This window comes from Polaromonas sp. P1_F6 (assembly GCF_056405695.1).
Window position 1 is genome coordinate 1 of sequence record NZ_JBFUBQ010000008.1, and the last position, 57,329, is coordinate 57,329.

A 57,329-nucleotide genomic window follows, 5' to 3' on the forward strand; every position below is an offset into this window, starting at 1 on the left:
TGGGGCGCTGGTTGGCCGGGGGCTGACGGGTCTGCAACGACCTGTGCCTGCACGGCCGGTTGCAGCCACAGCACAGCACCCAGCACGGCAAGGCGCAGGGGGTGCAGGCAGGCCAGAAGATCCACGGAAGCGGCCACGCCCGACGTTTCACCACCTGCCGCCTTGCCCTGGCTGCTGGCGGTGTCGGCCACCACCATGCGTTGGCCGCGCTTTGAATTGAAGATGATGCGGTGCAGGTTCTTGTTCATGGCGAAAGGTCAGCTGATATGACAGAAAGGGGAAGCGTTAGAACGAAGCGTTGAGGCTCACGCCCACTGTGCTGTTGGCGGTACGAAAGAATTCGGGTTTTTTGACGGGCGCGCCGATAAAGAAGTCGTATTGCAACTTCTTGAAGCTGCCGCGCAAACCGATCACGGCGCCGGTCAGCCGCTTGCCCGCCAGGAATTCACTGCTGGGCCCGGCCACCTCGCCGTGGTCCAGGCCGACGTAAACCTCCTGGCCGCTCTCGCCCAGCGCGGTGCTGAGTTCATTACGCAGCAGCCAGCCACGTTCGGCGCTCAGCGAAGATTCGCCGTCGAAACCGCGCACGGTGTAGCGCCCGCCGATGGCAAAGCGGTCTTGCGGGGTCAGGGGCGTGCGGTCGTGTTGCAGGCGCCATGTGGCGCTGTAACGCATGCCCTGGTCGGCAATCTTGAAGGGAACGGTCAGGTTGGCATCCGCATTGATCACGGCAAAGCGGGATGTCCCTTCACCAAACGCTTCTTCCGGTGCAGGTAGCGAGCCGAAGGCGCCGGTACCGCGCTTGTACGCCACATTGCCTTCGAGCGTAGCCTGGCCTATGAACTCCTTGTGGCCGGCGCCGAGCTCCCAGCCGCCGACGATGCGGCGCTGCACCTCGACTTCGGTGTCGTCAATGAAGTTGTTGGAGCGGCGCTGGAAAGCCTTCAGGCTGATGGAAGTCTTGCGGCTGGCGTCGCGGTAGACGAGGCGCGAGAGCTTGAGTTCGGCGTTGCTGCTGGTGCCGCGGTAAACGTAATCCTGGTTGAGGCCAGCGACGCTCTGAAAGTAGCGGTTATCGCTGACGGTGGCGCCCAGCGTCCAGTAGCCCAGAGGCAGCGAGTAATGCACGGTGCTGCCGCGCGTGCCGCGGCCACCCGGTTCACCGCCGCCCAGGTCGGTATTGAGCGATACATAGAACAGGTCGTTGAGCGTCAGCGCATTGTCGTAAGACAGGGTGATGCCACCCTGGTATTTACCGGTGGCTTTGGATCCGCTGTCATCGGCAAACACCGAGAGGCGAAACGGAAAGGCCTGCTTGTAGCTGATGACCAGGTCGCTCTGGCCCGGCTGGACCTCCGCGCCCTTGGCTTCCTCGATCTGGATGTCGGCTTCGGCCGTGGGCACACGCTTGAAGTTTTCCAAAGCCTGCTCGATGTCGCGCAGGTTCAGGATGTCACCCGGCCTGGCAGGCAGGGCCGTCCAGGCATTGCCACGTGCGTCACTGCCTTCGGAGAACCGGACGGCACGGATACGGCCGGGGATCAGCGTGAGCGCGAGGATGCCKGTTTTGAGGTCTTGCGGCTCGGCGAGCACACGCGTGGTGACGTAGCCGCGGGCAATCACGGCGTTTTGCACGCGCTTGATCACGATGCCGATGCTGCTTGTGCCCAGGCAGCGGCCTGTTGGCGAATCGCTCGCGTCCGGCCCGGCTGCGGCATCAAGCGCCCAGGCGAATTGGGTCGCCAGCGCGGCTGATTCGCCGGCAGCGGTGCGCAGCTTCAGGGTGTGGACCGGAAAGCACGGCGATTCGGCCGTAGGCAGCCTGGCAGCCTCTGCCTCAGGARCCTTGGGCRGCCGCACATCSGGCGTACGTTCCTGCTGCTCTCGCATCAGCCGGTCGCGCTCCTSKGCACGGCGCTGCTCCTGCTCGGCGCTGCTTTGCGGCGCGGGCTGGGCAAAAACGTTACAAACTATGACAGCCGTGGCAAGGCCGACGCACAGTTTGCGCAGGCTGGCTGTTGGTTTTGCARATTTTGGGGTGCAYGCTGGCACCGCCCCGAGTGATACACCCAAGTCATCGTGTGGCTTGGCCAATCACGCTCTCCCTGWTTCCGKTTTGTTGTTCTCGCCAGGTCATACACCTGGGTTAACCCGAAGTTTAAATTTTGCGGAGTGGAAATGTAAGGAATGTTACTTACAAGACCTTGGAAGTGTTGGTTTTTGGGGCGCGATGAGAGGAATCATTGGGGTCCATCTACGCGGACTGCGGTCTTGGCACCCGTTCAGCAAAAAGGCAGTTTTCGGCCCTTCACCTTGAAAACCGTCCGGAATGCCTCTATGATTAGCACTCGATGGTATTGAGTGCTAACAAAGCCCAGTCAATCCACCAAGTTAACAGGCACTCACTTTTACGTGGGTGCTTTTTGATTCCCAAAACCATTGTTCTCAAACAAGGAGCTCTCATGAAACTTCGTCCTTTGCACGACCGCGTGATCGTCAAACGCGTGGAAAACGAAACCAAAACCGCTTCCGGCATCGTCATTCCTGACAGCGCCGCTGAAAAGCCTGATCAGGGCGAAGTGCTGGCCGTTGGCCCAGGCAAGAAGAACGACAAGGGCGAACTGAGCCCCGTGGGCGTGAAAGTTGGCGACCGCGTGCTGTTCGGCAAATACAGCGGCCAGACCGTCAAGGTCGACGGCGACGAACTGCTCGTCATGAAAGAAGAAGACCTGTTTGCAGTGGTCGAGAAGTAATCTCTCTTCTGCTATTTATTTGATAGCTGCTGGCGCACGTCCTACTTGGGCTAGCAGGCGATTTCATCCATAAACTTTAAGGAATCTGCATCATGGCAGCAAAAGACGTAATTTTCGGCGGCGAAGCCCGCGCACGCATGGTCGAGGGTGTGAACATCCTGGCCAACGCCGTCAAGGTAACCCTGGGCCCTAAAGGCCGTAACGTGGTTCTGGAGCGCTCGTTCGGCGCCCCCACGGTGACCAAGGACGGTGTGTCCGTCGCCAAGGAAATCGAACTCAAGGACAAGCTGCAGAACATGGGCGCGCAGATGGTCAAGGAAGTCGCTTCCAAGACTTCTGACAACGCTGGCGACGGCACCACCACCGCCACCGTTCTGGCTCAAGCCATCGTCCGCGAAGGCATGAAATACGTGGCCGCGGGCATGAACCCGATGGACCTGAAGCGCGGTATCGACAAGGCCGTGCTGGCCCTGACCGAAGAGCTGAAGAAGGCTTCCAAGCCCACCACCACCTCCAAGGAAATTGCCCAGGTCGGTTCGATCTCTGCCAACTCCGACGAATCCATCGGCAAGATCATTGCCGACGCGATGGACAAGGTTGGTAAAGAAGGCGTGATCACCGTGGAAGACGGCAAGTCCCTGCAAAACGAGCTCGACGTCGTCGAAGGCATGCAGTTCGACCGCGGCTACCTCTCCCCTTACTTCATCAACAACCCTGAAAAGCAGTCCGCATTGCTGGACAACCCCTTTGTTCTGCTCTACGACAAGAAGATCAGCAACATCCGTGACCTGCTGCCTACCCTGGAGCAAGTCGCCAAGGCCGGCCGTCCACTGCTGATCATTGCTGAAGAAGTCGAGGGCGAAGCCCTGGCAACTCTGGTCGTGAACACCCTGCGCGGCATCCTGAAGGTTGTGGCTGTGAAAGCCCCTGGCTTCGGCGACCGCCGCAAAGCCATGCTGGAAGACATCGCCTGCCTGACCGGCGGCAAGGTCATCGCTGAAGAAGTCGGCATGTCGCTCGAAAAAGTGACGCTGGCTGACCTCGGCCAGGCCAAGCGCATCGAAGTGGGCAAGGAAAACACCATCATCATCGACGGCTCCGGCGCCGCTGCCGACATCGAAGCACGCGTCAAGCAAGTGCGCGTCCAGATCGAAGAAGCGACCAGCGACTACGACCGTGAAAAACTGCAAGAGCGCGTGGCCAAGCTGGCCGGCGGTGTTGCCGTGATCAAGGTTGGCGCTGCCACCGAAGTCGAAATGAAGGAAAAGAAGGCCCGCGTGGAAGACGCACTGCACGCTACCCGCGCTGCCGTGGAAGAAGGCATTGTGGCCGGCGGCGGCGTGGCCCTGCTGCGCGCCAAGCAAGCTGCTGGCAAGATCGCCGGCGACAACCCTGACCAGGACGCCGGTATCAAGCTGGTGCTGCGCGCCATTGAAGCCCCCCTGCGCGAAATCGTTTACAACGCAGGCGGCGAAGCCTCTGTGGTGGTGAACGCGGTTCTGGCCGGCAAGGGCAACTACGGCTTCAATGCAGCCAACGACACCTACGGCGACATGATCGAAATGGGTATCCTGGATCCCACGAAGGTCACCCGCACCGCACTGCAGAACGCAGCCTCCGTCGCATCCCTGATGCTGACGACCGAAGCCATGATCGCCGAAGCTCCGAAGGAAGAATCCGGCGCCGGCGGCGGCATGCCAGGCGGCATGGGTGGAATGGGCGGCATGGGCGACATGGGCATGTAATGCCTGCCTGAGCTTCTCGCTCCAGCAAAAAAAGGGCCGCTTTCGCGGCCCTTTTTTATTGCCCGCTCACTTTGTACGAAAAACGTTTTCACACAGCAAGGCCTTTCGTCTGCGGCGCCACAGTCTCTTCACAAAAACGGCGAGGAAGATGCTGCACGTTGGCGCCTGCCGCTACCATGATTTCTCATGAGCCACCGGATGACTTCCCTCGCCCGTGCGATGGCGCGAAAACCGCCGGCACAAACAATGACGCCATAGCAACCCGAACACATCCTCGCACTGCACTCGCCCATGAATCCCTCCCAGAAACTATTCATAGCGGCCGCCCTGGCGGTTTCTTCCGTATACGGCTTTGCACAACAGGCGGGCACATGGTCCGTGTCGGCCGGCGTCACGCGGATTGCGCCTTCCGTGAACAGCGGCAGCCTTTCGGCGCCGTCCGGAACTGGCGTAATTCAGGACGCGAAAGTCGACGTCAGCAGCAGTTCCAGGTTAACGGCCGCCGTGAACTACATGGTCACCGATCACATCAGCTTGCACCTGCCGCTCGGTTTGGGCTTCAGGCATGACGTCAGCGGCGCAGGTGTGCTCGCTGGCGTTGGCACGGTGGCCGACACCCGGGCCTTGCCCATCACGCTGATCGCGCAATACCGGTTTCTTGATGCCGACGCCCGGTTTCGTCCTTACCTGGGTGCAGGCCTCTCCTACGTGAAGTTCTACAAGGAACGCGGCACAGCCCTGCTGACCGCGTTGACCAACCCAGGCGGCCCCGCCACAAGCGTATCTTTCAAGTCGAAATTTGCCCCCGCGTTGCAACTGGGTGGTATTTTCAACCTCGACAAAAAATGGTTTGTGGAAGCCAGCTATACCAAGACTTTCCTGAAAACCCGCGGCACGCTCAGTACCAACCAGACCATCGATGTGGGCCTTGACCCGGATTGCTTCACCTTGCAACTGGGGTACAAGTTTTAATTTCACGCCCCAGGACCATCAGGATAACCGGCCAAAACGGTCGTCTGTCTGCCGCCTGAACTCGGTAGGCGTCATGCCCTTGATCTCCAGGAAACGCCGGTTGAAGTTTGCGACATTGTTGAAACCGACCTGATAGCAGATGTCGGTGACGTTGTGGTCGGTCTGCATCAGCAGGTGGCAGGCGCTGTTGATGCGCACACGGTTGACGAAGTCGGTAAAGCTGTTGCCGGTGGAGCGCTGGAAGAAGCGGCTGAAGCGGCTCTCGCTCATGCCGAGCTCGGCTGCCACGACTGACATCGAGATCGGCTCCGCCATGTTGGCGGTAATGCGGTTGACGATGCCGTTGATCTGGTCAACCTGTGCGTCGCCATCGGCGCCCTGCGTGCCTTGCATCTGTACGCTCGACAGCAGCCGGTAGTCCGTCCATTGCGCCAGGTCGGCCATGAACTCAAAAAAGTGGCCGAGGCGGCGCACGCCGCGCGCGGCCTTGATGTTGTCCCAGTGCGTCTGCGCCTGCTGCGACATGCCGAAGAACTCGATACCATGGCGTGCCCGTTCGAGCAGCTGCATCACTTCGCGCAATTCAGGAATCCCGGTTGCCGCGCGCTCGATGGGCTCGTGATGGAACTGGATCACCCGGTCGCGTCCCGCGGCGCCGCCTTCGGGCACGTCAAGCGAAATCCAGTTGTGCGGCAGGCGCGGGCCGCACAACACCAGATGACCGGGCTGAAACGGTCCGATCCAGTCGCCGACAAACGCCTTGCCCGAGGTCTCGGTGATCAGGTGCAGTTCATACTCTTCATGAAAATGCCAGCGTACCAGCGGGCTCGGAAAGCCATGTGCAAGACAGCGCACCAGACCGGTTTCAGGTGACTCGTAACCCAGTGATGGGGAGCGCGCAATATCGCGCTCCAGTTCGGGTTGGCGCTGACGGGGGATCGGGCGTTTGGATGTAGACGTTGTCATGGCAGTCTGGGTCAGGACCGTGAAGCAACGGCCTCATTGTCCTCTCGCACGAGCGCGGCGTGAACGGCCTCCAGCGTGGGCGGATCGGCACCTTCGCGGGTGCAGTTCAGTGCGGCGGCCGTGGCGGCGAAGCGCATCACTGCGCGCCAGGCGTCGCCGCTCAGCTCGCCAAGCTGGGCCGGGTGTTCGACGCCATGCGCAAGCAGCGAGACTGAAAGCCCGGCCGTAAAAGTATCGCCCGCGCCGATGGTGTCGACCACCTCAACACGCGGTGCCGCCACAGTCAACGGCTCGTGCCCCGTGCGCCAAAGCGTGGCACCGCCAGCGCCATGCGTGACGATGACCGCTCGCGCACCGGCGTGCAGGCAATCCGCTGCCAGCGCATCGACAGGCCTGCCGGGCGCCAGCAGTCCGGCATCTTCGTCGCTGAGCTTGACCAGATCGGCCATCGCAAACCAGCTCATGACGCGCGCGCGGTAGGCTGCCATGTCGGAAATCAGGCTGGGCCGCACGTTGGGATCGAACACGATCACACGGCGCCCGGCATTGGCGGCCATCAGCCCGGTGATGCACGTGGCAGCAGGTTCCTGCAGGAGCGCGATTGAGCCGAAATGCAGAAAACGGCATTCCGCCGGCAACTGCGGCAGCGGCTCTGGCGCCCAGGTCGCATCGGCGCTGCCGTGCGTGTAGAAGGCATAGCGGTTGGTCTGTGGTGTGCGCTCAACGAAGGCCAGGGTCGACGGCGCGTGGCTACGCAGGATGAAACGGGTGTCCACGCCGTTGCGTTCGAGAAAACGCATCAAGCGTTCGCCGAACAGGTCGGTCGACAGTTGCGTGAGGAACCCGGTGGGCTGTCCGAGGCGCGCGCAGGCGACAGCCGTGTTGAGCGGCGAGCCGCCCTCGTGGCCCAGGAACGCCAGCGTGCCTGCCTCGCTGGCAGTGAAATCGATCAGGGCTTCGCCCGTGAGTGCAATGCGCATGGTTTCCGGATTGTCCTCTGTCAGGGCAAGGCGCGGGCGTCGGCCAGGAATCCGCGCTCGGCATCCAGCGTGGCGGGATGATCGAGCAATTCTGCAAAGAGACGCGGCGCAATCGTGATGGCGCCCACACCTAATCGAAGCAAGGAAAGATAGGCCTCGCGGGAGCGTATGCTGGCCACCAGAAGTCGGGTGCCGGACGAAGGCCGCTGCGCTACCAGCGCCTGCATCTGCGCGATCAGCGCCAGCCCGTCGACACCAGCATCCTCCAGCCGTCCCAGGTAGGGTGCCGCATAAGCCGCACCCAGTAGGGCGGCAAAGTGCGCCTGCTCGGGTGCGTAGACAGCCGTCCACGTGACCGGCACACCTTGCGCGACAAGCCGGGCGCCGGCATCGAAGCCCTGGCGCGTGGCGGGAATCTTCACGACCAGCTGGCCCTGGTCGAAGTGCCGCAACAGGTCCCGCGCATCTTCGAGCATGCCATCGACTTCGCTCGAATACACCTGCGCCTGCACCTGCCGCGCACCCAGTTCGATACAGCGCGCCAGGAGGCCGGGCACCGCGGCGCGCCAGACGCCCGCTCGCTGCAGCAGCGTGGGGTTGGTGGTTACGCCGTGCACCACCGGATGCGGCAGGCAGGCCTTCAGTTCGGCCAGATCGGCGCTGTCGAGGTACAGGTGGAAATCGTCGTTCATGCTCGCAAACGGAAAATCAGCTCATCACGTTGCCGCCATCGACATTCAGGGTCTGCGCCGTGATGTAACGCGCTTCGTCGCTTGCCAGAAATACCGCCGCTCCCGCGATGTCTGCCGGTACACCCATGCGGCCGAGCGGCACTTCGAGGCCCACGCGCCGCTTCTTTTCTCCCGGTGGCAACCCTTCTGCCCTGGCAAACAGGCTGTCGACATGGTCCCACATCGGCGTATCGACCACACCGGGTGCGATGCCGTTGATGCGAATGCCATGCGGCGCCATGGCCAATGCGGCACTCTGGGTGTAGCTGATGACCGCGGCCTTGGTGGCGCAGTAGTGCGACACCAGCGCTTCGCCGCGCCGCCCGGCCTGCGAGGCCATGTTGATGACCGACGCACCCTGCGTGCCAGCTTCGACCATGTGGCGAAGCACGGCCTGCATGACAAAGAACATGCCTTTCACATTGACGGCAAAGAGCTTGTCGAAAGATGCCTCGTCGCTGTCAAGCAAAGGCGCGAGGTCGAACACGGCCGCGTTGTTGAACAGGGTATGAATGGGGCCAAAAGCGGCCTGTGCCTGCGCCAGCAGGCGCGCAATCGCCTGCGCGTCCGTCACGTCCGCCGCGATGTAGGCCAGGCAGCCGGGATGACGTTTCTGCAGTGCCTGCACGGCTTCAGGCGTCGCCACTGCCCGGTCGACCACGCTGCAGTGCGCGCCCTCGGCGATGCAGGCTTCAGCCACCGCCAGACCGATGCCGCCACCGGCACCCGTCAGAAGCACATGATGGTTCTTCAGACGTTCGTTCATGTTTTTTTTACCCCTGAATTGACAAAACCGGCTACCCGCCCGATCGCTCCGCGCACGGCATCCGTCAGCCGCGTATCGCCTGCGGCACTCCCCCATAGCCCCGCGTCGGAGCACAGCGCGCGCACAGGATCGACAGCGTCGCAGATCGCGCGGGCCACGGCCTCGTCCATACCCTGGTCCTGATAGGCATAGGGCAGCGCTCCCCGGTGCCAGCGCCGCAGAAAAACAAGGAACAGCGCAGGCAGCATTGCGACGCTGTCGATGGGCTGTCCCGCGGCGAGCCGCTCCCGTACCGTGGGCGCGATAAACCCTGGAATCTTCGAGAAACCGTCCGCCGCCACGCGTTGGTTGGTGTCGCGGATCGCAGGGTTGCCAAAGCGCTCGAGCACCACATCGCGGTACGCCGCGAGGTCGATCGGCCCGGGAGTGTCGGGAGAACTCAGGCAGGGAATCACGTCGTCCGTCACATAGTCGTAGGCCATCTTCCGGATTGCCGCGTGGTGTGTTCCTTCGTGGATGAAATCCAGCCCGACCAATGTGCCGGCCCAGGCAATGCAGCTGTGCGTGGCGTTGAGGATGCGGATCTTGGCCTCCTCGTAAGGCTGCACCGATTCGACCAGTTCCACGCCCACACGGCCCCAGTCGGGTCGCCCGGCCGCGAAATTGTCTTCGATCACCCACTGGATGAAACTCTCGCCAGTGATCGCGGCCGCATCATCCCTCCCCGTGGCGGCCTTGACGCGAGCGCGCAGCTCGGGTGGCGGACGCGGCGTGATGCGGTCGACCATCGTGTTGGGACAGCGGGTGTTCCCCGCGACCCACGAAAGCAGCCCGGTATCGCCTGTGAGTTCAATGAATTCGCGCAACCCGGCATAGAAGCGGTCGCCGTTGTGGCGCAGGTTGTCGCAGTTGAGCAGGGTCACCGGGCCGGCCAGCGCCGCCTTGCGCGCGCGCAGGATCGCGCAGACGGCGCCGTAGATGGTCACGCCCTCCCCGCCCGCCTCGCCGCGGCGTGCACGCTCAAGGTCTGCTTCGAGATCATTGAAAGACAAGTCCAGCTTGCCTTTCGTGTCGAGGTAGTAGCCTGCCTCGGTCACGGTGAATGAAACGATGCGGGTGGACGGCGCCGCGCCGCGAGAGATCACCGCAGCCAGCGAGGCTTCCCAGGGAAGCACTTCGCGGATGGCCTCAACCTGTTCATAGCGGTACTCGCCGGCCGGCGATACGGTTTCCAGCGTGTAACGCCCGCCCTGTGCCTGCAAGGCCGCGACGACCTCGGCCATGTCGGGCCGGATGTTGGCGCCCACGATGGACCAACGGGTGTCGCCCGCATCGATAAGCCGCTGAAGATAAACGGCCTGGTGGGCTCGATGAAATGAACCCAGTCCAAGGTGAAGCACCGTGAATTCCGAAGGCGCCGGTGGCGTTTGCACAAGAAGCGCTGTTGCGAGAGTCAAGGGAATGTCCGAAAGGAAGAAGGAAGAAATCAGGCCGGAACCGCACGGCCTTCACGGTTGAACAGATGAAGCACCGAGGAGTCGAGCTCGACCGCCACATCGTCACCCGCATGAAGCGGTGTCCGCTCGTTCTGGCGCGCTATCAACGGTACGCCGCCGACGTCGACGTGAATCAGGGTATCGGCACCGAGTGCCTCGATCAGCTCCACGCGGCCTTGCACACCCAAAGCAGCGGCCTGCTTCGGATGCACGCGCAAGCCTTCCGGCCGGACGCCCAGGAAACCATCGCTCGGCAGGCGCCCGCCGGTGGCCGCCGAGAAGCTCGGAATGGCGCTCGCCGCCACCATGTTCATCGACGGCATACCGATGAACTGCGCGACAAACCGGTTAGCCGGGTGGTCGTAGAGTTCCAGCGGCGTGCCGACCTGCTCGATCAGTCCGTCCCTGAGCACCACCACGCGGTCGGCCAGCGTCATCGCCTCGACCTGGTCGTGCGTGACGTAAATGGTCGTCGCGCCGAGCGCGCGGTGCAGCTTGTGGATTTCGACGCGCGTGTTGCCGCGCAACGCGGCATCCAGATTGGACAAGGGCTCGTCGAACAGGAACACCTTGGGTGCACGCACGATGGCGCGGCCAATCGCCACCCGCTGCCGCTGTCCGCCCGACAGGTCTTTCGGTGTGCGGTCCAGGTACTGGGTGAGGTTGAGCGTTTTGGCCGCGTACTCGACCTTGGCCTGGATCTCGTCCTTCGGCACGCCCGCAAGCTTGAGCGCAAAGGACATGTTGTCGTACACACTCATGTGCGGGTAGAGCGCGTAGCTCTGGAACACCATCGCCAGGTCACGCTTGCCCGAAGGCGTCCAGGTGATGTCTTTGCCGTCCAGCAGCAAGTTGCCTTTGGTGATGGGCTCAAGCCCCGCGATGAGGCGCAGCAGTGTCGATTTTCCGCAACCCGAAGGGCCGACAAAGACGATGAACTCGCCCTTGTTGATTTCAAGATCAACACCGCGGATGATTTGGGTTTCCCCGAAGCTTTTCTCGATGTTCTTGAGTTCCAGATAAGCCATAAGTCAATTCCTTTCACTTCACCGCACCGAATGTGAGGCCTTGCACCAGCTGTTTCTGGCTGAACCAGCCGAACACGACGATGGGTGCGATCGCCATCAGCGAGGCGGCTGACAATTTGGCCCAGAACAGACCTTCAGGGCTGGAGTACGATGCGATCAATGTCGCCAGCGTGCCGGCCTTGGCCGAACTGAGGTTGAGCGCCCAGAAGGCCTCGTTCCAGCTCAGCACCAGGCACAGCAGGCCGGTCGAAGCGAGACCGCCCACCGACAGCGGCAGCACCACATGGCGGAATTCGGTCCAGAGGCTCGCACCGTCCATGCGTGCGGCTTCCAGGATCTCGTTAGGAATGTCCTTGTAGGCGCTGTAGAGCATCCACACCATGATCGGCAGGTTCGCCAGCGTGAACACGATGGTCAGCGCGGTGAGCGAATCCAGCAGGCCCGCGGTCTGCGCGAGAACATAGATCGGCACCAGCGCACCCACCGCCGGCATCATCTTGGTGGAAAGCATCCACATCAGGATGTCGCGTGTCCTCTTCGTACGGAAGAAGGCCATCGAGTACGCGGCGGGTGCCGCGATCAACAGGCCGATGAGGGTTGAGCCCAGGCTGGTGATGAGCGAGTTGCGCGCATACAGCAAATAGTCACTGCGGCGCTGCACTTCGCTGAAGTTGTCGAGCGTGGGCTCGAAAATAAAGAGCGGCGGCACATGAATCGCCTGCAGCTCGGTCTTGAAGGCCGTGAGAAACAGCCAGCCGAGCGGGAAAAACAGCAGCAGCGCCACGGCCCAGGCACCCACAGTGCGCAGCAGTAGCGGAAGAAAATTACTGGGTTGCACAATCGTTCCTTCAGTCGAGGTTCTTGCCGACGATGCGGATGAGGAACACCGCCACGATGTTGGCCACCACCACCGCAAACAAAGCACCTGCCGATGCCACGCCCACGTCAAAGTTCATCAGCGACTGCTTGAAGATCATGTAGGTGAGATTGGTGCTCTCGTTGCCCGGACCGCCATTGGTGGTGATGGCGATCTCGGCGAACACGCTGAGCAGAAAGATCATTTCGATCATGATCACCACCGCCATCGGCCGGCCGAGATGCGGAATGATGAGATAGAAGAACCGCTGGAACGAACTTGCACCGTCCATGCGCGCCGCTTCCATCTGCTCGCGGTCGAGCGACTGCAACGAGGTAATGAAGATCAGGCAGGCGAAGGGCAGCCACTGCCAGGCCACCATGATGATCACCGACAACAGCGGCACATCGGTGAGCCAGTCGACCGGTTGCGCACCGAAAAAACGCCAGAGGTCGGCAAGCACGCCGTAAATCGGGTTCATCATCATGTGCTTCCACAGCAGCGCGTTCACTGCGGGCATGACGAAGAACGGCGAGATAAGCAGCACGCGCACAATGCCTCGCCCCGGAAAGGGCTCGTTCACCAGCAGCGCGAGCAGTACACCGAACACCACCGTGATGACGATCACGCTGCCGATGAGCAGCAGCGTGTTCCAGGTCGCAGGCCAGAAGTCCGGATCGGTGATGAAGTACTGGAAATTCTCGATGCCGATGAACGGATGCTCGCCGGGTTGCATGAGGTTGTAGCTCACGAACGAGAAGTACAGGGTCATCACGAGCGGCACGATCATCCAGAGGAAGAGCGTGAGCACTGCGGGCGCCATGAGCGCGCGTGGCAGGAGGCGGTTCATGTTGTGGGTCCCGGGGCATCAGGGCAGAACTGCCGCGGATCCGGCTTTACCGGTCCGCGGGCAGGGCATGCTGCCTGTGGGTTTACTTGTAATACCCGGCCTTTTTCATCTCACGCTCGGCGGCCGTCTGTGATGTCTTCAGGGCCTGGTCCACCGTGACCTTGCCCGACAGTGCGGCACTCATCTGCTGGCCCACCGCCACGCCGATGGCCTGGAACTCGGGAATGGCCGCGTACTGCACGCCGACGTAGGGCGACTTGGGCAGCGTGCTGTCGCTGAGGTTGGCGCTGTCGATGGCTTTCTTCTCGGCGGCAGCAAACTTCGCAACCTTCTGGAACTCGGGGTTTGCGTAGGTCGACTTGCGCGTGCCGGTGGGTACCGTCCCCCAGCCATGTTCTTTGGCGACCAGATTGATGTACTCCCTGGAGGTAGCCCACTTCACGAAGGTCTGGGCAGCGGCGCCCTTGGTCGAGCTGGCCGGAATGGCCAGGTTCCAGGTCCACAGCCAGTTGGCGCCTTTGGGCGTGACGGCAACAGGGGCCTGGGCAAAGGCCACCTTGTCGGCCACCTTCGACTGCTTCGGATCGCTGATGAACGAGGCGGCGATGGTTGCATCCACCCACATGCCGCACTTGCCTTCGTTGAAGAGTGCGAGGTTTTCGTTGAAGCTGTTGGCCRAGGCGCCGGGCGGGCCGTAGGCTTTCATCAGGTCCACGTAGAAGCCGATCGCGTCCTTCCAGGGCTTGGTGTCGATCTGCGGCTTCCACTGCATGTCGAACCACTGGCCGCCGTTGGTGTTGACCAGCGTGGTCAGGAAGGCCATGTTGTCGCCCCAGCCCGGCTTGCCGCGCAGGCACATGCCGTACACCCCGGCTTTCGGATCGTGGATCTTGCCAGCCAGTTCCTTCACCTGTGTCCAGGTGGGCTGCTCGGGCATCTTGAAGCCGACCTTGTCGGCGAGGTCCTTGCGGTACATGAGCATCGAGCTCTCGCCATAGAACGGCGCGGCATAGAGCTTGCCTTCATGCGACAGGCCGGCGCGGATGGCGGGCAACAGGTCGTCGACGTCATAGGCGGCATCGGTGGCAATGGGCTGCAACCAGCCCTTCTTCGACCAGATCGGCGCTTCGTACAGGCCGATGGTCATCACGTCGAACTGCCCGCCCTTGGTGGCGATGTCGGTGGTGACGCGCTGGCGCAGCGTGCCTTCTTCGAGCGTGACCCATTTGAGCTTGATGTCGGGATGGGCCTTCTCGAAAACCGGCGTGAGCTTCTGCATTTCGATCATGTGGCCGTTGTTCACCGTCGCCACCACGAGTTCGGTCACGGCATGGGCCATGCCGGCGCCTGAGAGTGCAAGCACCAGGCCTGCCTGGATAAAACGCTTCATAGGGTGTCTCCTTCGTTATGTCAGTCGAAACGGCCGCTTTGCCGTTCACTGCATTTTGAAGAAAGGTCCTTGCGGGTTTGATACCAGATCAGGGAACTTCAATACTTTGTTGCATTGAAGGAGTGGTAATTTCCCTAAATCCCGCATCATTAGATGCAACAAATTGTCAAGACCGACGTGACGCGCTCCGCCAATCCAAGCCGTCAGCCTGGGTCGTTTGCACCAACGGACAGAGAAATCAGATCGGGCGGCATCAACACGCCGACCGGTCGCGGCGCTATTTGCGCGCGACAGCCGATGCCGGCACCAGCTTGAGTGGCCCGTAGAAGGCCTGCAGCTGACCCTCGTTCTTTTCGCCTTCGGTGAAGACGGCGAAGCTCAGCAAGGCGCCCGGATCTTCGCCAAAGGCCTTGCGGTAGTCGGCGCGGATGTCACGCTCGTAGCTGCGCCATTCGTTGTAGCCGTGGTCGCCCGAATCGACAATGATCTTGCGGATACGGTCGGTGCGGTCGTTGACGACGACTTCGCCCGGCCGGTTGACGCGCGACCACGAATAAACCAGCGTCGCGAACGGCATTTCTTCGCCGGTCAGCAGCCGGCTCAACTCGGACAGCAGGGAATTTTTCATCGACAGCCGCGAGCGGTCACCTTCGAACGCGAGCACCACCCGCACCGGCACATCCTCGAGTTGCGGCAGCGCGAGGTTGGCACCCGCACCGGCGTACGGCACGTTCCAGGAAAAGCGCACGAGCCCTAGCTGGTCGGGCTCGATGCGGTGGCGATGGCGCAGGATGCTGCCGGACGCCTCGACCTTTGCGAGCACCGCGTCGCGACCTTCATGACGCACATAGCTGTAGCTGGCCGGCTGCTTGCCGGGCACGCGGAAGATTTCCCACTTGAGGTCGTCCGGTTTGAGCTCGCCAGCCTTGGGCGGGGCCGACATCTCGGCCCAGGCGGTACCCGTGACCCCCTCCGCCGGGCCCAGCGTGCCGCCGCGGCTGACCGGCTCATCGACATCAGTGTCCTCGTCAGGAGCTGAGCGTGTCGCGCAGCCGGAGACCAGAGCCAGCGTGAGAAACGCTGCGGCGAACATCGAAAAACGGGGGGAAAGGCGGCGAAGCGGAAGGGAAAAAGACATGATGCGAAGCCATCGAAAAATCGGCGATGTGGCAAGTTGACCACGGAAGCGCGCGCTCCCGCAATGGAAAAACGCACACTTTTGCGGTATTCAGCCGGCAATTTTGCGCAGCAGGCCGGCGGTCGAGCCATCAAGGCCGGATATGTCCCCGCTGCGCAGGCGTGGCTCGATGTCTTTGGCCAGCACCTTGCCGAGCTCGACGCCCCACTGGTCAAAACTGTTGATGCCCCAGATCGCACCGCTGACAAACACACGGTGCTCCTGCAGGGCAATCAGCGCGCCCAGGCTGGCTGGTGTAAGCCGCTCAAGCAACAGGAAAGTACTGGGACGGTTGCCAGGAAAGTGCCTGTGGCCTCCGACCTCTTCTTTGCCGGTCATTAAGGCTTGCGCCTGGGCCAGAACGTTGGCCAGCAATTTGGCGTGATGCCCCGGCAGGTCATGCGGTGCGTGCGCGGCTGTTTTCACCGCCACAAACTCGACCGGCACCACCGACGTCCCCTGATGCAGCATTTGAAAGTAGGCGTGCTGCCCGTTGGTGCCCGGTTCGCCCCACAGCACCGGCGACGTTTCAAACGGCAAGGCCTTGCCATCCGAATCCACGCGTTTGCCGTTGCTTTCCATCTCGAGCTGCTGCAGGTAGGCCGGCAGGCGGCGCAGCGCGCTGCTGTAGGGCGCGATGCTCCGGCTGGTAAAGCCGTGAAAGTTGCGGTACCAGACATCGAGCAGCCCCAGGCGCACCGGCAGGTTGCGCTCCAGCGGTGCGGTGCGAAAGTGCTCATCCATGGCGTGCGCGCCGGCCAGCAGCTCGCGAAAGCCGGCTGCGCCAATGGCGATGGCCACCGGCAAGCCGATGGCCGACCACAGCGAATAACGCCCGCCCACCCAGTCCCAGAAACCAAAGGTGGTGCTGATGCCGAATTCGTTGGCTGCCGCGACATTGGTCGTCAGTGCGGCGAAATGCCGGCTGATGTCGCGTCCGCCCTGTGCCTCAAACCAGCGCCGGGCCGAATGCGCATTGGTCATGGTCTCGGTGGTGGTGAAGGTTTTGGACGCGATCAGGAACAGCGTGCTTTGCGGCTTGAGCCCCTTGAGCACGGTAGCCAGCTCGTCCCCATCCACATTGGAGACAAAGTGAACGCGCTTGCCCGTGGCGGCGAATTCGCCGAGCGCCAGCACCGCCATTTGGGGCCCCAGGTCGGAGCCGCCTATGCCGATATTGACAACATCGGTGATGGCGGCATCCGCGCGCACCTGTTCGGCATAAGCGAGCATGGCGTCCAGCGTGGTGTGAACCTGGGTCAACTCGGTTGCTATATTTTTAATAGCTGCCGGCGCAACACCATCCTGGGCTACAGCCGGATTTCGCAGTAAAAAATGCATCACGGCGCGCTTTTCGGTGCCGTTGATCAGTTCCCCGGCGAACATGGCGTTGCGGTGCTGCTCCAGCCCGCACGCGCGCGCAAGGTCAAACAACAAAGCCTGGCTGCCGGTGTCGATCAGGTTTTTGGAAAGGTCCGCAAAAACGTGTGGTGCATCCTGGCTGAAGCTGGTGAAGCGATCCGGATCGGCAGCAAATGCAGCCTTCAGGTCGAAATCTTTGCCGGAAGCGGCATACAGCGCCCGCAGCGCAGGCCATGCGGAAGTCTGGTCGCAACGCAGTCGGTTCATGACGTGTCCTGTGCGGGAGGTTATGCGGCCAGCATCAGCTGCTCAAGTTTCACGGCATCGGCCGCGAAAGCGCGAATGCCTTCGGCCAGCTTCTCGGTGGCCATGGCGTCTTCGTTGAGCGCGTAACGGAATCCGGCTTCGTCAAAGTTCACTGGGGGCAAATCCAGCGCCGCTGCGGCTTTGGCATCGAGTGCGCGCGGCAGCGCGGCATCGCTGGCGGCAAGCTGGGCCAGCAGTTCCGGGCTGATGGTCAGGAGGTCGCAGCCGGCGAGTGCAGTGATCTGGCCCACGTTGCGAAAGCTCGCGCCCATCACCTCGGTGGCAATGCCGAAGTGCTTGTAATGGTTGTAGATCTCGCGCACCGACTTCACGCCGGGATCATTGGCGCCGGCCATGGCGGCTTCGTCCCAGGCGGCGCCGGCAGATTTTTTGTACCAGTCGTAGATACGGCCGACAAACGGCGAGATCAACTGAACCTTGGCCTGGCCGCAGGCGATGGCCTGGCAGAACGAAAACAGCAGCGTGAGGTTGGTGTGGATGCCGCGCTGTTCCAGCTTTTCGGCCGCCTGTATGCCTTCCCAGGTGGCAGCAACCTTGATCAGCACGCGGTCAATGTGAATGCCTTCAGCCTGGTAGAGCTCGATGATGCGCTCGCCGCGCGTATACGTTGCGTTGGCGTCAAAGCTCAGGCGGGCATCAACCTCCGTCGAGACTCGGCCCGGAATGATGGAAAGGATTTCGCAGCCAAAACGCACCAGCAGACGGTCCATGACTTCGTCAAGCGCCCGGCCCTTGAAGCGGCTCACGGTGTCCTTCAACAGTGGCTGGTAATCAGCCTTCTGCACCGCCTTGAGGATTAGCGACGGATTGGTGGTGGCGTCCTGCGGCTTGAACTGCCCCAGTTGCTTGAAGTCACCGGTGTCAGCGACTACGGTGGTGAACTGTTTCAGGGCGTCAAGTTGGGTCATGGCTGGGTGGCTGGTCAAAACGCGGAGTGGTCCGGATGAAACACCGCGCGGTGCCTGGGTGCAGGCATTTCACGGGTTCGATGTCGAGTTACCATTATGCCCATAGAATATGAAACTTTATTACCAAGACAATTTTTTACCATGAGTTTTGACCTCATCCTGTTTGGCGGCACCGGCGACCTGGTGTGGCGCAAGATCATGCCGGCCCTGTTCCAGGCCTTCCGCCACGGCTCGTTGCCGGAGGGCGGGCGCATTGTGGGCGTGGCGCGCGACGATTTGTCGGACGACCAGTACCGCGCGCTGATCAAGTCCCGGTTTGACAATGTCGAGCTGGCCAAGCGGCCGAGCGAAGAGGAGTTCTCGCGCTTCGCGGCGATGTTGGGCTACCTGCGCATGGACTTGTCCAACCCGGCCGACTATGCCGCACTGGCTGCGAAACTGCAGCAGCGGCCCGCCGACGTGGTGGTGATGTACGTGGCCACCGCGCCCAGCCTCTTCACCACGGTCTGCGAGCAGATCGCCGCCGCGGGCCTGAACGGCCCGCAGACGCGCGTGGTGCTCGAAAAGCCGCTGGGCCACGACCTGGCCTCCAACCGCGCCATCAACAAGACGGTACGCAGTGTTTTAAGCGAACAGCAGATCTTTCGCATCGACCACTACCTGGGCAAGCCCTCGGTGCAAAACCTGTTTGCGCTGCGCTTTGGCAATTCGCTGTTTGAACCGCTGTGGCGCCGCGAAACCATTGCCAACATCCAGATCACCATCGCCGAAGACCTGGGCGTGGAAAAGCGTGGTGCGTTTTACGACAGCACCGGCGCGCTGCGCGACATGGTGCAAAACCATGCGCTGCAGCTGCTGTGTGCCATCGGCATGGAGCCACCCATCAACTCGCACGCCGATGCCATCCGCGACGAGAAACTCAAGGTATTGCGATCGCTGAAAGCCTGGACGCCTGAAACGCTGAGCCAGCATGTGGTGCGCGGCCAGTACGCGGCCGGCAACATCGACGGCGAGGCCGTGCCCGGCTACCGCGACGAAAAAGGCGTGCCCCCTGACAGCAGGACCGAAACCTTTGTGGCCCTGCGCACCGAGATCGCCAACTGGCGCTGGGCCGGTGTACCGTTTTACATCCGCACCGGCAAGCGTCTGGCTGGCCGGGACGCGCACATCGAGGTGAACTTTCGCCCCGCGCCGCACGCGATTTTCAAGTCGGCGCTGGCCGGCTCCAATGTGGCCAACCGGCTGGTGATCAACCTGCAACCCAAGGACGGCCTGGAGCTGCACCTGCTTGCGCAGGGTGCCGACCAGCGCACGGGGGGCCGCGGCACGCCTTCACTGGCGCCGGTGCAGCTGGACCTGGATTTCGACAAACGCTTCGGCTCCGAGCGCGTGGGCGCTTATGAACGGTTGCTGCTGGATGTGATCGACGGGCGCTTGAATCTTTTCGTGCGCAGCGACGAGCAGGAAGAAGCCTGGCGCTGGGTCGAACCCATCATGGACAGCTGGAGCAACCAGGCGAGTGCGCCACGGCCTTATGCCGCCGGCACCTGGGGGCCTAGCGCTGCGAGCGCGATGATTGCGCGCGACGGCTATTGCTGGTCAGAGGAATGTTAGCCCCCACGGTCACTCACTTCGTGTGTTCCCTGCCCCCCGAGGGGGCCGCCCGCCTGCGGCCCGGCAAAGCCGGTTCCGCGGCTCATGCTGGTTGGAGCAAACGCCACGCGCCACTGGAGACATAGCCAATGCTCGACCGAATCAAGGCGTCCCTTCCCTCTCTTGCACCCGCCGAGCAACGCGTGGGCCGGTTGGTGCTGGCCGACCCGCGGGCATTTGCCAATTTGCCGATCACGGAGCTGGCGAGCCGCTCGCATGTGAGCAAGCCGACAGTGGTGCGGTTTTGCCGCAGCATGGGCTATGACGGGCTGTCGGACTTCAAGCTCAAGCTGGCGGGCAGCGTGAGTGAGGGCGTACCTTTCATCCACCGCAGCGTGGACGCGGACGACAAGACCGGCGACGTGATGGTCAAGGTGATCGACAACACGGTAGCGGCGTTTTTGAAATACCGCAACGATGCGAGTTCCGTAGCCGTTGAGCGGGCCGCCGACGCGTTGCTGGCCACGTACAACACCGGCAAGCGGATTGAGTTCTTCGGCGTGGGCAACTCGGGCATCGTGGCGCAGGATGCGCAGCACAAGTTTTTCCGCCTGGGCATCACCAGCATCGCCTACAGCGACGGCCACATGCAGGTGATGAGCGCCTCGCTGCTGGGGCCGGGCGATTGCGTGGTGGTGATTTCCAACTCTGGCCGCACGCGCGATTTGATGGACGCCTGCGACATCGCCCGCAAGAACGGCGCGACCACGATCGTCATCACCGTCACCGGTTCGCCGTTGGCCGCAGCCGGCAACATCCACCTGGCAGCCGACCACCCCGAGGGCTACGACCGCTACAGCCCCATGGTGTCGCGCCTGATGCACCTGATGATCATCGACATCCTGGCAACCTGTGTGGCACTGCGCATCGGCAGCAAGCTGCAACCGTTGCTTAAGGAAATGAAAAACAACCTGCGTAACAAGCGTTATGCCTGAGACGGGCACAGACAGGTGAGGCGCAGACGTGGCCTACGCCATCGCGCCTGTGATAACTGCCCCTTGGAATGTCAAGAAGAATTCGCCCGCAGCCCATAAAGGGTGTGCGCGAGCAGCTATTAAATTAATAGCAAATCAGCGCAGCGGCAGCGAGCGTTCGACAATTCCTGCAAACAGCGCCGAGCCCAGCGGCAGCACGCTGTCATTGAAGTCATAGCAGCTGTTGTGCAAAAAGCGGCTGCCCACGCCGCCCACGGTTCCGCCTTTGCCATCGGGCAATTGCTCGCCCTGGCCCAGGCGCAAGTAGGCACCCGGCTTGACCCTGAGCATGAAGGAAAAGTCTTCGGAGCCCATGCTGGGCTCAAGGTTGCGCACAACGTTCTCTGCACCCACGAGCTGTTCGGCGACGCTGGTGGCCAGCTCGTATTCGACCGGTGAGTTGATGGTGGCCGGGTAGATCCGTTCGTACTTGACGGTGGCCGTGGCGCCAAAGCCCTGTGCCACGGCGGCACACAACTCCTTGAGGCGCCGCTCGACCAGGTCCTGCACTTCCGGTTTGAAGGTGCGTACCGTGCCGACCAGTGTGGCATTGCCAGGCACCACACTCATCGCGCCCAGGTCGCCTGCCTGGACGGCGCAAATGCTGATCACGGCGTTGTCCATGGCCTTGACGTTGCGCGAGACGATGCCTTGCACCGCTGTGATGATGTGAGCGGCCACCAGCACCGGATCGACCGTGAGATAGGCGTGTGCCCCGTGGCCGCCCTTGCCGGTAATTTCGATGGTGATGCGGTCGGCCGCGGCCATCATGGGGCCGGGATTGATCCCGATGGTGCCAGGCTGCATCGCGGGCCAGTTGTGCATGGCGTAAATGGCCTGTATGGGAAAACGCTCGAACAAGCCGTCCTTGATCATCGCATCGGCCCCGCCACGGCCTTCTTCCGCGGGCTGGAAAACCAGCACCGCATCGCCGGCAAAATTGCGGGTCTCTGCGAGGTAACGGGCGGCGCCTACCAGCATGGTGGTATGCCCGTCATGCCCGCAACCGTGCATCAACCCGGCCTTGGCGGACTTCCAGCCAAACTCGTTGTGCTCTGTCATGGGAAGCGCGTCCATGTCAGCGCGCAATCCGATCATGGGCTTAAAACCAGGTTGACCGGAAGCCTTGACTGGCTGCTGACCTCTGATGACAGCCACAACACCTGTTTTACCGACACCGGTGTGCACCTCGTCTACGCCACATAACTTGAGCGCATGCACTACCCGGCTGGAGGTGTAAACCTCTTCAAACCCGAGTTCCGGGTGGGCATGCAGGTCGCGCCGGAAGGCGGTCAGTTCGGGGTGGTACTGCGCTATTTGCGCAAAGGCCCGGCCGGAGGCGCGAAGCGGCGAGGGGCGGTCGGGGTTTGCAATATCTCCCGCTGCGGCGGGCTGAATGGATGAAGCACTTGGAAGGTTTGCCGGAGCGCGCATGTCAGTGGAGTCCCGAGTTCAGCAGGTTAAATACTAGTCCTGAAGGGACAGCGGTGCAAATCCAGGGGTTTGTGAAACCTGCAGCAATTCCGGGGCCAGTGCCGGCGTGACCACGATGCTTGCGGTTTTGTTTTTGAGGCTGACGGGGCCATACCAGGCCTTGGTGATTTGGCGCGTGTTGTCGCTGTCAGTCATGATGGCGACACCGACCAAAGCGCCGGGCGGCTCGCCGAAGGCCTTTTGGTAGTCGGCACGAATGTCGCGCTGGTAGTCGAGCCAGCGATCAAGGCGGCCGGGACCGGATTCGATCACCACTTTGCGGATTCGGTCGGTCCGTGTATTGATGATCACGCTTTCTGGCGCGCTGTGAGAGCCCCAGACATACATGAGCGTCGCGTATGGTAGCGGCTCGCCTGTCAGTGCCAATGCAAGCTCTGAAAGCATGGCGTTCTTGGCCGAAAACTTCGACCTGTCACCTTCAAAGGCCAGGACCACACGCACGGGTGAATCATCGCTGTCACGTTGCGTCATGTCCGCACCCACAATCATCTTCGGTACCTTCCAGGAAAAGCCCAGGGTCCCAAGTTCTGCAGACTCTATACGCAGGTTCTGCCGCAGCATGCTGGCTGCGCTGTCGGATTCACCAAGAACGGCATTGCGCCCGTCCAGGCGAACGGCACGGTAACGTGTCGACTTCTTGCCCGGGAAAGTGCAGTGCTGCCACTTAACGGTATCTGCATCAGTGCTTGTAGACGACGCAGAAGTCCAGTCGACATTCGTGCTGGCTATAGGGGCGGAAGTCCCGAACCCCGCGCAGCCAGCGGCAAGAAACAGGTAGCCGGCAGCCAGCAAGCGCAACGTGCGAACGAAGAAACGGTGATGTGTCAGTGGCATTGAGCGTGGGGGAACAGCAATGAACCTGGTCAGTTGCGTCTTGTCTAAATATCAAGACCTTGGCATCTAACGCGGCAGATGCGAAAAAGTTTCACAAATTCCAACGACTCACAAAATCAAACGGCAGTTTCGTACATTTCTTCACAAAAAAAACCGCCCCGGGTTACCCCGAGACGGCTTTTAGATTCTCATCAAAAACTGGCTTAAGCCAGCTTCAGATTAGAACGTGTGGCGAACACCAGTGGCCAGCAGCGAACGCTTGCTGGTGGTAGCGGCATTCACGCCAGACTCAACCTTGGTGTTGATGTAGCCAGCGTACAGGGTCGTGCGCTTGGACAGATCGTACGTACCGAGCAGGCTGTAGCCCTTACCCTTGTTGGTAGAACCGCCGCCTTCGCTCTTGGCGCGCTCGTAGCCAATGGCCACGGTTGCTGCACCGAAGGGAGCGCTCAGGCCGATTTGGTACTCTTTGTCTTTGAGCGTGTTGTTCTTGGCGGTGTTGTAGCTACCCACCAGCTTGACAACGCCGAAGTCGTAGGTTGCGCCGAGCAGGTTGTACTTGCGCGAGTCAGCAACCGCAATGCCAGGCGTTGCGCCAACAGCAGGTCCACCGGTAGCGCCGGAGAACATGGTGGAACCAATGGCTTCTTTTTCACGCTGATATGCGTAACCGACCAGCAGAGGGCCGTTAGCGTACTTCAGCTGGATGCTGGAGCTGTTGGAAGCAGAAGCGGTAGCCGTCTTGTCTTCGCCAAAACCATAAACCACCGAGCCGCTGAAGCCGCCGAAATCAGGCGAGTCGTAACGAACAGAGTTGTTGGTACGGTTACTGTAGTCTTGAATGCCGGTGCCCCACACGGTGCCGGTCTGGGCAAAGGTGTTGGAGTCATAGGTATTGTTGGTTGCACCGCGGAGCGAGTCATAAGCGGTGTACTGACGACCCAGACGAACTTCGCCGAAGGAGCCTTTCAGGCCAACAGTTGCAACGCGACCAAACAGGATCGAAGCGGTAGAGTTAGCGCTGCCGCCGTTGTTGGCCAGAGCGCCAGTGGAAATGTCAAAACCGCTTTCCAGCGTGAACACTGCAGCCAAACCGCCGCCCAGATCTTCGCTACCACGCAGGCCCCAACGCGAGCTGCTCAAGCCGCTGCCATTGATCTGGCCTTGGCTAACTTTGGTTTCGGTACCAGCGGTAGACACTTTGGTAACGTTTTGGCCGATGTAGGCATCAGCAACGCCGTACAGGGTCACGGAAGATTGGGCATGCGCGACGCCAGCGGTTGCAGCGAGTGCAGCCAGGGCGATAAGAGTCTTTTTCATTGAGAGTTTCTCCAAGGTTAAACATAGGGCTCCGGCACGGGGACCATTTCAGACTTACGCCTTCATGGCACCACCAGAGACCCGGGCCAACCCCCGTTTCGGGAAGTTGGGTCTATTGCACCAGACTGGGCTTCAATTCGCAAAGGAATGCCCGAAAAAACAGTCAAGCCGTTGTGCTCAAGCCACAAATGGACGGTGACCCGTGGAAAAGAAACAACGCCAGCGAAAACCCGGGATTTCTGCTTGCCAGAACCTGGTTTTTTAGCCCGATTTCAGTCGACCCAAAAAAAAAGCCGTTTCACTGAAACGGCTTTTGATAAAACCCAGGCAAGCCCGGGTTTAGATCCAAACTGGATTAGAACGTGTGGCGAACGCCAACACCGTAGGTGCTGGTCTTGCGATCAGTCACACCAGCGCCGGTTTCCTTGCCGCTCTGAACACCAGCGTACAGGTTCGTACGCTTGGAGAGGGCATACAGACCAGCCAGGCTATAGCCGGTACGCTTCAGCTCGGAAGCACCAGCTGGGCGGGTGCTCTTGGAGCGGGCATAACCGCCGGACAGGGTGAACGTGCTGTTGACAGGGAAGTCAAGGCCAATTTGGTACTCGGTCGCTTTGTCCTGTGCCAAACCGGTCACGGGGGTGGTGCCGTTCTTCACAGTACCGTAAGCGCCGAGCAGCTTGACCACGCCGAAGTCATACGAACCATTCAACTGCGTGTACTTGATGGCAGTGCTGGCACCAGTGGCTTTTTCGGTCTGATAGGCCAAAGAAGCACCGATGGGGCCGTTTGCATAAGCAACGTTAAAGCTGGCGATCTYGCCGGCGCTGACAGTCGCGGTTTTGTTTTCGCCGAAGCTGTACATCGCAGCAGCAGAGAAACCAGCCAGGTCTGGGGTCTGGTAATAGATCGAGTTGCCAGGACGGTCCTGGTAGCTGTTGCTGGCCCACACGCTGGTGGAAGGCGCAAACAGGAGCGAGTCGAAGCCAGCGGCGCCGGAACCCTTGACCATGTCGTACGGGGTCCACATTTTGCCGAGCTTCAATTCACCGAAGCCACCAGAAAGGCCAACCCAGGACTGACGACCAAAGATTGCATTGGAGGTCGCGCCGGTATAGGGGTTGGTGTAGTTGTTTGCAGCACCGGTGCTGGGGTCAAAGCCGGCTTCCAGCAGGAAGTTGGCTTTCAGGCCGCCACCGAGGTCCTCAGAACCCTTCAGGCCGAAACGGCTGGTCTGCAGACCACCGCCGCTACCGGAAAAAGGATGGGCAACGTTCACGCCGGACTGGCTGACGCCGTTGTCCTTGACGGTACCAACCCAAGCGTCCACGAGTCCATAAACGGTCACGGTGGACTGGGCAGAAGCCATGCCGGAAACGGCCAGCACGGCCAAAGCAACTAGGCTTTTCTTCATCATTAGAAAATCTCCAAAAGGTGGAAAACAAACACTGCTACGAAACAAACATTTATAAGGGCTCAGTGACTACCCTTAGGCCAATTTAACCAAAGAGTCACAAATCACACAAAGCCTTATCTCTACTATTAGCAACGTTCATACCCGAATTGTTGGCCCCTAACAACGCATTGCATTTGCGCACGCTGGAGGTGCGCGCACGGATGCGCCGGCCGAACGAAGCCGTACGAGGGAAGTTTGCAGGTAGCCGGGGCAGACCGCCCCAAAGCAGGGCACCCGCCCCCAGATGCCCTGCCTTGGTGAAAAACACAAACCCAAGTCGTTTTCTATCTCCAGGAAGCGTTATGGCTAAAAAAAATCGAGCAAGAAGGGGGACAGGCTGGCGTAGTGCGGCATGAACCGTTGTAAACGCGAGTCACTCTGCTGCCGCCAACCCGCCAGTCGCCCCGGATTAGAGGTCAAACCCTAGCCACCGGTTGCGCATGGCTGCGTCGTTCTCCAGCCTCGCTTAAAACGATCTTCAGCATCAGAATTTGAGAGGGGAAACACAATTTCCTGGCAACCTCCCAAGGTTTGCCGCCAGCATCAGCCGGGGCAAGAAAACATCGGGTTTTCCCCTGTCGCAAAAGTGATACCCCCCGTATTGCCTCTCTTTACGGGCCGCCGCATCCCCACTAATCTTTGCTCCATCGAGTCAAGCCGGTGTGTGCATTTACGGCAATGACTGCGAAGGTTTTCCCTCAATTAAAACTCTCTGGAGACTCCATGAAAAAACTGACCCTCGTTGCAACTGCGATCATGGGACTGCTGTCCACTTCCGCCGCCATGGCACAAAGCACCGTAACCGTGTATGGCATTGTTGATGGCGGCGTCAACCATGTCACCGGCCTGCGAAGCGGATCGATCACCCACATTGCCAGCGGCATCATGGAGGGGTCACGCTTCGGCCTGCGCGGCACCGAAGACATCGGCGGCGGCTACAAGGCCATTTTTACGCTTGAGAACCGTTTTGAAGTCGACACGGGAGCCATGTCGAACTCAGCAGCCTCGGGGACTCAAATGCCCGATCGCATGTCTACCGCCGCAGGACTTGGCTTGAGCACGCTCCCTATTCCGGCGGCCTCGACGGCTGCGCTGATCAGTGCCGTGAATGCATCCATCGGAAGCACGATTGGTGTGAACCTGCCGGGTACCGCAGGCAGCCGGCTGTTTGACCGTCAGGCATTCGTGGGCCTGATCACGCCGGTCGGCGCGTTCACATTCGGCCGCCAGTACACCCCTGGCTACCTGGTAGGCGCCACCTTCGACGCCTCCCAGACCCAGTCCAGCCTGGCAGCCGGCCAGATTGCCAGCTTCCCGCCGGCTTTCGACATTCGTCTGAGCAACACGCTGCAGTACGGCATTCAGACGGGCGGCATCACCGCCGCGCTGATGTATGGCGCCGGTGAAGCGGCTACCGCAACCGTTGGCAACTCTGCCAGCCGTTTCTTCGGCGGCATGGTCATCTATAAAGGCACCGGATTCTCCGTCGGTTATGGCCACAACCAGCGCAACAACGAGCTCGGCCAAAAGTCGCTGGAAAACAATGTGCTGGGTGCGACGGTCGACGTGGGCCCCGGCACCCTGTACGGCCAGTACGCCACGATCAAGGATGAGAACCCGAGCGGTCTCTCCACCATCGGCGCAACCGTTACCACCGCTAGCGGCAGCGCGCTTGTAGGTGCAGCCTTTCAATCCGCCTACAACAATGCCTTCAGGCAGGACGCCAACCTGGCGCACATCGGTTACCGCATGACCAGCGGCCCACACACATGGGTTGTGGCGTACAACCGCCTTGATGACAAGCGCCCAGCAGATGCCGACACCAGCTCCTACGGCGTGACTTACACCTACGCGCTGTCCAAGCGCACCAACCTGAATGCCGTTCTGACCCGCTTCGACAACAAGGGTTCGGGCCAGGCAGCCCCCGGTGGCAACGGTTTCCTCGGCGGCGTGACGTCTTCTGCAGGCGTTGGCTCCACCAACATCGCCCTGGGTATTCGTCACACGTTCTAAAGATCAAGGTTGCGTCCGGATCCCGATCCGGCCTCCTTTTTCAAAAAGCCCCCGCATGGGGGCTTTTTTGTGGCCGTTTCCATTCCACCGGACGAGGGATAACATGGAACCATCCCGCCTCAAGAAATCGTCCCAAAAGAACCGAAGCACCATGACCACCGCACTCGATACCGCGCTCAATGCCGCCGACGGCGCCCTGCGCACGCTTTTTGCCGCCCCGCGCGCCAGCCGTACCTGTCCCACCGTGCCTGGTGAAAAAACCGAGCTTGCCGCGCAGGACAAGGTGCGTTCAGGCGCGCTGATGCGCGTCAACCATGTGGGTGAGGTCTGTGCGCAGGCCCTGTACGCCGCGCAGGCCCTGGGTACCCGCGACCCGGCCCTGCGAGAGCACTTCCTGCAGGCCAGCCGCGAAGAGGGTGACCATCTCGCCTGGACAAAAACCCGGCTCGACGAACTCGGCGCCCGGCCTTCCCTCCTCAATCCACTCTGGTACGCCGGCGCCTTCGGCCTGGGCCTGGTCGCCAGCCGGCTCGGTGACCGCCTGAGCCTGGGTTTTGTCGTGGAGACGGAGCGCCAGGTTGAGGCCCACCTGGCAAGCCACCTGGAGCGCCTGCCGGCCGGCGACCACGAGTCGCGCGCCATCGTGGCCCAAATGAAAGACGATGAAGCGCTGCATGCACGCGAGGCCGAGCAGGCCGGCGCGCTGCAATTGCCCGAGCCGGTCAAGGCCCTGATGCGCTCTGCGGCACGCGTCATGACGACAACGGCGCACTACATCTGAAAGATTCCGCTGAAGCGCAAGCTGATGCAGGTCCAGCAGCTATAAATTTGATAGCTGCTTGCGCCCGACCACAAAGGGCTTGCGGCCAAAATCATCTCAAGCCTCTATGACCTCAAAGCTGGTCGTGATCTCTGCTGTTTTCGCCAGCATGATGGTGGCCGAGCAGTATTTGTCGTGGCTCATGGCGACCGCACGTTCCACTGCGCTGGTGGCCAGGCCACGCCCTGTGACGACAAAATGCATGTGGATTTTGGTGAATACCTTGGGGTCGACAGGCGCCCTTTCAGCACTCAATTTGACCGAGCAGCCCCGAACATCCTGGCGGCCACGCTTGAGGATCAGCACCACGTCGTAGGCTGTACAGCCACCGGTGCCGGCCAGCAAGGTTTCCATGGGCCGGGGTGCCAGGTTGGCGCCGCCGTTTTCCGGTTTGTCGGCATCGGGCGCGCCGTCCATCACCAGGGTATGGCCGCTGCCGGTCTCAGCCAGAAAGCTCATGCCGGAGCGCGATCCTGTGACCGCCGTCGGGCCCGTCCAACTCACCGTGCATTCCATGAATCTCTCTCCTCATGCATAAAATTTATGATTAAACCGTGAAAAATGTCGAATTTACGCCACAAGATATTGTGCAGCGCAACATCGGCCCGCTATACTGAAATCATCGCATCAAGATCAGTTGTCCGGCAACTCAGGGTCTTTTTGCACCGGTTGTCTCCTCCACCTCCTCTAAGGGTGGATTTACAGGCCCAGACTGCAAAGTCTGGGCCTTTTTTCTTGCCCACTATGATGTCAGGCTGCGAGAAAAACATGCCAACCCACACCAAACAAGCCACACGCCCTGCTCCCAAAGTTGCCAAAGCCACCAAAGCTTCCGGGAAATCTTCCGGCAAAACGTCGAGGCCCGCACTGAAACCAGCCGACTACCTGAAAAAGATCTTGACGGCACGGGTCTATGACGTGGCGGTGGAATCCAATCTGGAGCCCGCGAAAAACCTGAGCCTGCGCCTGAAAAACACCGTGCTGCTCAAACGCGAAGACCAGCAGCCGGTGTTCAGCTTCAAGCTGCGCGGCGCCTACAACAAGATGGCTCACCTGAGCCCCGAGCAGCTCAAAAAAGGCGTGATTTGCGCCTCTGCCGGCAACCATGCGCAGGGTGTAGCCATGAGCGCGCAAAAACTCGGCAGCCGCGCGGTGATCGTCATGCCGACAACCACGCCGCAAATCAAGATTGATGGCGTTCAAGGCTGGGGCGGCGAAGTGGTGCTGCACGGTGACAGCTATTCGGATGCCTACGCCCACTCGGTGAAGCTGCAAAAAGAGCAGGGCCTGACTTTCGTGCATCCGTTCGACGATCCGGACGTCATTGCCGGCCAGGGCACGATTGCAATGGAAATCCTGCGTCAGCTGCAAACCCTGGGCTCGCGTCGACTGGACGCCGTGTTCGTGTCGATTGGCGGCGGGAGCCTGATTTCTGGCGTGGCCAACTACATCAAGGCGGTGCGTCCCGAGATCAAGGTGATCGGCGTGCAGATGAACGACTCGGACGCGATGATTCAGTCGGTGGCGGCGAAAAAACGCGTCACGCTGACCGACGTGGGCCTGTTTTCGGACGGCACGGCAGTGAAGCTGGTGGGCGAGGAAACCTTTCGCATCAGCCGCGAGCTGGTTGATGAGTTCATCACTGTCGATACCGATGCGGTATGCGCCGCTGTCAAGGATGTATTTGTCGATACCCGTAGCATTGTCGAGCCTGCCGGCGCGCTGGCTGTGGCCGCCATCAAGCAGTATGTAGCCCAAAACAAGACCCGGGGTGAAACCTACGCCGCGATTTTGTCCGGCGCCAATATGAACTTCGATCGCCTGCGCTTTATTGCCGAGCGGGCCGAGGTCGGCGAGGAGCGCGAAGCGCTATTCGCCGTGACGATTCCCGAAGAGCGCGGCAGCTTCCGGCACTTTTGCGAACTGATCGGCGAGCTGCCCGGCGGGCCGCGCAGCGTGACCGAGTTCAACTACCGCATCAACGACGACGCCAAGGCCCATGTCTTCGTGGGCCTGACCACTTCGGCCAAGGGCGAGAGCAGCAAGATCGCCGCGAACTTCTCGCGCCACGGCTTCAAGACACTGGACCTTACGCACGACGAGCTCGCCAAGGAACACATCCGCCACATGGTGGGCGGGCACAGTGCGTTGTCCAAAGACGAGCGCCTGCTGCGCTTCATCTTCCCGGAGCGGCCGGGCGCGCTGATGAAGTTCCTCTCCAGCATGCGGCCGGGCTGGAACATCAGCCTCTTTCACTACCGCAACCAGGGCGCCGACTACGGCCGCATCCTGGTGGGCCTGCAGGTGCCCAAGGCCGACAACAAGGCCTTCAAGGATTTTCTGGACACGCTGGGCTACCCTCACGTCGAGGAAACCGCCAACCCTGTCTACCGGCTGTTCTTGCAGAGCTGACCGCAAAGCTGACCGTAGAGCCGACAAGCCCATCCGCCATGAGCCCACAGGCCGCACCCCCGCCAACACCCGCCCAGGCCGACACCTCGGTGTGCCCCCGCTGCGGCGCCGGCCTGCGCTGCGGCATGGCGGCAGGAGACGCTGAATGCTGGTGCGTGCAACTGCCGCACATCATGCCCGTGCCCTCTGAACGAACTCCCCAACCGGAAGGCAGTGCGCTGTCGTGCTTCTGCCCCGCCTGCCTTAAACAAATCACCGATGAACGCATCCGACTTTCCGCCCCTTCTCCTGCCCGCGATTGAGCCGACTGCCGACCTCACGCTGGAGGCCAGGCTACGGCACAAGATCGACCACAAAACCAAGCCACTGGGCGCGCTCGGCCTGCTCGAAAGTGTGGCACTGCAGCTGGGCCTGATCCAGCAAAGCGAGAACATCACGCTGCAAGCTCCCCAAATGGTGGTCTTCGCGGCCGACCACGGCATCGCCGCCGAAGGCGTTTCGGCTTTTCCACAAGCGGTTACGGTGCAAATGGTCGGCAACATGCTGGCCGGCGGCGCCGCCATCAACGTCTTCGCGCGCCAGCACGGCTTTGCCCTGCACGTGGTGGATGCCGGCGTGGCCGCGGACTTGCCCGCGCACCCGCAGCTGCTGCAGCGCAAGATCGCCCACGGCACCCAAAACATCTGCAGCGGGCCTGCAATGTCACACCTGCAAACCCTCGCCGCGCTCACGGCGGGCATGGACATCCTGCAAGCGCTGCCCGGCAATGTGGTGGCGTTTGGCGAAATGGGCATTGCCAACACCTCGCCTGCCGCCCTGTTGCTGGCACGTCTTGCCGTCATCAGCATCGACGACGCCACGGGGCGCGGCACCGGCCTGGATGACCAGCAGCTGCAACGCAAACGCGCCGTGCTGGCGCGCGCGCTGGCCCRTCACCCCGACGCAACGCAGCCCCTGGATGCATTGGCCGCCCTGGGGGGCTTTGAAATCGCCATGATGGCCGGCGCCATGCTCCAGGCCGCCAGCGAGCGCCGCGTGGTACTGGTCGACGGCTTCATCGCAGGGGCGGCAGCACTGGTGGCCCGCTCGCTCGCTCCCGCGGTGCAGGGCTACATGGTGTTTTGCCACCGTTCCGACGAGCACGGCCATCGCCTGCTGTTGGCGCACCTGAAAGCCCAACCGCTGCTGGACCTGGGCCTGCGCCTCGGCGAAGGCACGGGCGCGCTGCTGGCCTGGCCGCTGGTGCAATCGGCGGCCGGCTTTCTCAATGAAATGGCGAGCTTTGACTCTGCCGGTGTGAGCGGGCGGGAAGACGCATAAACCACCATGGGCCTCGCATGACATCCATCACCCTGTTTGTCCGCGAGTTCCTGCTCGCCGTCCAGTTCTTCACGCGCATCCCTATCACAGGGCGGCTGGCCGCCTGGGTGGGCTACAGCCCCGAGTTGTTGCGCGCCAGTGCCGGCCACTTCCCTGGGGTCGGCATTCTGGTGGGCCTGTTTGCCGCCGCCGTGTACGCGCTGTTTCATGCGGTGTTACCCGACACCACGTTCTCGCCGCTGGTGGCCGCGGCGTTTTCCACTGCCGCGACCGCGCTGCTGACGGGCGGCTTCCACGAAGACGGCCTTGCCGATGTAGCCGACGGCCTGGGCGGCAGTCACGACAAAGGCCGTGCGCTCGAAATCATGAAAGACTCGCGCGTGGGTGCCTTTGGCGCCATGGCGCTGGTGCTCGCCCTGCTGAGCAAGGTCGCGCTGCTGGCCATCCTCGGCTCGGTCGAAGGCGCGCCCGCCGGCTGGGGTGACTGGGAGGAAGCCCCCTTTGGCAGCTGGTATGTCTGCGCCGCGCTGTGCACGGGCCACATCATGTCGCGCGGCCTGCCGCTGCTGCTGATTTACCTGCTGCCGCACGTGGGCGACACCGCCCAGTCCAAATCCAAGCCGCTGGCGGACCAGATCTCCCCCGGCAGCCTGCTGGTGGGTTTTTCCTGGTGCCTTGCCGCGCTGGCACTGGCCACCTTCGTGCTCGACGTCATGAACCTCATCGTCGCCTGCAGCTTTTCCGTGCTCGCACTGCTGTGGATGGGCCGCCTCTTCAAACGCCGGCTGCAGGGTTTTACCGGCGACTGCCTGGGCGCCACCCAGCAGGTTTGCGAAATCGCTTTTTACCTGGGCCTGGCCATCAGTCTATGACCATGGCTGCCGCTGTTGCCACAGTACGTCCAGCACATGCTGCATCGCGCGCTCCACCGGGCCCGCGCGGTGCGCGATGCCCAGCGGCCGCCACAGCGCGGGGCGCAACGGAAGCATGCGGATGCGCGGGTCAAGCGGCGTGGTGGACGATGCCTCGTGCGGCAGCAGCGTGGCGCCGTAACCGGCGGCCACCAAACTCTTGATGGCGTCGTTGTAGTTGAGCTGAATGCGCGCCTTGGGGTGCTCCCCCGCCAGTGCGAACCACTCAGCGGTCAACCGCGACAGGCTGGTGCCCAAATCGTTGAGAATCAGGGGCTGAGCCGCCAACCACTTCGGCGTAACACGCTGGGGTACAGCCCAGGGCGACGGCACGAAGGCCATCACCGGATCCCGCCGCCAGGGCTGCACCTTCACCCCTTGCGCCGTCGCCTGCGGCAGCGCCACCAGGCCCACGTCGAGCGATCCATCCGCCAGGCGCGTCATAGTGTCCTGCGAAGTGAGCACTGCCACCTGCACGTCGATGCCGGGGTGGTTCCGGCCCAGCACCTCCAGGGCCTGCGGCAGCAAGTGGGCAATCGCGCCCGTGGAGGCTCCTAGCCGCACACGGCCCGCCAACCCCTGCACCTGCCGCTGAACTACATCCATTGCCTCGTCCGCATCGGCCAGTAGGCGCCGCGCCCGTTCAATCAGTGCCTCGCCCACGCCCGAGGGACGCACTTCACCGCGCTTGCGCACCAGCAGAGGGGCGCCACACAGCGCTTCCAGGTCGGCTACGTGCAGGCTCACCGTGGGCGCCGCCAGATGCAGCACGCGCGCGGCTTCGGCGAACGAGCCCAAGTGTGCGATGGTGACCAGCGTGCGCAGCCGGTCCAGGTTGAGTTCGCGCATGACGTTCAGTAAATCTGATGCTGATGGTTATGAAATTCAACTTTTCAAATTCTAAGGTGTCGCTGAAGATTCGTCATTCTTCTTTCTTTGGCTCGAGCCATTCACCCCACCAGGAGCACCGCATGAGCGCACCCCTTGTTTTCATCGATGGCGATCAGGGCACCACCGGCCTGCAGATTCACGAACGCCTGCAAGGCCGCAATGACCTGAGCCTCCTCACGCTGCCCGAGCAGGACCGTAAGGACCCAGCGCGTCGTGCAGAAGCCATTAATGCCTGCAACATCGCGCTGCTGTGCCTGCCCGACGGGCCTGCACGCGAAGCAGCGGCCTCCATCGTGAATCCGGCCGTGCGCGTGATCGATGCCAGCTCCGCGCACCGCACCGATCCGCAGTGGGTCTACGGACTCCCGGAAATGAGCTCGGAGCAGTCCCGGCGCATCGCCAACGCGCGGCGCGTCACCAACCCCGGCTGCTATCCCACGGGCGCCATCGCCCTGCTGCTGCCGCTAGTGAAGGCTGGCCTCGTGCTCGCCGACCATCCGCTGGCGATCCATGCGGTGTCGGGCTACTCCGGCGGCGGCCGCGCGCAGGTGAATGCGCATGAAGGTGCGGATGCATCGCATGCGCCCATGTTCCAGGTGTACGGCCTGGGGCTGGCCCACAAGCACATCCCCGAGATCCAGAAACACGCAGGCCTGATACAGCGGCCCTTCTTCCTGCCGGCTTATGGCTCGTTCCGCCAGGGCATCGTGCTCACGATCCCGTTGCTGTTGCGGCAGTTGCCAGCGGGCGTCACTGCCGATCAGTTGCAAGCCTGCCTGCATCAGCACTACGAAGGCTCCGTACATGTGGAGGTGATGGCGCAAAAGAACGTTCAGGCCACGCAGCACCTGGACCCGCAGGCGCTCAACGGCACCAACCTGCTGCGGCTGGCCGTGTTCGCCAACCCGCAGCACGGGCAAGTGCTTCTGGCCGCCGTGTTCGACAACCTGGGCAAAGGCGCCTCGGGTGCGGCAGTGCAGAACCTTGACCTGATGCTGCAGCACGCCGCTTAGCGGCTTGACGGCACAGCAAGTTCGGCGAGGGGTGTCACAGACAGCCGGTTCTGCAAGCAGTTCCAGAGATCGCCCCACGGTGGCGCAGAGGCTCGCCGCGCCGGCGCCTGTGCCGCTCTAGAATAGACCACGGGGCATGGCGGACCCTTATCGCACGGATCGCACAGCATGCACTCCGCCATTCTCCAGCCACCGCAGCAGCCCCTCTCCATGACCACCGCATCACTTCCGTCCACCGCCACCATGGTCCCCGTGCAGGAGCAGCAGATCATCTGCACCGACCTGCAGGCGCTGCCCGACCAAGGCTGTCAGTAAGCCATGAAGCTCTGGCTGGCCCGCCACGCAACACCGCTGGTTGAAGCCGGCATTTGCTACGGCCGGCAGGACGTAGCGGCCGATGCGGCGGCCACCGTCGAATGCGCGCAAGCGCTAGCCAAGCTGCTTCCCGCCGGCACACGGGTCGCCCACTCCCCTTTGCAGCGATGTGTGCAGCTGGCGCAAGCATTGCGCGAACTGCGCCCCGACCTGGCTTGCACCAGCGACCCGCGGTTGCAGGAGATGGACTTTGGTGCCTGGGAAGGCCGCGCCTGGCAGGACATCACGCCCGCCGAACTGCAAGCCTGGACGGACGGCTTTGCCCAATACGCCGTGGGCGGCAGCGGCGAAAGCACCCACCAGGTCATGGCACGCGTCGCTTCGGCCTTTGACGAGTTGCAAGGCCAGGCCGACACACTGTGGATTACCCACGCGGGCGTCATACGCGCCGTGGAACTGATTGGCCTTGGCGTGCGTCAGATCATGCACGCCAGCGACTGGCCTCTAAAAGCTCCGGCCTACGGCCAATGGTGCACACTGGAGCTGGTATGAACACCCCCGTTGCTTGCTCACTTCGTGTAGCCGCCTCCCCCCTTGCAGGGGGCGATGCCTGCGGCCTGGCAAAGCCAGTTCCGCGGCATCTGCTGGTGTTGCGCCGCGTCTGGGCAATTAGCGCTAAGAAGCCATCTCAACAAACGAACTGAAACGGCAAGGCAAAAAATGGCAGCAACTCTGGATGGTCAGCTCGTGGTGGCGATCTCGTCACGCGCGCTGTTTGACTTTGAAGAAGAAAACCAGGTTTTCGAAACCGGCATGACGGCCGAGCCCGTGCCCGGTGCAAAAAAAGACGCGGCTTACATGAAGCTGCAACTCGAGCGCCTGGATGTTCCGGCCAAGCCCGGCGTAGCATTTTCGCTGGTCAAAAAACTGCTGGCCTTCAACGAGGTACCCGAAAGCGCCGGGGAAGCGGCCAGTCCCACTGCACCCACCCAGCGCGTCGAAGTCGTGATCCTCTCGCGCAACGACCCCGTCTCCGGCATGCGGGTTTTTCGCTCGGCCCAACATTACGGCCTCAAGATAGAACGCGGCACCTTCAACCGCGGCGAGGCGCCCTGGCGCTACCTCAAGCCCCTGCACGCCAATCTTTTCCTGTCCGCCCATCTGAGCGATGTACGTGACGCCCTGCTGGCAGGCGTGCCGGCCGCGCAGGTGTATCCGCATTCGGTGCGCGCCAGCGATGCACACCCCAACGAAGTGCGCATCGCCTTCGACGGTGACGCGGTGCTGTTTTCGGACGAAGCCGAGCGCGTCTTCCAGGCACAGGGCCTGTCAGCCTTCCAGCAGCACGAACGCGACAAGGCCACACAGCCGCTGCTGGCCGGCCCGTTCAAGCCCCTGCTCGAAGCACTGCACCGCCTGCAGCAGGTCGGCACCTCGCACATGCGCATACGCACCGCCCTGGTCACCGCCCGCAGCGCGCCCGCGCATGAACGCGCCATCCGCACGCTGATGGACTGGAACATCGAGGTCGATGAAGCCATGTTCCTGGGGGGTCTCGCCAAAGGCGAATTCCTGCGCGAATTCGAGCCCGACTTTTTCTTCGACGACCAGACCGGTCACGTGCACTCCGCCTCGCAGCATGTGCCCTCGGGCCACGTGGCCAGCGGTGTTTCCAACCAGCTTTCCTGAGCCGCGAAAGGGCTTTCATGAATCCGTCCAGTCTTTTCGCAAAATTTGCCGCATTCAGTCTTTTTGCCAGGCGGATAGCCGCACTGGCCGCCCCTTACTTCCGGTCCGAAGAAAAATGGAAGGCACGCGGCCTTCTCGTGGCCATCGTGCTGCTCAACCTCGGCACGGTTTACATGGCAGTGCAGTTCAACGACTGGTACCGCGTGTTTTATGACGCACTTGAAAAACGCGACCAGATCGTCTTCTGGCAGCAGATGGGCCGATTCAGCTATCTGGCCTTTGGCGCGATCATCATCGCCGTCTACAAGTTCTACCTGACACAGTTGCTGCAAATGCGCTGGCGCGCGTGGATGACACGCGACTACCTGCGCCGCTGGCTGTCGCACCACGCCTTCTACAAGATGGAGCTCGCGCGTTATTCGGCGACAACCGACATCAACGCCAGCCCGGACAACCCGGACCAGCGGATTCAGGAAGACGTGCAGTCTTTCACCACCTCCACGATCACACTGAGCATGGGCCTGCTCAATGCGGTCGTGACGCTGGTCAGTTTTGTCGGCCTTCTCTGGGTTCAGTCGGGTCCGCTGGACTTCACCCTGGGCGGAAGCAGCTATTTCATCCCGGGTTACATGGTCTGGGCCGCGGTGGCCTATTGCCTGGTCGGCAGCGTGCTGGCGCATTACATCGGTCGGCCACTGATCAAACTCAACTTCTTGCAGCAGCGCTACGAAGCCAATTTTCGCCACCACATGGTACGGGCGCGTGAATACAGCGAATCCATTGCGCTGGACCATGGCGAGGCGGTGGAGCGCAGCCAGCTCGATGGTCGTTTCACGACGGTGCTGGCGAACTACCTGAACCTGATACGCGCCAACAAAAAACTCATCTGGTTCCAGAGCTTCTTCGGCCAGGCTGCCTTGATTTTTCCGTTCCTTGTTGCGGCACCTCGCTTCTTCGGCGGAGCAATCCAGCTTGGCCAGCTGATTCAGATTTCCTCGACCTTCGGCAAGGTTCAGGACTCACTCAGCTGGTTTGTGGATAACTACGACAATCTCGCCAGCTGGCGCGCGACAACAGATCGCCTGACAAGCTTCGAAGACAGCATGATTGCGCAGGCAAAAGACAACGTCGGCCTGGTCACCAGTGCGTCCACATCGCTCACGTCGAGCGACCTCAATCTGGCCCTGCCGACCGGAACCGTTCTCCTGACAGGCGTCGAACTGCATGCCGACGCCGGCGATCACATTCTGCTCAGAGGCCCTTCCGGCAGCGGAAAGTCCACCCTTTTTCGCGCTTTGGCAGGCATCTGGCCGTTTGCCACCGGCCGTATCGCCCGACCTGAAAACGCCATGTTCATCCCGCAGCGTCCGTATTTCCCGAACGGCTCCTTGCGCGATGCACTGGCTTACCCCGAACTGGCGGCAGGCTACACCGACGACACACTGAAGCAAGCCCTCAATGAAGCCCTGCTGCCCGACCTGGCCGCACGGCTGGACGAAGAAGACGCCTGGAGTCAAAAGCTTTCTGGCGGTGAGCAACAGCGCCTCTCCATCGCTCGGGTATTGCTGAAGAAACCCAAATGGATTTTTGCGGACGAAGCCACCAGCGCGCTCGATGAGGCAGCTGAAAAAACGCTGTATGAACGTTTGCTGGCGCTCGTCAAAACATCGGGAGGCGCGATCATCTCGATCGCCCACCGCCCCAACGTGGCAGCCTTTCACAACAAGACCTGGGCTTTCGAAAAGCTGCCCGAAGGCTCACCCGCGCTGTTCACGCTGAACCAGCGTGCCGCACAGGAAGCGCCCTGAATGCCCGAGGAAGCTTCAAGAACCCCCGAGCCGGTAACGGCTGAATCCCTCTCCGCCTGGGCGCCCATCAAGCGCCCGGTGTTCCGCATGCTGTGGAGCACCTGGCTGGTCGCCAACATCTGCATGTGGATGAACGATGTGGCGGCCGCATGGATGATGACCTCCATGACCACCTCGCCCCTCTGGGTGGCGCTGGTGCAGTCGGCTTCCACACTGCCGGTTTTCTTGCTCGGGCTGCCCAGCGGCGCACTGGCCGACATCCTGGACAGGCGCCGCTACTTCATCATGACGCAGTTCTGGGTGGCGGTGGTGGCCACGCTGCTGTGCATCGCCGTGATTTCCGATGTCATGACGCCGCCGCTGCTGCTGGCGCTGACCTTTGCCAACGGCGTGGGCCTGGCCATGCGCTGGCCGGTGTTTGCCGCCATCGTGCCCGAGCTGGTTCCCCGCGTGCAGTTGCCCGCCGCGCTGGCGCTCAACGGTGTTTCGATGAACGCGTCGCGCATCGTCGGCCCACTCGTTGCCGGCGCTTTGATTGCCGGCGCCGGCACCGAATACGTGTTCGTACTCAACGCCGTGCTGTCGGTCATTTCGGGCTTTGTCATCATGCGCTGGCGGCGCGACCACGCGCCCAGCCCGCTGGGGCGCGAGCGCCTGGTCAGCGCCATGCGCGTCGGCCTGCAGTTTGTGAGCCAGTCGGCGCGCCTGCGTGCGGTGCTGCTGCGCGTGGCCATTTTCTTTTTTCACTCCACCGCCCTGCTGGCTTTGCTGCCGCTGGTGGCGCGCGGCCTGCACGGCGGTGACGCCGGCACCTTCACGCTGCTGCTGGCCTCCATGGGCACAGGCGCCATCATCGCGGCGCTGAACCTGGCGCGGCTGCGCCAGATGATGCCGCGCGACGTGCTCGTAATGCGATCGACACTCCTGCAGACGGCATCCACCGCCGCCATGGCTTTCGCGCCCAATGTGTATGTGGCCGTTCCGGCCATGCTGCTCAACGGCATGGCCTGGATAACCTGCGCCAATTCGCTCAGCGTGTCGGCCCAGCTGTCATTGCCCGACTGGGTGCGCGCGCGCGGCATGTCGATGTACCAGATGGCCATCATGGGCGCCAGCGCAGCGGGTGCGGCGCTCTGGGGCCACGTGGCAGGCCTCACCAGCGTATCCACCGGCCTGCTGATGGCTGCCGCCAGCGGCTCGATCGTGATGATGGTGGCGCAGTACCTCGTGTCGGACCTCAGCATTGAAGAAGACCTGACGCCGTCGCGCCAGTTCAAGGCGCCAGTGGCTGAAGAGCCACCTGGTGCAGGCCGCGTGGTGGTGAGGATTCACTACCAGATAGACATGGCGCGCGCCGACGATTTTCGCGCGCTGATGCAGGAAAGCCGCCGCAGCCGCCTGCGCCAGGGCGCGCTGGAATGGGAACTGCTGCGCGACGTCAACAAACCCGGCCACTACATCGAGCAGATCATTGACGAGTCATGGACCGAGCACCTGCGCCGCTTTGACCGCGTGACGGCCAGCGACGTGGCGCTGCGCGAACGCAAACTCGGATTTCACCTGGGCGAAGAACCCCCGCTTGTCACCCGCAGCATCGTCGAGAGTTAGGCCCCCACGGTCGCTCACTTCGTGTAGCTCCCTGCCCCCCGAGAGGGCCGCCCGCCCGTGGCCCGGCAAAGCCGGTTCCACGGCTCATGCTGGCTTAAGAGTTCATTGGGCGCGACCAGTGGGGGCCGCGGAACCGGCTTTGCCGGACCGCAGGCGCCGCCCCCTCGAGGGGGGAACAGGCTACACGGAGTGAGCCTGGACGGGGGTGGTTTTATAGCCCGCATAGCCCCGCGCCCGCAATTCGCAGGCCGGGCACGTCCCGCACCCATAGCCCCAGGCATGCCGGTGCACGCGATCGCCGAGGTAGCAGGTGTGGGTGTGTTCCACGATCAGGTTGACCAGCGCTTCGCCGCCGTTGGGCTCGCCGGATTTTTCACCGATGTCATGCGCCAGCCGCCAGGTGTCGGCCTTGTCGATCCACATCAACGGCGTCTCGATCAGGAAGCGTTTGTCCATGCCCAGCGACAACGCCAGCTGCATGGCTTTCATGGTGTCGTCGCGGCAATCGGGGTAGCCCGAAAAGTCGGTTTCGCAAACGCCGGTGACCAGCACCTGCAAATCTCGCCGGTAGGCCAGCGCGGCCGCCAGCGTGAGGAACAGCAGGTTGCGCCCCGGCACAAAAGTGTTGGGCAGGCCCGAGCTTTCCATCTTGAAAGCGACGTCACGTGTCAATGAGGTGTCGCTGACCTGCCCGAGCACCGCGAGATCCAGCAGGTGGTCTTCACCAATCTTGTGGGCCCACTGTGGAAACTGCTGTTTGATTTCGCGCAGCACATTGAGCCGCGCCTCCAGCTCCACCTTGTGGCGCTGGCCGTAGTCAAACGCCACCGTCTCGACACGTTCGTATTTCGACAGCGCCTGCGCCAGGCAGGTGGTGGAATCCTGCCCGCCGGAAAACAGCACCAATGCAGAGGTATGCATCCGCCCTCTCCTTCTTTACAGCAGCTTGCGCTTGGCCAGGCTTTTCATCAACGCCGAAATGCCGAAGGTCCACGGCGCGGCCTTGTCGGAGGTGGTGACGCGGTTGACCAGGCTGCCCAGCTGCGGCGTGGCCACCGTCACCACATCACCCACCACGTGGGTAAAGCCCTGGCCGGGGCCATGGCGGTCTTGCGTGGGCGCAAACATGGTGCCCAGGAAGAGCATGAAACCGTCAGGGTACTGGTGGTTGGGGCCAATGGCCTGCGCCACCAGGTCCAGTGGGTCGCGGCTGATTTTCTTCAGCGAGCTACCGCCCTTCATCACAAAGCCCTCAGGTCCCGTCACGGTGATGCTCAGGTCGCTGCTGCGTACATGGTCGATGGTGAAGCGCTCGTCGAGCAGGCGGATGAAGGGGCCGATCGCGCACGAGGCGTTGTTGTCTTTGGCTTTGCCCAGCAGCAATGCGCTGCGGCCTTCGAAGTCGCGCAGGTTCACGTCGTTGCCCAGCGCCGCACCCACCGTCTCGCCACGCGAGTTCACGGCCAGCACGACTTCAGGCTCGGGGTTGTTCCAGTCGCTGCCCGGATGTATGCCCACTTCGGCGCCCGTGCCGACCGCGCTCATCGGCTGGCTCTTGGTAAAGATTTCCGCGTCGGGGCCAATGCCCACTTCCAGGTACTGCGACCACATGCCTTTTGCGATCAATACGTCTTTGAGTTGGGCGGCTTCGGGTGAGCCGGGCTTGATCTTGCCCAGGTTCTCGCCGATCACGGCGATCACCGCCTTGCGCGCCTCGTCAGCCTTGCTGGCGTCGCCGCCGGCCTGTTCTTCAATCACGCGCTCGAGCATCGATTCGACAAACGTCACGCCCGAGGCTTTCAGTGCCTGCAGGTCGCATGGCGCCAGCAGCCAGGGCAGCTTGGTGTCATGTGCATCCTCAGCGGAATTGGCCAGCACTTCGGCCGTGCCCGCCAGTCGCGGCAGCTTCGCCGCAGCGGCCCGCACAACCCTGGCGACACCCGGCAATTCCAGCAGCTGGCTGGCGGTTGGCGCAACGCTGGAAAGGTCGTACACACCGTCGGGTGTGACCAAGGCCAGCACCGGGCCAGTGCCTTCTATCCAGACACGCCCCACCAGCAAGGCATCAGCGGCGTCAACAGGCAGGGTGGAAGCAGGGCTCAGGGAGTTTTTCATGATGTTGGAAGGGAAGAACAGGAAGGGCAGCACACAAAAGCGTATGAAGCTGTCAATAGTACAAGGAAGTACGAAAAGCCCAGGCGCCCCGCTGAGGGTTGAGGAAAAGCGCACGCACACGTCTCGGCCCCAAGCGTGCGCCGCTACACTAAAACGCACCCGCTTGCGGAACACTGCCTTCATGCCACCCGGGAGGCAGCCAAACCTTCACACCCCTGATTTTTAAGCGAAATATGCCTCTATCCCCCGAAAAACTTGCGCAGGCAGCTATCGAATTAATAGCAAGGCGAACCACGGGAAAGGCGGGCCCACGCTTGCCCGACAGCTGCCGTCCTGTCGACCTGGAAGACGGCTGGCAGGTGCAGCAGGAAGTCACCCGCCGGCTGGGCCAGCCGGTGGCCGGCTGGAAGGCTTCACCGCCCAGCCCCGGCAAGCTGGTGGCCGCCCCCATCTACCAGCCCGCCCTCAACCATGCAGCGATCTGCGCCGTCCCCTTTCCCTTGGGTGCCACCGCCGTAGTGGTTGAACCAGAGCTGGCTTTTGTGCTGGCCAAAGACCTGCCCCCGCGCGCACAGCCCTACACCGAGGCCGAGGTGGATGCAGCCATTGGTTCCGTCCATGCCGCACTGGAAATCTGCGCCAGCCGCTACACCGACCACAGCAGCCTGCCTTTTCCCGAACTGCTGGCCGACGGCATCGTCAACAACGGCCTGTGGCTGGGGCCAGAACTGTGCGGGCCCGATGTGGCGGCATTTGAATTGACCTGGCAAGTCGCCGGGGAGCCCGCGCAAACCGCCGAAGCGACACACCCGAACGGCGACCCACGCACGCCGCTGTACTGGCTGGCCAATTTCCTGCGCGAACGCGGCATCGGCCTGCTGGCGGGCCAGGCGGTGATCACCGGCTCCTATGCCGGTGTACTGACGTTGCCCCTCGGAAAGCGCACGCAGTTTGACTACGCGGGCCTGGCCCGGTTTGAGGTGGAATTTCGCGGCGCGTAACCTGAAGTAAATAGGTCAGAAAAGGGACGGAAATGGCCAGGCGCCTCAGCCCGGCTTGCTAAGCTGTGCGCCTCGATTCTCCAATCCCGCCAACAACGACGGAGCCGCCATGCAAGTCCTTCACCACCAACAATTCGCCCAACTCCACCAGGCGCCCCACGGCGTTTTGCTGCTGCCTAATGCCTGGGACGCTGCCAGTGCCAAAATCTTTGAAGCTTCCGGTGCCAAAGCCGTGGCCACCAGCAGCGCGTCTCTGGCCTGGGCCTGCGGCTATGCCGACGGCGGCGCCTTGCCGCCCGACGAGTTGCTCGATGCCGTCGCCCGCATCACCCGTGTCTTGAGCCTGCCGCTGACCGTCGACATGGAAGACGGCTACAGCGAGAGCCCCGCCGAGGTAGGCCGCCTGGCCGCCGAGCTGGTCGCCGTGGGTGCGGCGGGCATCAACCTCGAAGACGGCAGCGGCGCCCCAGCCCTGCTGGCCGACAAGATCAAGGCCATACGCAGCACACTCAAAGGCGCACCGCTGTTTATCAATGCCCGTACCGATGTTTACCTGCGCAAGCTGAAAGTCGAAGGCACACCGGCGCAGGCCAGCATCGCCCGCCTCAAGCTGTACCAGCAAGCCGGGGCGGACAGCGCCTTTGTACCCGGCCTCACGGCGTTGCCGGAGGTCAAGGAAATCTGCGCGGCTGTCAGCCTGCCGCTGAACCTGATGGCCATGCCCGGGCTGCCGGCCATTGCCGAGCTGCAAGCCGCCGGCGTGCGGCGCGTCAGCGTAGGGCCGGCGCCTTTCCAGGTGGCTTATGAACACGCCCGAACCAGCGTCGAGGCCTTGCTGAAACAGGACCTGTCTCCGCTGCTCGGCCCCAAGCTGGACTATTCGGCGATGAACACCTTGTTGAACACGCCACGCTAGAGCGCACAGGCGCTTGCCCGCTATCGCCTGTATTCCTTTGGGGATCAGGCGATTTTTCATTTATTTCATCTTTTTTTGAAGGCAGGCGTCACAACGCGTCACAAACGGCAAAGCTGAATCGTCAATACGGTGTGACACCCAACTTTTCAACTTGTTTTTAAAGGAAACACCATGACTGCCGCTACCGCTACCTCCGCCAACACTGCCCCCGTCCGTATCGATCTCGCGATTCCTGATGTCTACCCCGCCCTGCTCAAGGTCAGTCAAACCATTGGCGCCCAGGGCCTGGACAAAAAACTGCACCACCTGATTCACCTGCGCGCCTCGCAAATCAACGGCTGCGCTTTCTGCGTCAAGATGCACCTGCGGGAAGCCCGTGAAGACGGCGAAACCCAGGACAGGCTGGACCGCCTCGTCGTCTGGGCGCATGTCAACGACTTCAGTGAAGCCGAGAAAGCCGCACTGGCCTGGACGGAAGCCCTGACCACGCTCGACCACAAGACCGACTACGCCAGCCTGCGCGGCCGCCTGCGTCAATCGTTCAGTGACAAAGAGATTGGCGCTCTGACCGCTACCATCGGCATGATCAATCTCTGGAACCGCATTCAGGTCTCGGCACACTAAGGTTTACGCATCATGGCCAGCATCGACCCCACCGCCGTATTTGAAGAAAGGCGCAGGCACCTGTTTGGCCTGGCCTACCGCATCCTCGGTTCGCGGGCCGATGCCGAAGACGCCGTGCAGGACGTCTTCATCAAATGGCTGGCGGCCGACCACGCGAGCATCGCGACACCGGCCGCCTGGCTCACCGCCATCTGCACGCGCCACTGCATCGACATGCTGCGCGACGCGCAGCGCAGCCGGGTCGACTATGTCGGCACCTGGTTGCCTGAACCCATCCATACCCAGACCGAAGACACACCCGAAACACACGCCCTGCTGGCCTCGTCGCTGAGCATGGCTTTCTTGCTGCTGCTCGAACGCCTCACGCCCAAAGAGCGCGCTGCCTACCTGCTGCATGAGATTTTTGAGACCCCCTATGCCGAAGTGGCCGAGATGCTGGACATGGAGGAAGCCGCCTGCCGCAAGCTGGTCTCGCGCGCCAGCACCAGCATCTCCCAGGGCAAGGTACGGCACGTGACGCCGCCCAAGGTGCAGGACGACCTGCTCACCGCTTTCCGCGAAGCCATCACCGCTGGCAGTACAGAATCACTCGCCAGCCTGCTCTCGGACGACATCGCACTGAGCACCGACAGCGGCGGCAAGGTCAGCTCGGTTGAAGGCATCTTCCAGGGCAAGGGCAGCGTGCTCACCCTGCTGACGACGCAGCTGGCCCGCTACTGGGCCCACTACGAATGGGTACCCTGCGAGATCAACGGTGGCCGCGCCATCCAGCTGCGGACGAGCACCGGCGAGATCGCCGCCGCCATCACCTTTGCCTATAACGACGAAGGCAAGGCCAACAACATCTTCATCATGCGCAACCCGGACAAGCTTGACGGGCTGGCCTTCGGACCCGAGGCGCTGGAATGAACAACACCTCAAGCAACACATCAGGCATCGCTCCCACAGGCTGGATCGCCCTGCTGACCGGCGTCAATGCCATCCGCACGCTGGCGCTGGTCGGCGGCGTCGCACTACATGCCATCAACCTCTACATCGGCACCACCATCCTGCCATCCGTCGTACGCGACATTGGCGGGCTGGAGTTCTACGCCTGGAACACCGCCCTCTTCGTGGTGGCTTCCATCATCAGCGCCGCCATGGCGACGCAGGTGCTGGGCAAGCTCGGGCCGCGCTTTGCCTATGTGCTCGGCGCCGCGATCTTTGCCGTGGGCTCGCTCGCCTGTGCGCTGGCGCTTTCCATGCCCGTCATGCTGGCCGGGCGTGTGGTGCAGGGCTTTGGCGGTGGCCTGCTGCTGGCCCTGCCCTACGCCATGATTCGCCTGCTGTATGACGAGGCCTTGTGGTCCCGCGCCATCGGCCTGCTGTCGGGTATGTGGGGCGTGGCCACACTGGTGGGGCCCGCCATAGGGGGCGTGTTTGCCCAGATGGATGCCTGGCGCTGGGCGTTTGGCGCGCTCATTCCGGCGGCGGTTCTGTTCACCGTGCTCGCCGTCTGCGTGATTCCACGGCACAACTCCATCAGCAGCCCGCCGACATCCGTACCGTGGATGCAGTTGCTCCTGCTGGCCGGCGCGGTCTTCGCCGTTTCTGCTGGCAGCGTCAGCACACAAGTCATGTGGAATGCGGCCGGTGTAGGTGCAGCGGTTGCGCTCAGCGCGTTGCTGGTCATCGTCGACAAGCACGCCGCCAACCGCCTGTTGCCGCAGGATGCGTTTCGCCCCGGGGCGCTGGGCGCCCTTTACCTCGCGATGGGGCTGCTGGGCATGACGGTCACCAGCACCGAGATTTTTTCACCCTTGTTCTTTCAGGTCCTGCATGCCCAGACACCGCTGGTATCAGGCTATCTCGCCGCCATCATGTCGGCGGGCTGGACCCTGGGCTCACTCATCAGCTCCAGCGCCACCGGCAGCCGGGCCAGGCTGGCCATCCGCGTTGCACCAGTGCTGGCACTGGCGGGCCTGGTGGGCATGGCTGTGCTGATGCCCGCACCCAGTAATGGCGGCTGGCCCGTGCTGGCGCCAATCTGCGCCGCCATGGTGGCCGTGGGTTTTGCCGTCGGCATCGCCTGGCCGCACCTGAGCACGCGTGTGCTGCAGATTGCGCCGCCCGGCGAAGAAGACCTGGCTGCCTCTTCCATCATGACAGTGGAGCTGTTTGCCACCGCCATGGGTGCGGCCCTGGCCGGCATGGTCGCCAACCTCGGGGGCCTCACCAGCCCCGGTGGTGTACCCGGAACGGCGGGCGCAGCGCAATGGCTGTTCGTCGTGTTCGCCCTGGCACCCGCGCTGTGCCTGCTGACTTCACGGCAAACGGCGAAGCCAGACCCGCCTGCCCTCAGGCAGACAGCCAACAGCGCCGCATAAGGTGTGAGGCGTGAAAAAGCCGGCGCACCCGCAAAGGATGCACCGGCTTTACACCGAGATTGGCGTCTTGCTTACTTCCGCGAACGCAGCGCGTCAACGCTCCATGCACCACCGCCGGCAGCAGCAAAGAACAAAAACACAAAGCAGAACAACACGGCCGACTCGCCACCATTCAGCATGGGCGACAACACAAAGCCCTTGGTCGCATGGCCCATGAAATAGGCAAATGCCAGCAGGCCCGACAGCACAAACGCCACAGGGCGCGTGAACAAGCCCACAAGCAGCAGCGCACCACCAAAGAGCTCAAGAATCCCGGCAAAGCCGATCAGCGACAACACCTGCAGCCCGTCGAAATAAGCCACGTGGGGAAAGCCCAGCAGCTTGGCCGTGCCATGCTGAATAAGCAAATAAGCAGAAACAATGCGCAGGACTGAAAGCGCGCGTGAAGTCAGTTGGTCGTTTTGGGCAAAGGCCATGAGGTTCCCTCCGTTAAAAAGATGTCTGACAGGCCTGTAGCGAAAAAGTTCAGCGCCGCTGCGCAAGTTTCTGCCGGGGCCTGGGGCCACCCGATGCGGAGCTGGCGACGCTCGCCAAACTTTTCTCGGCCAGCAGTTGAACCAGATGCTGCCGGATCACCGCGGTGATGTGCTCGCGCTTGCCCTGCTCCAGCATGCCGATCAGCCGTGTCGGTGGCCGGCCCGGCAGCGGCAGCACACGCAGAAGCGCATCGTTGGCCCAGTCGGCGTTCTTGACATGCGGCACGATGGTGACACCGACGTTCTGTCGCACCAGGTCGATGATGGCCGAGAGCGAGCTGAGCTCCAGAAAGTCCTGCGGCACCAGGCCCAGCTTGCGCAAGGTCTGCTCTATGCGGATGCCGCTTTGCGTGCGCCGGTCAAAGCGCAGGAAGGGTTGCTCACGCAGCAGCTTTTTGAAGTCGCTGCCCGGCGACGCTACCTGGGAACTCGCGACCACCGTCAGCGGCTCGGTGTACAGCGGCGTCCAGCGCATGCCCTTTCGCTCCTGCGGCGAGTCGTCGACGAAGACCGCCGCATCGAGCTCACCGCTCCTGACACTGCGCGCCAGGCCGCTGGACTCCTGCATGACCAGCCGCACATTGAGACGCGGATAGAGCGGCTTCATCCTGACGACGGTGTTTGAGAGCAGCCCCATCGCCGTGACGATGGAGCCCACCGTCACGGTGCCGGCGATCTCTCCCTCGCCGTCCAGGCCTTCGCGCATCTGGTCGTAGTACCCGACAATTTTTTCCGCATGCGCAACCAGCGCGCGGCCTGCGTCCGAAAGCACCACGCCGCGCCCCGAACGCTCGAACAGCACGGTCTTGAGCTCGGTCTCCAGCGCGCGCATCTGCAGCCCGACTGCAGCCTGTGTCAGCGCGACGCGATCGGACGCCGCGGCGAACGAGCCGCCCTGCGCGACAACCAGGAAGGTCTTCAAAAACCGGATCGTGCTCATTCGCGCACCGCCCCAATACAAAAGAATAACTTTAGCATCTCAAAACATAATATAGATATATTTTTCAAACCGGATGGAGAACAATCCGGCTTAACAGGGTTGTGTGACGGACACATGTCTCCCGCCGCAACGGCGCATCTCCCTCGAAACGCGCGGCTTTTTCGGGCTTCTTCCGCAGCAGCCCGGCCGCTTGTCTGGCTTGTTTTTTGGGGCGATGATTTATGTCTGATGCACTCCTGGCGAATACCGGCACGGCTTCACCACTCTCATTTGGTGAGAAACGGGCGGCAGCCATTTACGACCTGGGCCACAGCACGATTTTTGCGTCGCGCACTGACCCGCGCTTTTCCTATTGCACTTATGCCCCGCCGCACCTGGGTGAGTCAAAGCAGCCCATGCAGCTCGTGGTCGTGGTGCACGGCACCGGCCGCGCCTTCACCGAATACCGCGACGCCTTCGCCGCATTCGCCAAGTGGAATGACTGCATCGTGTTGTGCCCGCTGTTCCCGGCCGGCCCGCAGGGCGACGGCAACCGCGACGGTTTCAAGCACCTGCGCGAAGCCGACATCCGCTACGACCAGATCCTGCTCAGCATGGTCGACGAAGTAGCCGTCAAGTTCGGTTGCGACTTTTCAAAGTTCGCGCTCTTCGGTTACTCCGGCGGCGGCCAGTTCGTCAACCGCTTCGGCCTGCTGCATCCCGAGCGCCTCTGGGCGCTTTCCATAGGCGCGCCAGGCTCGGTGACTCTCATCGACAACCAGCAAGACTGGTGGGTCGGTGTGCGCGACTTCGAAAAGCGTTTCGGCAAACCGCTGAACCTTGCGGCCCTCAAAGCCCTGCCGGTGCACATGGTGGCCGGCAAGGCTGACATGGAGACCTGGGAGATTACCCACCGCGAAGGCGGCAAGTTCTACATGGCCGGCGCCAACGACGCGGGGCGCACGCGCCCGGAGCGGCTGGAGACCTTGCGCCAGTCCTTTGTGCAGGCCGGCGTCAACGTCACGCTGGACCTGATCGACAACGTTCCCCACGACGGCCTGGCCTGCGTCGACACGGTGCAGGACTTCCTCGCGACCGTGCTGCGCGACGTCCGGAAAAAAGCGGCGGGCCGGGCCCAGTGATGTCACGCCAACCTCAAACCTGAAGACTGACCATGCTGCGTTTTACGCTGTCCCGTCTTTTCATGGCCATACCGACGCTGCTGATCGTCGCGGTGGCGGTCTTTGTGCTGATCCGGCTCATCCCCGGCGACCCGGCGCAGCTGCTGTTGGGTGACCTCGCCGACCCGGTGCGCCTGGCCGACCTGCGCGCCCAGCTCGGGCTCGATAAGAGTTGGCCGGTGCAGTTCGGCATCTGGGGCCGGCACGTGCTGGGCGGCGACCTGGGCGTTTCCATCAACACCGGCGAACCCGTGCTGCACCTGGTGTTGAGCCGCTTCCTGGTCAGCGCGCAGATTGTGCTCATTGCCGTGCTCTTCGCCACCCTGGTCGCGGTGCCCGCCGGCATGATCGCCGCGTGGAAGCAAAACCGCCTGCCCGACCTGATGCTGGTCGGCACCGCCACCCTGCTGGTATCCATCCCTACCTTCTGGCTGGGCCTGTTGCTTCTGCTCTTCTTCGGCCTGAAGCTCGAATGGCTGCCCGTGGTCGGCTATGTCTCGATCATGAACGACTGGAAGTCGGGCCTGCTGTACCTGCTGATGCCCATCCTCACGCTGTTCCTGCATGAGATCGGCGTGCTGATCCGCATGGCCAGGGCCAGCACGCTGGAAGTGCTGCGGCTGGACTACATCACGCATGCGCGCGCCAAGGGTCTGTCAGAGCGTGCTGTGCTGGTGCACCACGCCTTTCGCAACTCCTTCGGCCCGACCTGGACTTTGATCGGCCTGGTGCTGGGCAACCTGCTGGGCGGCGTGGCGGTTGTTGAAACCGTGTTCACGATTCCCGGCCTGGGCCGCCTGCTGGTTGACGCGATCTTCGCGCGCGACTACCCGGTGATCCAGGGCTGTCTGCTGCTGGTCGCCGTGATCTACGTGGTAACCAACCTGGTCATCGACCTCTGCTATCCGATCTTCGACCCCAGGGTGTTGGCCGAATGAAAAAATTTCTCACCCCTCAGGCCCTGATCGGCCTCTTCATCGTGGGCCTCATCCTCGTGGCGGCCGTACTGGCCTTCTTCTGGACGCCGCACGAGCCGCTCAAGATCAACTTCCTGGCACGCCTCAAACCACCCAGCGCCACCTATTGGCTGGGCACCGACGAGTTCGGCCGCGACGAGCTCTCGCGCCTCATGGCCGGGGCCTCCAACAGCGTCTGGATCAGTTTTCTCACGGTGCTGCTCTCTATCACCGCAGGCACTGCCATCGGCGTGCTGACGGGCTTTGTGCGCGGCTGGACCGACCGCATCATCATGGCCTTTGTCAACGCCCTGCTGGCCTTCCCCGGCCTGCTGCTGGCGCTGGCATTGCTGGCTGTCTTCGGCGCCAACAAGTACGGCATCATCCTCGCGCTGGGCCTGGCGTACACGCCCTCCGTCACCCGCATCGTGCGCGGCACGGTGATGTCGCTGCGCGAAAAGGAATTCATCGAATCCTCGCGCGTGCTCGGCAACTCGGAGCTCTACACCATGTACCGCCACGTGCTGCCCAACTGCGTGGCGCCGCTCACCGTGTTAGCCACCTCGATGTTCGGCTGGGTCATCCTGGCGGAGAGTTCGCTGTCCTTCCTGGGCCTGGGCGTGCCGCCGCCGGCGCCCACCTGGGGCAATATGCTGGCCGCCGCCCGGCCCTTCATGGCGCAGGCGACTTACCTTTCCATCTTCCCCGGCCTGTGCATTGCGCTCACGCTGCTGGGCATCAACTTCCTGGGCGACGCGGTGCGCGACCTGCTGGATCCGCGCATGAGGGGCATCGAATGAACCACCTTGTTGATGTCTCGGGCCTCAGCCTTTCCATCGGCAAGGGCGGCCGCGAAATCGTGCGCAATGTGTCCTTCACCGTCGCGCCCGGCGAGATCGTCGGCATCGTCGGTGAATCCGGCAGTGGCAAGACCCAGGCGGCGCGCGCCATCATGGGCCTCACGCCGCCGCCACTGGTGCGCAGCGCGGGTCGCATTTTGTTTGAAGGCGAAGACATGGCGGCGGCCGGCGATGCGCGTTTGCGACAGCTGCGCGGCGCGCGCATCGGCATGGTGTTCCAGGAGCCCATGACCTCGCTCAACCCTTCGATGACGATCGGCCGGCAGCTTGACGAAGGCCTGGCGCTGCACCGGCCCGAGCTCTCGCCGGCCGCGCGCCGCGACAAGGCTTTGGCCATGCTCGCGCGCGTCGGCATCACCGACCCGCAGGCCGCGCTCGCCGCATGGCCACATGAATTCTCAGGCGGCATGCGCCAGCGCATGATGCTGGCCTCTGTGATGCTGCTGGAGCCCGCACTGCTGATCGCCGACGAGCCGACCACTGCCCTGGACGCGCTGGTGCAGCGCGATGTGCTCGAGCTGATGGTCGGCCTCACACGCGAACACAATACGGCCGTGCTGCTGATCAGCCACGACCTGCCCATGGTGGCGCGCTACACCCAGCGCATGATCGTCATGCAGCAGGGCGAGGTCGTCGAAGCCGGCGACACCGCCGCCTTGCTGGCAGGCCCCAGGCAGGACTACACACGCAAGCTGCTCGAGGCCATCCCGCGCCGGCAAGCCGCGCGCACAATTGCCGACGACCAACCCGTCATCGAAGTGCGCAAGCTCGTATTCGATTACCCCGGCAAGCGGCGCCTCTTTGCCAAGTCCGCTGCCAAGCGCGTGCTGCACGGCATAGACCTGGTGGTGCGCCCGCGCGAGATCGTCGCGGTGGTGGGCGGCTCCGGTTCGGGAAAAACCACGTTGGGCCGTGCGATTGCGGGCTTGCTCAAGCCGACCGAAGGCGACATCCGTTTTCGCGGGCGTTCGATCGCGCGCAGCGATGCGGGCTGGCTGGACTACCGGCTCAATTGCCAGATGGTTTTCCAGGACCCGTATTCATCACTCAACCCGCGCATGAGCATTGGCCAGCTGGTCGGTGAAGGGCTGCGACTGGTTCCTGGCCTCTCTTCAGCCGAGCGGAAAACGCGCGTAGCGAAGATGCTTGATGAGGTTGGTTTGGAGCCCCGGCATGCGCAACGTTACGCGCACGAACTCTCGGGCGGCCAGCGCCAACGCGTGGCGATTGCCCGCGCGTTGATACGTGAGCCGGCCTTTGTGATTGCCGACGAGCCGGTGTCCGCACTCGACGTGACCGTACGCGCCCAGGTGCTGGCGCTGCTGGCCGAGCTGCAGGAACGCCACGGCTTTGCCTGCCTCTTCATCAGCCACGACCTGGGCGTGGTCGAACAGGTGGCCGACCGTGTGATCGTGATGCAGGCCGGCCAGATCATTGAGCAAGGCAGCCGCGACGAGGTGTTCGACAACCCGCAACATGCCTACACACGCAAGCTGCTCTCCGCGATTCCTGCGCTCACGCCCACCGGCCAGGGCGGCATGCAACTCAAGTGGCGTTTTGACGAACCCGATGCGCCGGCGGGCGCCTTGAATCTCATCAACCCGATAACCCCCATTCCAGTCTGATCTTTAAGGAGCTTTTGATGCTTTCCCTTCGATTGAAATTTCTGGCCGCTGCCGTGCTGGCGGCTTGTACCGCCGCCCAGGCCCAGACGGCGCAAATCGTGGTCGCGCAGCCGGCAGACATCCGCTCGACCAACCCCGGTGTCAACCGCGACAACACCACCGACGGCGTGGTGCTCAACATCGTCGAAGGCCTGGTTGCCTATCACGAGAACGGCACCGTCGGCCCGCTGCTGGCGCGCTCCATCGTCACCAGCCCCGACGGCCTGACCTATATCTTCAAGTTGCGCACCAACGTGAAGTTTCACAACGGCGAGTCCATGACTTCGGCCGATGTGCTGTGGAGCTGGAAGCGTTATATGGACCCCAAGACCGACTGGCGCTGCCTCAGCGAATTTGACGGCCGCTCCGGTGTCAAGGTCACCTCGGTCACCGCGCCTGACGCACAAACCGTGGTCATGCAGCTGGACAAACCCTCGGCCGTCTTCCTCGACAACCTGGCCCGCACCGACTGCGGCATGACAGCCATCCTCCACAAAAAATCCGTCAAGGAAGACGGCAGCTGGGACAAACCCATCGGCACCGGCCCCTTCAAGTTTGAAGAGTGGAAGCGCGGCGAGTACGTCACGCTCAGCGCCTTTGCCGACTACCAGTCGCCCCCCGGCACCAAGCCAGACGGTTACCTCGGCCTCAAGAAACCGCTGGTCGAGCAGGTCAAATTTTTAACCGTGCCCGACATGTCGACCTCCAAGGCCGGCCTGCAGTCCGGCGCCATCGATGCCGGCCAGATCACCTCGTCCGACGTGCAGGAGCTCAAGGCGAATAAAAACCTGAGCGTGGTCGCCGCTGTGGATGCKGGCAAAAACACGCTGCTGATGCAGACCAATGACCCGCTTCTTAAAGACGAGCGCATCCGCCAGGCCATCGCGCTGTCGCTCGACATGAACCAGCTCGTCGCGGCCGCGTCCGAAGGCCTGGCCCGCGTCAACAACTCGGCCATCCAGGACAGCTCGGCCTTCTACACCGCAGCGCAGAAAAAAGGCTACCGCCACGACCCGGCCAAGGCCAAACAGCTGCTGAAGGAAGCCGGCTACAAGGGCCAGCCTATCGTGATTCAGGCCAACAAGCGCGCCCATGTGCCGAGCTTCTCGGTGGCGGTGATGAGCCAGGCCATGATGCAGGCCGTCGGCATCAACGCGCAGATCGAAGTGCTCGAATGGGCCACCCAGCTGGACCGCTACAACAGCGGCAACTACCAGATGAGCTCCTTCACCTATTCGTCGCGCCTGGACCCGGCCCTGAGCTATGAGCAGTTCTCGGGCAACAAGGCCAAGCAGCCGCGCAAGGTGTGGGACGACCCGGCCGCGCAAAAGTTGATCGACCAGAGCTTCGCCGAAGCCGATCCGAAGAAACGCCAGGCCTTGTTTGACCAGCTGCACGCGCTGATGATCGCCAAGACGCCGCTGGTCATCCTCTACAACGTGACCGATTCCTGGGCCGTGCGCAAGCGCGTGAATGGCTTCACGGTGTGGGAAGGCAAGCCGCTGCTCTGGAATACGAAGCTGGCCGCCAGGTAAGTCTTTTCAGCTTCCTCTCGGCCGCCTTGCGCACAGGCCCGCGCGCAAGGCATGGACAGGCACGCCTCGCGGCGGTCGTCATCTCTCTTCACGCAACTTCTTACGGCAGCCCAGCATGGCAAACATCGAACAATTCCCCTTTATCTCCGTCTCCGGCAGCCCGCATGAACGCGGCCTGCAGTACGGGCGGCAGGCCGCTGACCGGGTACGCGGCAGCGCGCGCCTGTACGGCCAGACGCTGGTCAACCTGGGCTACAGCGAACAGGCACGCGCGCGCTTGATCGACTTCTTCGCCAAGGAAATCGGCAACTTCGCACCCCACTACATCGACGAGATGCGCGGCATTGCCGAGGGCGCGGGCATGGACTTCCAGGACATCGTGATGATCAATGCCCGCACCGAGGTGCTGGCCAAGGCCCGCGCCGAGAAGGTCAATGCCGCCGACCAGGAACCCGGCGACGGCTGCACGGGCGCCCTCATCCTGCCCGAGCGTTCGGCCAACGGCAACCTGCTGCACGGCCAGAACTGGGACTGGCGCGCCGAATGCGTCGAGACCTCCGTCGTGCTGCGCGTGCGCAACGACAACGGTCCCGACTTTTTGACCTTTGTCGAAGCCGGCGGGCTGGCCCGCAGCGGCTTCAACAGCGCTGGTGTGTCGATCACCGCCAACTACCTCGAATCAGACCGCGACTTCAAGCAGCTGGGTGTGCCTTTATCGCTGATCCGGCGCAAGGTGCTGGAACAAGAGATTTTTTCGCTGGCCATGAAGGCCGTGGCCGCAACACCCAAGTCCTGCTCCAACAACATCATGCTGGGCATGTCGCAGGGCTTCGGTATCGATTTTGAATGCACCACCAACGAATCGTTTCCGATTTATCCCGGCGCCGACAACCTGATCGTGCATGCCAACCACTGGATGAGCCCGGTAGCGCTCAGCAAGCTGGTGGACATGGGCATTTCCCAATCACCCGACAGCCACTACCGCGACTGGCGCGTGCGAAAACTCCTGAACGCACAGGAAAAACTCGGTCGACAGGAACTGAAGAACGCTTTCTTCGACAACTTCGGCCTGCCCTACTCCGTCTGCCGCCCGCCCCGCATCGGCAGCCACGACAACCTGTCTGCCACAGTCGCCATGGTCATCATGGAACCCGCAGTGGGTGAAATGGAAGTGGCGCCCTTGCCGGCCCTGAACAAGGTGTTCACCTGCTACAGCCTGACGGAAGAGCCCAGGATTTCTGCCTGAGCGCATCGCGCAGCCCCTTTGCAGGATTGCTGCTGCCAACGGATCGAGGCACTGCGCCGCCGGGGTCAAGGCTTTGGTTCGCTTGACAACCTGTCGGCAAAGTAAGGCAAAAGAAATAGGAGGAGGCGCCAGGCGTGCTTCCTGACTTCGACGCGGCGGCGGTAGTGATGGCAGTGGTGGTAGTGGCGGCAACTGACTCCCCACCAAGCCTGTTTCCTACAGTGCAATCGGCCCTGCTCCGGGATGCTGGCGGTTTACTTCGCCACTCCCCACTCCATCTTTAAGGACAAAGGCAGAAGCCATGGAAAGCCCCACCGATGCACTCACCATCTCCCGGCGAGGTATCCTGATCGCTAGCGCCGCTTCAGCGGCTGTGACCACTATGCCATCAGACGCCACTGCAGCCCCCTCTTCACCGCTCGCCGCACCCGGCTCCGTCCCTCAGGGGCGCGTGACCATCGAGGTCAACGGCGCGGCCCACACCCTGAACCTGGACACGCGCACCACGCTGCTCGATGCCTTGCGCGAGCACCTGCACCTCACCGGCACAAAAAAGGGCTGCGACCACGGCC

At 62.4% G+C, this 57,329-nt stretch carries 53 protein-coding genes (1 of these 53 running past the window's edge); 29 read left to right on the plus strand and 24 right to left on the minus strand.

Annotated elements, in window-relative coordinates; all coding sequences use genetic code 11:
- Together AC1DY9_RS19225 and AC1DY9_RS19230 are read right to left on the minus strand one after the other, a co-directional pair.
- The coding region (locus tag AC1DY9_RS19225; protein WP_477667356.1) for an ESPR domain-containing protein at positions 1–248 on the minus strand (248 nt) is incomplete at its 3' end.
- Positions 249–285: 37 nt separating this feature from the next.
- Positions 286–1,890 carry a ShlB/FhaC/HecB family hemolysin secretion/activation protein gene (locus AC1DY9_RS19230; protein WP_477667357.1) on the minus strand — a complete coding sequence of 535 codons (1,605 nt, stop codon included), beginning with the start codon at positions 1,888–1,890 and terminating at the stop codon, positions 286–288.
- Between the two features lie 572 nt (positions 1,891–2,462).
- Between AC1DY9_RS19230 and AC1DY9_RS19235 the strand changes: the two genes are divergently transcribed.
- The 3 genes from AC1DY9_RS19235 (at position 2,463) to AC1DY9_RS19245 (ending at position 5,470) form a co-directional block, all read left to right on the plus strand.
- Positions 2,463–2,753, plus strand: a complete 291-nt coding sequence (locus tag AC1DY9_RS19235; protein WP_007872916.1) for a co-chaperone GroES — start codon at positions 2,463–2,465, stop codon at positions 2,751–2,753.
- Positions 2,754–2,845: 92 nt separating this feature from the next.
- Entirely contained in the window at positions 2,846–4,498 is a 1,653-nt protein-coding gene (gene groL, locus AC1DY9_RS19240; RefSeq protein WP_411877453.1) for a chaperonin GroEL, read from the plus strand.
- Positions 4,499–4,789: 291 nt separating this feature from the next.
- Complete coding sequence (locus AC1DY9_RS19245; RefSeq protein ID WP_477667358.1) at positions 4,790–5,470, plus strand: OmpW/AlkL family protein; 681 nt, start codon at positions 4,790–4,792, stop codon at positions 5,468–5,470.
- Positions 5,471–5,488: 18 nt separating this feature from the next.
- Here the strand turns inward: AC1DY9_RS19245 and AC1DY9_RS19250 are convergent, their stop codons facing one another.
- From AC1DY9_RS19250 to tal, 12 genes are all read right to left on the minus strand, one after another.
- Positions 5,489–6,436, minus strand: a complete 948-nt coding sequence (locus AC1DY9_RS19250) for an AraC family transcriptional regulator (protein WP_477667359.1) — start codon at positions 6,434–6,436, stop codon at positions 5,489–5,491.
- An 11-nt stretch (positions 6,437–6,447) separates the two neighbouring features.
- Positions 6,448–7,416, minus strand: a complete 969-nt coding sequence (locus tag AC1DY9_RS19255; protein ID WP_477667360.1) for a carbohydrate kinase family protein — start codon at positions 7,414–7,416, stop codon at positions 6,448–6,450.
- A gap of 20 nt (positions 7,417–7,436) precedes the next feature.
- Positions 7,437–8,108, minus strand: coding sequence for a transaldolase family protein (locus AC1DY9_RS19260; protein WP_477667361.1), 672 nt, complete (start codon positions 8,106–8,108; stop codon positions 7,437–7,439).
- Positions 8,109–8,124: 16 nt separating this feature from the next.
- A complete protein-coding gene (locus tag AC1DY9_RS19265) occupies positions 8,125–8,913 on the minus strand; it encodes an L-iditol 2-dehydrogenase (RefSeq protein ID WP_457282609.1) in 789 nt (262 codons plus the stop codon).
- Positions 8,910–10,313, minus strand: a complete 1,404-nt coding sequence (dalD, locus tag AC1DY9_RS19270) for a D-arabinitol 4-dehydrogenase (RefSeq protein WP_457282623.1) — start codon at positions 10,311–10,313, stop codon at positions 8,910–8,912. Before dalD ends, AC1DY9_RS19265 begins: the two co-directional genes overlap by 4 nt.
- An 86-nt stretch (positions 10,314–10,399) precedes the next feature.
- Positions 10,400–11,437 (minus strand): ABC transporter ATP-binding protein, encoded by a 1,038-nt coding sequence (locus tag AC1DY9_RS19275; protein ID WP_477667362.1) that lies wholly within the window; start codon positions 11,435–11,437, stop codon positions 10,400–10,402.
- A gap of 13 nt (positions 11,438–11,450) precedes the next feature.
- Positions 11,451–12,275 (minus strand): carbohydrate ABC transporter permease, encoded by an 825-nt coding sequence (locus AC1DY9_RS19280; RefSeq protein ID WP_457282607.1) that lies wholly within the window; start codon positions 12,273–12,275, stop codon positions 11,451–11,453.
- A gap of 10 nt (positions 12,276–12,285) precedes the next feature.
- Positions 12,286–13,143, minus strand: a complete 858-nt coding sequence (locus AC1DY9_RS19285; protein ID WP_457282606.1) for a carbohydrate ABC transporter permease — start codon at positions 13,141–13,143, stop codon at positions 12,286–12,288.
- A gap of 82 nt (positions 13,144–13,225) precedes the next feature.
- Positions 13,226–14,533: an ABC transporter substrate-binding protein gene (locus tag AC1DY9_RS19290; RefSeq protein WP_477667363.1), complete on the minus strand. Its 1,308-nt coding sequence runs from the start codon at positions 14,531–14,533 to the stop codon at positions 13,226–13,228.
- A gap of 277 nt (positions 14,534–14,810) precedes the next feature.
- Entirely contained in the window at positions 14,811–15,671 is an 861-nt protein-coding gene (locus AC1DY9_RS19295; RefSeq protein ID WP_457282604.1) for a DUF3047 domain-containing protein, read from the minus strand.
- Between the two features lie 90 nt (positions 15,672–15,761).
- Positions 15,762–17,339, minus strand: a complete 1,578-nt coding sequence (gene pgi / locus AC1DY9_RS19300) for a glucose-6-phosphate isomerase (RefSeq protein WP_477667364.1) — start codon at positions 17,337–17,339, stop codon at positions 15,762–15,764.
- 20 nt (positions 17,340–17,359) lie between these two features.
- Positions 17,360–18,307 (minus strand): transaldolase, encoded by a 948-nt coding sequence (tal, locus tag AC1DY9_RS19305; RefSeq protein WP_477667365.1) that lies wholly within the window; start codon positions 18,305–18,307, stop codon positions 17,360–17,362.
- Positions 18,308–18,448: 141 nt separating this feature from the next.
- Here tal and zwf point away from each other — a divergent pair, with 141 nt between their 5' ends.
- Both zwf and AC1DY9_RS19315 read left to right on the plus strand, forming a co-directional pair.
- Positions 18,449–19,921: a glucose-6-phosphate dehydrogenase gene (gene zwf, locus AC1DY9_RS19310; protein WP_457282601.1), complete on the plus strand. Its 1,473-nt coding sequence runs from the start codon at positions 18,449–18,451 to the stop codon at positions 19,919–19,921.
- 128 nt (positions 19,922–20,049) lie between these two features.
- Positions 20,050–20,895 (plus strand): MurR/RpiR family transcriptional regulator, encoded by an 846-nt coding sequence (locus tag AC1DY9_RS19315; RefSeq protein ID WP_457282600.1) that lies wholly within the window; start codon positions 20,050–20,052, stop codon positions 20,893–20,895.
- 135 nt (positions 20,896–21,030) lie between these two features.
- On the opposite strand, the gene AC1DY9_RS19320 is transcribed toward AC1DY9_RS19315, so the two are convergent.
- The 4 genes from AC1DY9_RS19320 to AC1DY9_RS19335 form a co-directional block, all read right to left on the minus strand.
- Entirely contained in the window at positions 21,031–22,368 is a 1,338-nt protein-coding gene (locus tag AC1DY9_RS19320) for a M20 aminoacylase family protein (protein ID WP_477667366.1), read from the minus strand.
- A 33-nt stretch (positions 22,369–22,401) separates the two neighbouring features.
- Positions 22,402–23,262, minus strand: coding sequence for a DUF3047 domain-containing protein (locus AC1DY9_RS19325; protein WP_477667367.1), 861 nt, complete (start codon positions 23,260–23,262; stop codon positions 22,402–22,404).
- A gap of 219 nt (positions 23,263–23,481) precedes the next feature.
- Complete coding sequence (locus tag AC1DY9_RS19330) at positions 23,482–24,582, minus strand: porin (RefSeq protein ID WP_477667368.1); 1,101 nt, start codon at positions 24,580–24,582, stop codon at positions 23,482–23,484.
- Positions 24,583–24,937: 355 nt separating this feature from the next.
- The gene (locus tag AC1DY9_RS19335) at positions 24,938–25,999 is read right to left on the minus strand and encodes a porin (RefSeq protein WP_477667369.1); all 1,062 of its coding nucleotides are present in this window, start codon (positions 25,997–25,999) and stop codon (positions 24,938–24,940) included.
- A gap of 762 nt (positions 26,000–26,761) precedes the next feature.
- Here AC1DY9_RS19335 and AC1DY9_RS19340 point away from each other — a divergent pair.
- A complete protein-coding gene (locus tag AC1DY9_RS19340) occupies positions 26,762–28,051 on the plus strand; it encodes a porin (protein WP_457282595.1) in 1,290 nt (429 codons plus the stop codon).
- A 151-nt stretch (positions 28,052–28,202) separates the two neighbouring features.
- Positions 28,203–28,832 (plus strand): 2-polyprenyl-3-methyl-6-methoxy-1,4-benzoquinone monooxygenase, encoded by a 630-nt coding sequence (gene coq7, locus AC1DY9_RS19345; protein ID WP_457282594.1) that lies wholly within the window; start codon positions 28,203–28,205, stop codon positions 28,830–28,832.
- A gap of 96 nt (positions 28,833–28,928) precedes the next feature.
- Here coq7 and AC1DY9_RS19350 read toward each other — a convergent pair whose 3' ends face one another.
- Positions 28,929–29,387, minus strand: a complete 459-nt coding sequence (locus AC1DY9_RS19350) for an OsmC family protein (RefSeq protein ID WP_457282593.1) — start codon at positions 29,385–29,387, stop codon at positions 28,929–28,931.
- A gap of 252 nt (positions 29,388–29,639) precedes the next feature.
- Here AC1DY9_RS19350 and ilvA point away from each other — a divergent pair, with 252 nt between their 5' ends.
- From ilvA to AC1DY9_RS19370, 4 genes are all read left to right on the plus strand, one after another.
- A complete protein-coding gene (ilvA, locus tag AC1DY9_RS19355; RefSeq protein ID WP_477667370.1) occupies positions 29,640–31,283 on the plus strand; it encodes a threonine ammonia-lyase, biosynthetic in 1,644 nt (547 codons plus the stop codon).
- Between the two features lie 125 nt (positions 31,284–31,408).
- Positions 31,409–31,585: a cysteine-rich CWC family protein gene (locus tag AC1DY9_RS19360; RefSeq protein WP_477667450.1), complete on the plus strand. Its 177-nt coding sequence runs from the start codon at positions 31,409–31,411 to the stop codon at positions 31,583–31,585.
- Entirely contained in the window at positions 31,542–32,603 is a 1,062-nt protein-coding gene (cobT, locus tag AC1DY9_RS19365) for a nicotinate-nucleotide--dimethylbenzimidazole phosphoribosyltransferase (RefSeq protein WP_477667371.1), read from the plus strand. Before AC1DY9_RS19360 ends, cobT begins: the two co-directional genes overlap by 44 nt.
- A 17-nt stretch (positions 32,604–32,620) precedes the next feature.
- Positions 32,621–33,475: an adenosylcobinamide-GDP ribazoletransferase gene (locus tag AC1DY9_RS19370; protein ID WP_457282589.1), complete on the plus strand. Its 855-nt coding sequence runs from the start codon at positions 32,621–32,623 to the stop codon at positions 33,473–33,475.
- On the opposite strand, the gene AC1DY9_RS19375 is transcribed toward AC1DY9_RS19370, so the two are convergent.
- Positions 33,470–34,363, minus strand: a complete 894-nt coding sequence (locus tag AC1DY9_RS19375; RefSeq protein WP_477667372.1) for a LysR family transcriptional regulator — start codon at positions 34,361–34,363, stop codon at positions 33,470–33,472. The two genes, AC1DY9_RS19370 and AC1DY9_RS19375, sit on opposite strands and share 6 nt — an antisense overlap.
- A 122-nt stretch (positions 34,364–34,485) precedes the next feature.
- Between AC1DY9_RS19375 and argC the strand changes: the two genes are divergently transcribed.
- The 6 genes from argC (at position 34,486) to AC1DY9_RS19405 (ending at position 40,838) form a co-directional block, all read left to right on the plus strand.
- Positions 34,486–35,418, plus strand: a complete 933-nt coding sequence (gene argC, locus AC1DY9_RS19380) for an N-acetyl-gamma-glutamyl-phosphate reductase (RefSeq protein WP_457282587.1) — start codon at positions 34,486–34,488, stop codon at positions 35,416–35,418.
- Positions 35,419–35,586: 168 nt separating this feature from the next.
- Positions 35,587–35,733, plus strand: a complete 147-nt coding sequence (locus AC1DY9_RS19385) for a hypothetical protein (RefSeq protein WP_457282586.1) — start codon at positions 35,587–35,589, stop codon at positions 35,731–35,733.
- A 3-nt stretch (positions 35,734–35,736) separates the two neighbouring features.
- Positions 35,737–36,285, plus strand: coding sequence for a histidine phosphatase family protein (locus tag AC1DY9_RS19390; RefSeq protein WP_457282585.1), 549 nt, complete (start codon positions 35,737–35,739; stop codon positions 36,283–36,285).
- A gap of 168 nt (positions 36,286–36,453) precedes the next feature.
- Positions 36,454–37,422: a 5'-nucleotidase gene (locus AC1DY9_RS19395; RefSeq protein ID WP_457282584.1), complete on the plus strand. Its 969-nt coding sequence runs from the start codon at positions 36,454–36,456 to the stop codon at positions 37,420–37,422.
- Between the two features lie 17 nt (positions 37,423–37,439).
- The gene (locus tag AC1DY9_RS19400; protein WP_477667373.1) at positions 37,440–39,230 is read left to right on the plus strand and encodes an ABC transporter ATP-binding protein/permease; all 1,791 of its coding nucleotides are present in this window, start codon (positions 37,440–37,442) and stop codon (positions 39,228–39,230) included.
- Positions 39,231–40,838 (plus strand): MFS transporter, encoded by a 1,608-nt coding sequence (locus AC1DY9_RS19405; RefSeq protein ID WP_457282582.1) that lies wholly within the window; start codon positions 39,231–39,233, stop codon positions 40,836–40,838.
- A gap of 180 nt (positions 40,839–41,018) precedes the next feature.
- On the opposite strand, the gene queC is transcribed toward AC1DY9_RS19405, so the two are convergent.
- Together queC and AC1DY9_RS19415 are read right to left on the minus strand one after the other, a co-directional pair.
- A complete protein-coding gene (queC, locus tag AC1DY9_RS19410; RefSeq protein WP_477667374.1) occupies positions 41,019–41,759 on the minus strand; it encodes a 7-cyano-7-deazaguanine synthase QueC in 741 nt (246 codons plus the stop codon).
- 15 nt (positions 41,760–41,774) lie between these two features.
- Complete coding sequence (locus AC1DY9_RS19415) at positions 41,775–42,953, minus strand: fumarylacetoacetate hydrolase family protein (protein WP_477667375.1); 1,179 nt, start codon at positions 42,951–42,953, stop codon at positions 41,775–41,777.
- Positions 42,954–43,186: 233 nt separating this feature from the next.
- Here AC1DY9_RS19415 and AC1DY9_RS19420 point away from each other — a divergent pair, with 233 nt between their 5' ends.
- From AC1DY9_RS19420 to AC1DY9_RS19440, 5 genes are all read left to right on the plus strand, one after another.
- The gene (locus AC1DY9_RS19420) at positions 43,187–43,954 is read left to right on the plus strand and encodes a 2-keto-4-pentenoate hydratase (protein ID WP_477667376.1); all 768 of its coding nucleotides are present in this window, start codon (positions 43,187–43,189) and stop codon (positions 43,952–43,954) included.
- A 109-nt stretch (positions 43,955–44,063) separates the two neighbouring features.
- Positions 44,064–44,870 carry an isocitrate lyase/PEP mutase family protein gene (locus AC1DY9_RS19425; protein WP_477667377.1) on the plus strand — a complete coding sequence of 269 codons (807 nt, stop codon included), beginning with the start codon at positions 44,064–44,066 and terminating at the stop codon, positions 44,868–44,870.
- Between the two features lie 171 nt (positions 44,871–45,041).
- Positions 45,042–45,494, plus strand: a complete 453-nt coding sequence (locus AC1DY9_RS19430) for a carboxymuconolactone decarboxylase family protein (protein ID WP_457282577.1) — start codon at positions 45,042–45,044, stop codon at positions 45,492–45,494.
- A gap of 12 nt (positions 45,495–45,506) precedes the next feature.
- Positions 45,507–46,403 (plus strand): sigma-70 family RNA polymerase sigma factor, encoded by an 897-nt coding sequence (locus tag AC1DY9_RS19435; RefSeq protein WP_477667378.1) that lies wholly within the window; start codon positions 45,507–45,509, stop codon positions 46,401–46,403.
- A complete protein-coding gene (locus AC1DY9_RS19440) occupies positions 46,400–47,860 on the plus strand; it encodes an MFS transporter (RefSeq protein WP_457282575.1) in 1,461 nt (486 codons plus the stop codon). The genes AC1DY9_RS19435 and AC1DY9_RS19440 overlap by 4 nt, the downstream gene beginning before the upstream one ends.
- 71 nt (positions 47,861–47,931) lie before the next feature.
- On the opposite strand, the gene AC1DY9_RS19445 is transcribed toward AC1DY9_RS19440, so the two are convergent.
- A complete protein-coding gene (locus AC1DY9_RS19445; protein ID WP_457282574.1) occupies positions 47,932–48,336 on the minus strand; it encodes a DoxX family protein in 405 nt (134 codons plus the stop codon).
- 49 nt (positions 48,337–48,385) lie between these two features.
- Positions 48,386–49,336, minus strand: a complete 951-nt coding sequence (locus AC1DY9_RS19450; RefSeq protein WP_477667379.1) for a LysR family transcriptional regulator — start codon at positions 49,334–49,336, stop codon at positions 48,386–48,388.
- Positions 49,337–49,557: 221 nt separating this feature from the next.
- Between AC1DY9_RS19450 and AC1DY9_RS19455 the strand changes: the two genes are divergently transcribed.
- The 7 genes from AC1DY9_RS19455 to paoA all read left to right on the plus strand — a co-directional run.
- Positions 49,558–50,457, plus strand: coding sequence for an alpha/beta hydrolase (locus AC1DY9_RS19455; RefSeq protein WP_477667380.1), 900 nt, complete (start codon positions 49,558–49,560; stop codon positions 50,455–50,457).
- Between the two features lie 32 nt (positions 50,458–50,489).
- Positions 50,490–51,434, plus strand: a complete 945-nt coding sequence (locus AC1DY9_RS19460; protein ID WP_477667381.1) for an ABC transporter permease — start codon at positions 50,490–50,492, stop codon at positions 51,432–51,434.
- Complete coding sequence (locus tag AC1DY9_RS19465) at positions 51,431–52,252, plus strand: ABC transporter permease (protein ID WP_477667382.1); 822 nt, start codon at positions 51,431–51,433, stop codon at positions 52,250–52,252. Before AC1DY9_RS19460 ends, AC1DY9_RS19465 begins: the two co-directional genes overlap by 4 nt.
- A complete protein-coding gene (locus tag AC1DY9_RS19470; RefSeq protein ID WP_477667383.1) occupies positions 52,249–53,937 on the plus strand; it encodes an ABC transporter ATP-binding protein in 1,689 nt (562 codons plus the stop codon). The genes AC1DY9_RS19465 and AC1DY9_RS19470 overlap by 4 nt, the downstream gene beginning before the upstream one ends.
- Positions 53,938–53,954: 17 nt before the next feature.
- Positions 53,955–55,511, plus strand: a complete 1,557-nt coding sequence (locus tag AC1DY9_RS19475; RefSeq protein ID WP_477667384.1) for an ABC transporter substrate-binding protein — start codon at positions 53,955–53,957, stop codon at positions 55,509–55,511.
- A 115-nt stretch (positions 55,512–55,626) separates the two neighbouring features.
- Entirely contained in the window at positions 55,627–56,757 is a 1,131-nt protein-coding gene (locus AC1DY9_RS19480) for a C45 family autoproteolytic acyltransferase/hydolase (protein WP_477667385.1), read from the plus strand.
- A gap of 301 nt (positions 56,758–57,058) precedes the next feature.
- Positions 57,059–57,329: the start of an aldehyde dehydrogenase iron-sulfur subunit PaoA gene (gene paoA, locus AC1DY9_RS19485; protein WP_477647584.1), read on the plus strand. It continues 380 nt past the right edge of the window; the window shows 271 of its 651 coding nt (coding positions 1–271); its start codon is at positions 57,059–57,061; its stop codon lies beyond the right edge, outside the window.

Bases quoted from the DNA above. Each gene is read 5' to 3' on its own strand.
- AC1DY9_RS19235 (WP_007872916.1), top strand. From the start codon at position 2,463: ATGAAACTTCGTCCTTTGCACGACCGCGTGATCGTCAAACGCGTGGAA.
- groL (WP_411877453.1), top strand. From the start codon at position 2,846: ATGGCAGCAAAAGACGTAATTTTCGGCGGCGAAGCCCGCGCACGCATG.
- AC1DY9_RS19245 (WP_477667358.1), top strand. From the start codon at position 4,790: ATGAATCCCTCCCAGAAACTATTCATAGCGGCCGCCCTGGCGGTTTCT.
- AC1DY9_RS19250 (WP_477667359.1), bottom strand. From the start codon at position 6,436: ATGACAACGTCTACATCCAAACGCCCGATCCCCCGTCAGCGCCAACCC.
- AC1DY9_RS19255 (WP_477667360.1), bottom strand. From the start codon at position 7,416: ATGCGCATTGCACTCACGGGCGAAGCCCTGATCGATTTCACTGCCAGC.
- AC1DY9_RS19260 (WP_477667361.1), bottom strand. From the start codon at position 8,108: ATGAACGACGATTTCCACCTGTACCTCGACAGCGCCGATCTGGCCGAA.
- AC1DY9_RS19265 (WP_457282609.1), bottom strand. From the start codon at position 8,913: ATGAACGAACGTCTGAAGAACCATCATGTGCTTCTGACGGGTGCCGGT.
- AC1DY9_RS19275 (WP_477667362.1), bottom strand. From the start codon at position 11,437: ATGGCTTATCTGGAACTCAAGAACATCGAGAAAAGCTTCGGGGAAACC.
- AC1DY9_RS19285 (WP_457282606.1), bottom strand. From the start codon at position 13,143: ATGAACCGCCTCCTGCCACGCGCGCTCATGGCGCCCGCAGTGCTCACG.
- AC1DY9_RS19295 (WP_457282604.1), bottom strand. From the start codon at position 15,671: ATGTCTTTTTCCCTTCCGCTTCGCCGCCTTTCCCCCCGTTTTTCGATG.
- pgi (WP_477667364.1), bottom strand. From the start codon at position 17,339: ATGAACCGACTGCGTTGCGACCAGACTTCCGCATGGCCTGCGCTGCGG.
- tal (WP_477667365.1), bottom strand. From the start codon at position 18,307: ATGACCCAACTTGACGCCCTGAAACAGTTCACCACCGTAGTCGCTGAC.
- zwf (WP_457282601.1), top strand. From the start codon at position 18,449: ATGAGTTTTGACCTCATCCTGTTTGGCGGCACCGGCGACCTGGTGTGG.
- AC1DY9_RS19315 (WP_457282600.1), top strand. From the start codon at position 20,050: ATGCTCGACCGAATCAAGGCGTCCCTTCCCTCTCTTGCACCCGCCGAG.
- AC1DY9_RS19320 (WP_477667366.1), bottom strand. From the start codon at position 22,368: ATGCGCGCTCCGGCAAACCTTCCAAGTGCTTCATCCATTCAGCCCGCC.
- AC1DY9_RS19325 (WP_477667367.1), bottom strand. From the start codon at position 23,262: ATGCCACTGACACATCACCGTTTCTTCGTTCGCACGTTGCGCTTGCTG.
- AC1DY9_RS19330 (WP_477667368.1), bottom strand. From the start codon at position 24,582: ATGAAAAAGACTCTTATCGCCCTGGCTGCACTCGCTGCAACCGCTGGC.
- AC1DY9_RS19340 (WP_457282595.1), top strand. From the start codon at position 26,762: ATGAAAAAACTGACCCTCGTTGCAACTGCGATCATGGGACTGCTGTCC.
- coq7 (WP_457282594.1), top strand. From the start codon at position 28,203: ATGACCACCGCACTCGATACCGCGCTCAATGCCGCCGACGGCGCCCTG.
- AC1DY9_RS19350 (WP_457282593.1), bottom strand. From the start codon at position 29,387: ATGGAATGCACGGTGAGTTGGACGGGCCCGACGGCGGTCACAGGATCG.
- ilvA (WP_477667370.1), top strand. From the start codon at position 29,640: ATGCCAACCCACACCAAACAAGCCACACGCCCTGCTCCCAAAGTTGCC.
- AC1DY9_RS19360 (WP_477667450.1), top strand. From the start codon at position 31,409: ATGGCGGCAGGAGACGCTGAATGCTGGTGCGTGCAACTGCCGCACATC.
- AC1DY9_RS19370 (WP_457282589.1), top strand. From the start codon at position 32,621: ATGACATCCATCACCCTGTTTGTCCGCGAGTTCCTGCTCGCCGTCCAG.
- AC1DY9_RS19375 (WP_477667372.1), bottom strand. From the start codon at position 34,363: ATGCGCGAACTCAACCTGGACCGGCTGCGCACGCTGGTCACCATCGCA.
- argC (WP_457282587.1), top strand. From the start codon at position 34,486: ATGAGCGCACCCCTTGTTTTCATCGATGGCGATCAGGGCACCACCGGC.
- AC1DY9_RS19385 (WP_457282586.1), top strand. From the start codon at position 35,587: ATGCACTCCGCCATTCTCCAGCCACCGCAGCAGCCCCTCTCCATGACC.
- AC1DY9_RS19390 (WP_457282585.1), top strand. From the start codon at position 35,737: ATGAAGCTCTGGCTGGCCCGCCACGCAACACCGCTGGTTGAAGCCGGC.
- AC1DY9_RS19395 (WP_457282584.1), top strand. From the start codon at position 36,454: ATGGCAGCAACTCTGGATGGTCAGCTCGTGGTGGCGATCTCGTCACGC.
- AC1DY9_RS19400 (WP_477667373.1), top strand. From the start codon at position 37,440: ATGAATCCGTCCAGTCTTTTCGCAAAATTTGCCGCATTCAGTCTTTTT.
- AC1DY9_RS19405 (WP_457282582.1), top strand. From the start codon at position 39,231: ATGCCCGAGGAAGCTTCAAGAACCCCCGAGCCGGTAACGGCTGAATCC.
- queC (WP_477667374.1), bottom strand. From the start codon at position 41,759: ATGCATACCTCTGCATTGGTGCTGTTTTCCGGCGGGCAGGATTCCACC.
- AC1DY9_RS19415 (WP_477667375.1), bottom strand. From the start codon at position 42,953: ATGAAAAACTCCCTGAGCCCTGCTTCCACCCTGCCTGTTGACGCCGCT.
- AC1DY9_RS19420 (WP_477667376.1), top strand. From the start codon at position 43,187: ATGCCTCTATCCCCCGAAAAACTTGCGCAGGCAGCTATCGAATTAATA.
- AC1DY9_RS19425 (WP_477667377.1), top strand. From the start codon at position 44,064: ATGCAAGTCCTTCACCACCAACAATTCGCCCAACTCCACCAGGCGCCC.
- AC1DY9_RS19430 (WP_457282577.1), top strand. From the start codon at position 45,042: ATGACTGCCGCTACCGCTACCTCCGCCAACACTGCCCCCGTCCGTATC.
- AC1DY9_RS19435 (WP_477667378.1), top strand. From the start codon at position 45,507: ATGGCCAGCATCGACCCCACCGCCGTATTTGAAGAAAGGCGCAGGCAC.
- AC1DY9_RS19440 (WP_457282575.1), top strand. From the start codon at position 46,400: ATGAACAACACCTCAAGCAACACATCAGGCATCGCTCCCACAGGCTGG.
- AC1DY9_RS19445 (WP_457282574.1), bottom strand. From the start codon at position 48,336: ATGGCCTTTGCCCAAAACGACCAACTGACTTCACGCGCGCTTTCAGTC.
- AC1DY9_RS19450 (WP_477667379.1), bottom strand. From the start codon at position 49,336: ATGAGCACGATCCGGTTTTTGAAGACCTTCCTGGTTGTCGCGCAGGGC.
- AC1DY9_RS19455 (WP_477667380.1), top strand. From the start codon at position 49,558: ATGTCTGATGCACTCCTGGCGAATACCGGCACGGCTTCACCACTCTCA.
- AC1DY9_RS19460 (WP_477667381.1), top strand. From the start codon at position 50,490: ATGCTGCGTTTTACGCTGTCCCGTCTTTTCATGGCCATACCGACGCTG.
- AC1DY9_RS19465 (WP_477667382.1), top strand. From the start codon at position 51,431: ATGAAAAAATTTCTCACCCCTCAGGCCCTGATCGGCCTCTTCATCGTG.
- AC1DY9_RS19470 (WP_477667383.1), top strand. From the start codon at position 52,249: ATGAACCACCTTGTTGATGTCTCGGGCCTCAGCCTTTCCATCGGCAAG.
- AC1DY9_RS19480 (WP_477667385.1), top strand. From the start codon at position 55,627: ATGGCAAACATCGAACAATTCCCCTTTATCTCCGTCTCCGGCAGCCCG.